This window comes from Sporosarcina sp. Y1004, from assembly GCF_057669665.1.
This window is the reverse complement of record NZ_JBYHFQ010000008.1, coordinates 1-56,837: the sequence shown is the minus strand read 5'-3', so window position 1 is coordinate 56,837 and position 56,837 is coordinate 1. Positions and strand designations below refer to the sequence as shown.

The window sequence follows — 56,837 nt, the reverse complement described above, 5'->3', positions numbered from 1 at the left end:
CCATGGAATTGCACCCTCCTCTTCAACACACGATACAAACAGACCCTGAGAGGGAGTTCCAAATAAATAATTGTATCCGCATATGGCTCTCGAATATTGAATGTACCCGAGTAATTACCTTCAACAATCCATTGATCATTTTGAACAACTTGTCGTTGTGCTGCAGAAAACTCTTCAAGCGAAGCTTCCACCCAATCTCGTTTCCAATACATTCGATCTAAATGCGTCACTTCGATTTCAGTCATTTCACCTAGTCGACGCGCAAATGTTGACTTTCCCACGCCAGATGACACCCCGATGACCATGATTTTATTCATTCGGACGCTCCCTTCCACATAATTCTAGAATCATATATATCTATTTCATTTGCAGACTATCTATTTGAATTTGAGAGTATATAAAATTACTCCAATACTTTGTATCTGTTCTATGTACGACCAAAGCATGGAAATAGTTTCAATCCTTCTTTTTATGCGGACAGGATAGGGCTGACTATTGTAACCACAATATTTTATAATACATACGTTAGTAGGGAATCTAAAAAGAGGAGTTGAAAGCGTGCTAGACGATTATATGGATGACCCATTTTACGGGTTGAATTTCCCTCCTGTACAAAGTCCCGAAACAATCGAAGATAAAACTGCCCCAGGGAATAATACTGAAATCCCTTCAAGCGTAAATAGGGAGGATGGACACACTCATAGCTACCTAGGTTCGACCACGTGTAATGATGGTCATATCCATATGCATCCAGGCGTAACCAGTACACCCATTGAGACGGATAAAGGCCATTTTCATCATATGAAGGGAAATACCTCCTTTGAAGACGACCATATCCATCGCTACGAAGCGTATACGAGTCTCCCTATTTTGATGCCGGGTGGTTACCATACGCATTATGTAGAGGTTCGAACAACGGAAGATGATGGGCATATTCATGTCATTAAAGGTTTTACACAACCCTCAAAAAGCTAATCAAAAAACCTTCTTGCAGATATCCTGATTAGTATCCCGCAAATCGGGTATATTATCACGAACACCAAAAACAAGGAGGATGATTTTTCTATGAACAGAATGGCAATGACAGCACTTGGACTCGGCGCTGCATTTTTAATGCGAAACAAAGGTGCCCGGGACAAACTGATGAAACAGGTTGAATCGTTTACAGGTCCATTCTCCATGAAAAATGGTTCGCAGAAGAATTCTTAAAGCGACTGAAAAACCGGTATTCCAATATGGGGTACCGGTTTTTTACATAGGAATACCTCTTCAAACTGGTATATCTTTGTTTAATCTCACTTGAATGGGGAAAACAACACCTCTGATGAGACCCCCTCCCACGAATGCCCCGGTCGCTATTTCGGTCGTCTTCAGGAAATCCCTTCTTGATAGACCTTTTTTATTTTCTGCCATTCTTTATCCTCCTTCAAACTACTTTCCAAATCTATTATGATATCTACAAATAAGCATGCCAGTCCTAACCCATTTTTATACAATACAACTTGCTATACTTGATGGGTTTCATTTTCTATTCCTCCGCACACCGTTATATACTAGTGAAAATGAAGTATGAATGGAGGTATCCGCTTTGAAACACCTTCTTCTATTGTTCTTTTTAATCATTCCGGCGGGTTGCAATCAGGAATTAAATCTAAATCAAAATCATGACCAAACTGAAAAAATTGTAACTCAACTGATTTCACCGTGGTCCGTTGACTATGATGGTGAGAACTTTTTCATTTCTGAGAAAGCAGGAACGATTGTTAAGGCTAGGCAGGACGGAAAATTGATACGTGAGGACGTCCATCTTTCAGCACCTTTATCGAATGCAGCTGAATCCGGTTTACTAGGTTTTGTTTTGGATAAAGGTTTTCAGGAATCCCGTAAGGCTTATGCTTACTACACATATGATTTTGAAGGAGCACCGGTCAATCGAATTGTGACGCTAGAGTATGATGGGAGCTCTTGGTACGAAAACGAAGTCTTATTGGATGGCATAGAGTCCGGACCAGTCCACCATGGTGGCCGTCTCGCATTCTCACCCGACAATGTTTTGTACGCAACGATTGGGGATGGTGCGAATCCTAATTCAGCTCAAAACCCAAAATCATTCAACGGGAAAATCATTCGTCTCACTAAAGAGAATGTTTTTGAAATTGTTAGCTCTGGGCATAGAAATCCTCAAGGGCTCGCGTGGGATGAAAACGGAAAGTTATACGCTTCGGAACATGGTCAATCCGCAAATGACGAATTAAATATCATTGTTGAAGGTAAAAACTATGGGTGGCCGATCATTGAGGGGACAGAATCGGAAGACGGTTTGGAAACGCCATTGCTTACTTCTGGTTCAAATGAAACTTGGGCACCATCTGGCATGGTATTTCATAAGGGATTGCTGTATATTGCAGCCCTTCGTGGAGAAGGTATTCTAGTTCTAGATCCGCATAGCGGTGAAGTAGTTGATAAAATTGAGGGTTTTGGCCGTATCCGAGATGTGTTTTCAGACGGAAAATCGCTTTATTTCATTACAAATAATACCGATGGACGTGGAAAACCTTCAGATGAGGATGATGTTTTATATCGCTTAACGAGTAGTTAGAATTGGTGAATCCAGACAATTTCCTCCTCTCTTTTTCAGTAGACATGCGCTAAATTATGCACAAGCGTCGATTTTTCGTTCTAATAATAAGAGGTCTCTTAAATAAAAAAACCACCAAGTTATCGGTGGTTTTCGAACTACTTTCCATTCAATTTGATTCCCATTCTTTAATTCTCTTTTTCACTTCGGCTTCCAAGTCTGCAATCTGCATTTCGTGGTTCTCCTGGTCAGGCTTCAATTGAAACCAGTTCACATCATTGTCCTTGTAATGTCCTTGGTATTCATTCCCGTCCAAGGTTAACTCGAAATGCAATGTCTCATTTGGTGTATCTCCAAACATTTCCTTACGTATATTAAAATTTTCTATCATTTAGTCCCCTCCAATCCGTTACTATACGATATTATTCACAGGTGAAACTTTTTTAGTCACTGCCTTCCGGTTTGCAGGGGATAGAACACGTTCCAACCAGCCCATTAATAAGTCTGCAATTACCGCCATTAAGGCAGTTGGAATCGCTCCTGCCAAAATGATAGCCGCGCCGTCCGTCACATTCGTGCCTCGGATAATAATGGAGCCGAGTCCTCCGCCGCCTATGAAAGCTCCAATTGTTGCGACTCCGATTGCAATAACAAGTGCAGTCCGTAGGCCCGCCATGATTACCGACATCGAAAGTGGTAGTTCAACCATGAACAGCATTTGTGTCCGTGTCATCCCCATTGCACGACCTGCTTCCAATACGGATTTTTCAACACTTTTAATTCCTGTATAGGTGTTTTTTATGATTGGCAATAAAGAATATAGAAATAAGCCCATCACTACCGTGTTCGGTCCCAGTCCCATCGCCAGCATTAAAACAGCGAGCATTGCGAGGGCCGGGATGGTCTGAATTATATTCGTTATCGATAATACCCATCCACTCAATTTACCATAACGGGCAATTAGGATTCCCACGGGAATTCCTACAATCGCCGCAAACAGGACTCCATAAGCAGACATCAGGAAATGCCTGACAAACTGATCCCATACGTAGGTGCCGTTTATTGTGAAATAGGCCCACAGTTCTTGTAACGTTTCCATTAGCTCACCTCCAGTGACTCAGTTGAAGTAATTGTTTTCAGCCAAGAATTCTTTTGCCACGATAGCAGGTTCTTTTTTGTTGACATCTGCTTCGTAGTTTAGACGTGTCATCGTTTCCCCATCAATTTTACCAGCAAGTTTTTTCAGAATAGTATCGATTTCTGGATGCTTTTCAATGACATCTTTTCGTGTGACGGGCGAGCACTCATACGGCGGGAAAAATTTCTTATCATCTTCTAACGTTTTCAAATCGAAAGCTTTCAGACGCCCATCCGTACTATACGCCAGAACAACGTCCATCTTTCCGCTATTCACCGCTTGATAGACAAGTCCGAGAGACATAGGCAATGCTTCACCAAATTCAAATCCGTATGTCTCGACAAATCCCTGGTAACCATCGCCTTCTCTGTTCAGCCATGAATTGTCTACGCCGAGCGTTAATTCATCAGAGATTTCTTCTATATCCGATACAGTATTAAGTCCTTCTTTTTCAGCGAGGGCATCCGTCACTGTAAGTGCATACGTATTTTGGAAACCATAAGAATCGTACCAAACTTGATCGAAACGCTCATCAAACTCTTTTTGGACTAAAGCCATTGCTTCTTCAGGATCGGATAGTGGCTCTATCTCTAAAACACTTGCCATGTCAGTACCCGTATAGCGTGCCGCCGTAATGTCTACTTGTCCACTGGTCAATGCCTGATGCTGTATAATAGACGTTCCCAAATTCTCCACCATTTCAACATTCAAATCAGTTTCTTTTTCTATCATTAATCGAATTACATGACCTAAAGTCGACGTTTCTGTACTTGTTAGTGTTGCAATACGGATGGTGTTTTCCCCTCCGCCAAGGCCAGGAAGTGAACAGCCCCCTATCAACAAGGTTGTAGCCAAGAGCGGAATTATAAATTTATTAATATTTTTTCTAAACATTGTATTCCCTCCTCAAGAAACCACTTTCCTGCTTTCTTTCAGTCCTTTTGGCGTTGCAAACAATTCAAACCGGCCGAGAAGGAAATCTACTAGAAGTGCAAGTAATGTCACCGGTATCGCACCACCAATTATTAAATCTGTTCGAAATAAATTCAAACCATCAAAGATAAAATCTCCCAGTCCTCCTCCACCGATGAACGAAGCAAGTGTTGCCCAACCGATTAGATAGACCGCTGAAAGCCTTATTCCCGCCATAATAACTGGAATCGCCAGTGGTAGTTCAATATTTAAAGTTCGCTCAAAAGCTGTCATACCCATACCACGACCGGCTTCCACGAGATCCTGATTGACTCCTCTCACACCGATGAATGTGTTTCTAAGAATTGGCAACATCGAATAAAGGAATAAAGCAACAATTGCAGGTACTTTTCCAATTCCAAGAAGCGGTATAAAGAAGGCTAGAATTGCAAGACTCGGGAACGTCTGGATGACGCCAACGACCCCTAGCACAAAACCAGCTACTTTAGGTACTCTGTTTAGCATTATGCCAAGTGGAACTGCGACAATAATACCGAGGGAAAGCGCTATAAATGAAATATAGAGATGTTCCCAAGTCTTTGTTGCAAGCTGACCTCCATACTCAGAGAAAAAATCAATAAGTCCGTTCATTCAAAAACCTCCTTTACACTTGACCTAGTGTTTGTTCTTCTGATTCTCCTTCGCCATCTCCCCAAATGGAATCATAGACGATATCGACTAGGTTTGTTCTTGTAATCAGACCGACCAGATGTCGATTTTCATCGACAACAGCTACATATTTCAAGCCCCGCACAAGAATATTACGTGTCGCTTCTCGAAGAAGCGTATCTTTTTGAACAACGGTCAATTCTGTAGACATGACGTCCCCGACTGACGTTTCCATATTCCTGCCTCTGTCTATCATTTCTACATTCAGCAGTCCTTTTAACACGTTATTTTCATCAACAACGAGGAGTGAGTCGACACGACGTTCACGCATAAGTTGAACCGCCTGCGATAGGGTTCCTCCAGCTTGGATAGATATCGGATTTGAATTCATGATTTGCCCTACAGTCTGGATATGTTGCTGCGCTTGCAGGAGACGATCTTTTCCAATGAAGTCCTCTACAAATTCATTGGCGGGTTCCCTTAATATTTCGTCTGGAGTACCCATCTGAACGATTTTTCCGTCCTTCATAATTACAATTCGATCTGCTAGTTTAATGGCCTCATCCATATCATGTGTGACAAAGATGATTGTTTTCCCAAGTGTTCTTTGAAGATTTTTGAATTCCGCTTGCAACGAATCCCTAGTAATTGGATCGAGCGCACCAAAAGGCTCATCCATTAAAATAAGTGGAGGATCAGCGGCTAATGCACGAAGTACACCAATACGCTGCTGTTGCCCTCCGCTTAGTTCATGTGGATAGCGATCTAGGAATTCCGCCGGCATATTCACTAGCTTAATTAGCTCATCTGCCTTATCATTGCGCTCCTCAATCGACTTTTTCATAAGCCGAGGCACGAGAGCAATATTTTCGCGAATGGTCATATGGGGGAAGAGACCAATCTGTTGGATAACGTATCCAATTGAACGACGTAATTGGACGATGTTCTTTTCCATAATATTTTCTCCGTTAATTAAAATTTTGCCATCTGACGGTTTAACTAACCGATTAATCATTTTCATTGTTGTTGTCTTTCCGCATCCACTAGGCCCAATAAAAACGATAAATTCACCCGCATTAATATGTAAGTTCAAATTATCTACAGCTTTCTTTCCGCCGGCATAGATTTTCGATACATTTTTAAATTCTAGCACTTACTTCGCCCCCTATGGTTAAACTGTTCAATAGGTTATTTATGTACACTTCTTTACAATACCCTCAAATGTAAATACCCTGTTTCATAATTTATTAAACGAAATTCAGTTAATTTCATTACCAATAAATCCTCCTCTTAATAATCTCTATTTAACGCCGATGTATGACACAAAGGCAGGAGGTTTTTGCGATGCTTGGAATTTGGCAATCAACAGGAATGAACGTTATCCGCAATATGAACTTGCAAAACAAACAAGTAATGCAGTCAATGGAACGATTGTCTTCAGGCATGCGCATAAATCGTGCTGCGGATGATCCAGCTGGTACTGCGATTTCTGAGAAAATGCGCGCTCAAATCCGTGGACTGTCTATGGCAGGACGCAATATCCAAGACGGAATTTCACTATTCCAGACAAGCGAAGGGGCTTTAAATGAAACTCATTCCATTCTCCAGCGAATGCGAGAGTTAAGTGTTCAGTCTTCCAACGGAACATTGACTAATTCAGATCGCGAAAACCTTTCTCTTGAATTTGAAGAACTAAAAAATGAAATCACCCGCATATCCAATGATACGGAATTCAACTCACTCCCTCTGCTAGATGGCTCACGTTCTTCATTAAAAATCCAAGCCGGGGCTAATGGCCGGCAGTCGATTGAATTTTATATCGATAATATGAGTGCTACTTCAATAGGGTTGAAGAACGTGTCAATTATAGACTCCGCGAAATCCAATAATGCCATCGATGCACTTGATAATGCCATTAAAATCGTCTCGTCTGAACGTTCTCGAATGGGTTCCTATACCAACCGACTTGAACACGCTTATAATAATACACTAGTTATGGAAGAAAGCTTAACTGCCGCCGAATCTCGCATACGTGATATAGATTTCGCAAAAGAAATGATGGCACTAACGAAAGCGAATATCCTGCTACAAGCAGGTCAATATGTCCTTTCAATGCATATGCAACAGGCCCAATCCGTACTTCTGCTCCTAAAACAATGAAAAAGGTAATCCTGTGTGTCCACTTTCGACATACATGATTACCTTTTCATGGGTTTAAACCATTAAAACCAAGTATAGGAATTCGATCTTCCTTTAATTCCACTCCATGATCGTTCAAAGCAATTTCGATGATGTATTCAAACTTCCCATATGGGCGAACGTCAATTTTCTCCTTGACAAATGGATTATTTGTCACGAGTGCCAATTTACCTGTCTTTTCGTTGTAACCTTCCACAGCAAAGCGATACCCCTCTATCATCGCATATGGAATAATTTCATATGCATCTTCCAATTCCCTTACTGAGACCGGTCTAATGAAAACAGGGTTTTTTCCGTTCTTTTCGATAAATCCATTTTTTAAATCTAAAGGATTGCCTGATTGCAAATAATATTGTCGTAGGTATGATATCAGTTCAAACTCCTTATTTCCCCATAACGCATATCGACCTTTTCTAAACATTTCATCTCCCCCACTATTTTATAGTTGTATCCATTATACGCAATATATCGACAAGTAGGTACACTTGATTTGTCACATTTTAGACGAATACTATAGGTATCTAGACCCATCTTTAGACAAGGTATTCCAAAATCCGTACACTATTCACAAGTTTAGGTTTTTTCTTGGCGGGTATATTGTAAACAACGAAAAAATTGGAGGTTTTACTATGACGAACGATGGTTTATCAGACAAAGTAAAAGGTACAGTGAATAAAATAAAAGGTGAAGCGAAAGACCAGATTGGTAATGCTTCAAATGATGCTTCACTGCAAGCCGAAGGAAAGTTTGAAAAAATAAAAGGTGAAGCGCAAAAGGCAGTCGGAGAAATAAAGCAGGTAAATAGTGAAGGTGAAAAAAGCTGATTCCAACTGGAGTCAGCTTTTTTCTATCCAACTATAAGTTATTTGTATTAATACGTGGAACGGTGTCTTGTTGGTTATTATCTAATCCAGCCAACTGTTCTCCACTCAAACTTCGTTCAGCCCTGCTATCCATTTCTTCAGGGTGCTGTTCCGTCGTCTGATCATGGCTCGCCCTATCCTCTACGAACAATGCAACTCCGCCATTTTTCACCTCATTATAGTACTTCCTTGATTTCTGTTCTGAAATCCCCATGCTTTTAAAAGCTGCTAGGATCGGTTCTTCGTTACTCAAAAATAGTTTGAATCGGTCTAACCCGTTTCCATTGGTTGTACCTAAAAGTTCGGCTTCTGTCTGTCCGCGCAACATTGAAATAGTATCTTCTGCGATCGCAACTACATACATCTCACTTTCAACATATCCTTGCGCCTTCATTTCCGTGATTTTATATAAAACAGTATTTTCAGAATGAAATGTACCGATAAATTTCTTGTGTTCCATTTTACATAGCTCCTCCTTGATAAATAGTCTCTTTTTCATAATGTACCCGTCAATTTCATAAAAAAACTTTAATGTTTAATTTCTATAAAATAGTGAATAACATAAGGACAACAGAATATTCCACGGCAGATTAAAATAGAAAGGAGTCTGGTTTTAGTGACTAAAAAGAAAGTATTCACTGAACGTGACCGGAAAGATGCAGATGGGCCATATATGGATAATCCAGAATACCTCCGAACAGATAAAGAGAGCATTTATGATATGCATGAGGATATGCAAACTGTTGATGCGGTACCTCTTGAGGACGCTCGGATGGAATGGGAAGAAGAAAAACGTCACCACGATACTAAAAGCAATTCGTCCAGCGCCGAGAAATCACCAGGATCCGGTTTGCCCAAGTATTGAAAAAGCTTTGTACCACTCACTTCATGTGAATGGTACAAAGCTTTTTTTCACTCTATTTTTATAAGATCCAGTGGCGTAATTATTCCGAGTAATTTCTCTTCGGGTTTACCATTTTCAGTTATTAAAAGAGCTTCGAGGCGCTTTCCTTCAGAGACAAACTTTTTGAAGTATTCTTCAGCTTCATAAACAGAAAGATTACTTTTAACAAATCTGTATGTGTTTTTTTGTTTTTCATGAGAATAAATGTCGAGGAGTGTTGGCATTTCCCGGGAAATGATAGTATCTGTCATATTATCTGCTAGCCAATATGTAATTCCCGTAGCTGTTACAAGTCCAATGAACTTATTACTCTGATAGATAGGGATTTGATTGAACTTTTTTTCACGTATCATCTTTAATCCGGAGGATAATGTATCAGAAGCCTGTAATGTATGGACTTTTCGTGTAAACATATCGCCGACTGTAACTGGTTTTGATAGTTCGCGTTCGATATACTCAATCAGCTCGACTATATCATCATGCGGTTCCGCAATTGCATACTCATTATCTGTGCGATGATGAACGATTGCGTTACGCAAATCGCCATATTCCCGCAAATCCTGCTCAAACTTGCGGATAAATGCGTTCAAATGCTTTGATTTGTCAATTAAGCGCGAGAATGGCATATAGCTATTTAAGCCACTAATTTTCTCCATTGACTTTTCAATTCGGTTATATGCAAAAATAAATCGGTCCGAGTTGCGTACTGTCATATATAATTCCCCCTATCTCGTAAAATAAGTTTCATTTTTTAACCTTGAACAGCGTCTAGACTATGTGCTTTCCTTATAATAATAACGGAATTTTCAGTCACACTGTTGTTTTTGCTGCGTTCCGTTTTGCCATGTAAATACCGAGTACGATAAGTGCGACTATAAGGACCAATGTGAGGCCTGAACTCATCCATAAATCCGCTTTATCTGATTCCGGCTTAAACCAAAAAGAAGCATACATCGACAATTTCCAGGGTGACACGGTCCAATATGTTCCGATAAGTGAATCGATAACCTGATAAATAAGTGTAATCAGAATTGCAAGGCCCGCAGTACCACCTGTTGGAAGTGATGCACTCAACGCTAGGACAACCGTCACAACAAAGATAATCCACAGGCTATAAGTCGCAATAAATGCGAAGACCGACATTATATCTATATGGTTGTAGAGAAGTTCAATGTAATACCATGCTCCAACGAAACCTAGCCATACGCTACCCAGTATAATTCCATTAATAACGATCCACTTGCTCAAAAAGTAATTACGAAATGACATCGGGCGGACGTAGAGAAGAGTCGCTGTCCCATTTTTCCGTTCACCTGAAATCGCACCCATGAATGCAAAAATAATAACAAGAATGCCAATGAGTTGATATTGCCCAAGTAATGATATGAAAATATCTTCCCCTCTGAATTCTGGCCAAGTAAATTCGGCTCCTTCTGGCAAATTGCCAACACTTTTCATGATTTCAGGTAAAAAATGATTCGTAAGGGGCTCTAATATCCCGAAAATGATAAAGACAATAGGGATCCATAGTATCTTAAAGTTTCTTGTATGCTCACGCCATTCTTTACGCAATAACACGCTCAATCCATTCATCAAATCACCGCCACTTTCATGAAGATTTCTTCAAGGGTCGCCGTTTGAAGTTCAACTTTTCTAACTAGGAAAGCACCCGCACTTAATACGGATAGAACAGATGACATTTCAATCAATTGCGACTGAACATCAATAGATGTAACCAATCCTTTTGACGTCACTTGCCACTCGACCATTTCCTTGAAACGTCCCAATTCTTGCATACCTTCAAATTCTATAATAATACGCGGTTCTGCATGGCGTGCACGCACCTCATTAAGCGAACCCTGTTCAACAAGTTTTCCGTGTCTCATAAAAAGCACCTGATCGGTCATTTCTTCCGCATCATTCAAAATGTGGGTTGAATATAAAATCGTTGTTTCCCGTTGCAATTCTTTCAACAAATTCATCACTTGGCGGCGTCCAACTGGATCCAGTGCAGATACCGGCTCATCCAACAACAGCAACTTCGGTTTATGGACAATTGCTTGCGCAAGCCCAAGTCGTTGTTTCATCCCTCCAGAATAGGTACCTATTTTTTTGTTAAGGGCTTCCCCAAGACCGACAAACTCCAATGTCTTTCTTGCTTCGATAGTTGCTTGTCTAGATGCTACTCCACTCAATTGAGCTACCATTTCCGTGAACTCAAGTGCAGATAGCCATGGGAAGAATTTTGGATACTGTGGGAGAAATCCGATAACCGACCGTATATCTGGTTTGGGGTCACCTTGAAACTGCATTATGCCGCCAGTCGGCGAAACCAGACCTGCAAGCATCGACAGTGTCGTCGTCTTTCCAGCCCCGTTCGGTCCAATCAAAGCTGTAGCGGTATTTTCATCAAGCGCAAACGAAACCTCTTCAACTACCTTATTGGTCCCATATCTTTTAGACAAATTTTCTACTTGAAGCAAAGTGTTCATACTTGCCGCCTCCCAAAAATAAAGTACAGGATAGGACCAATCAGATTTACAAAGATGATAATGAAAATCCACATGATGAACGGTCCATTTGTACGCTGATGCCGAATAACATCAACGAGGGCAATACTCATGAGAATGACCTGCAACACAATAATCGGCATAATAAGGCTCCATGGAATATTTTCGAGTTGAGACAAAGACTTCACAACCTTTCTGTTATTTTCAGTAAATTCAGTATAACAACTCTGTTATACATTGTATATAACAAATTAGATAAATATAACAACCTTCCATCTCATAAATGAGTCCTCCCAATCAATATGACTGGGAGGACTCATTTATTCTTCTATGTCTATAAGCCAAGGCATCGCCGACAAGGCTCCTGATTTTGTTACACAGATTGCGCCAAGTTTGTTACCAAAGGAAATAAAATCAATCCATTCATCAGTCGTTTTAGGTTGTCCTTTTAAATGGATTTGGCGAAGAATTCCTGCCATGAATGCATCGCCTGCTCCCGTTGTATCGACAGGAACGACTGGTGTGATCCCCACATGAGTCACTGCACCATCGATAATAGCGTACGTTCCAAGCTCTCCGGCAGTAATAAGTATGACAGGAATTTGATAGGACTCCAGCTTGCCGATACCGTCAATAATTGTCTCTGTCTCCGTCAGAAAAAAAAGTTCCTCTTCCGTCAACTTCAACAGATCCGCTCTCTCAACGAAAGACAAAATCGTCTCGCGGCAAAGATTTTCACTTTCCCACCTGAGCGGTCGGATGTTTGCGTCAATCGACAAAAGTACACCATGTTTTTTAGCAAGATGCACCGCTTCCCGTGTAGTCTCCAAAGCAGTCGGATGAAACATCGTGCCTGAACAAATATGCAACACAGATGCATCCTGGAACGCCTTCACAGTCAAATCGGAGGCTTCCACCTGGATATCAGGTGTCTCATCGATATAAGTCTGGAAAATACGGTCGTTATCTTTCGTCAAATGAATATAAACACCGCTAACCCGTTTATCATTCTCAAGTTTTGCGAATGCCAAATCGACGCCCTCTTTTTGCAATTCATCTCGGACAAATTCAGAAGTCGGATCATCACCTGTCACTGTAATGAATGCAACTGAGGCACCTAGTCTGGAAATACCCGCGGCCACATTGACCGTAGCACCGCCAAGGAACATTGCAAATGTCGAATTGGACTGGTCTTTCGCTATATAATCGACAAATGCATCACCGTAAATAAGAACATGCTTTTTCTTAGTGTTAACCATCGAAACTCTCCCTGTCACTCTATTTTTCTAATCGTATCATGGAACGCGAACTACAGATAGAATACAAATAAATATAGTTATATTCAGAACTTGGTGAACTCATTTCAATTTATGTACGGGTCTTTGAAATTTCTCAGCATAACTTATTGTAGTCCTCCGACCTCAGACCTGTAAGCCTTTCCCAAATAGTGATATACTGATGGAATGGAACAGGGGGTTATTTTATGAAACATTGGATTTATCCGTTACTTATTATCTTTGCAGCAAGTTGTTACGGAATTCTTTCGACGATTATTAAACTGGCGATCCTAGATGGTTTCACAGCTGCTGAAGCAGTGACGAGCCAATATTTCGTTGGATTTTTTATAGCACTACTCATTTTCGTTATTGTACGACATAGAATCCCTAAATTTGGTGGTGGTTCTACGCTACTGTTAGCGGGTCTATTTACCGCTACAACAGGCACAGTATATGGACAAGCTATTGAATATATGCCCGCTTCACTTGCGGTGGTCATGTTATTCCAATTCACTTGGGTCGGTATGCTGTTCGACTGCATTGCGAAGAGACGGCTGCCGAAACAAATTGAAGTTATTTCACTACTCTTCCTTTTTGGAGGAACCATACTTGCAGCTGGAATTATCGATGCAGACCTTAGCGGAATTCCATGGCAAGGATGGGCATGGGGAATGGCTTCAGCTGTCAGCTTTGCATCTTTCGTTATGATTAACTCGAGACAAGTCGAAGGTATGGATACGGAAACGCGTCTGCTATTCACATCGTTTTTTGCAGCAATTGCCATCTTCTTTTTCCAAACGCCGGAAATCGTCTGGAATGGTACGTTGTTTAGCGGCGGTTTATGGATATATGGCATCATTCTCGGATTATTTGGGATTGTCATTCCAATTTATCTCTTTTCGATTGCCGTGCCAAAAGTCGGTACTGCAATGACCTCTATATTAAGTGCCGCGGAACTGCCGGTTGCCGTTACCGCCTCCGTTATTTTATTGAAAGAATCGCTGACCATTTTCCAAATAATCGGGATTATTATCATCGTTATCGGTATGACCTTACCGACTATTTCCCAACGAAGATTGAAATATAGTAGATAAGTTGAACCACCTACTGCATTTGCAGTGGGTGGTTCTTTTTAAATAGGTAAGAACGTTTGCTATAATCAGAGGATAAATAAGGAGGATTTTCAAATGGACATAACGATTCGGCAGGCACAACCGATTGATGCAACTCAGGCAGCACCACTTATAATTGACGCAATCGGTGATATTGCCAAAAGAATGACAGGCGAAACAGACTGGGACAAGGTGGAAAAGGAACTCTGTATACTGTTCAAGCGTGAAGATAACCGACACTCCTATTTCTATACATATGTTGCAGAACTAGATGATAAAGTGGCCGGTATTATGGTGTTATACGCAGGTACAGATGCCCCTGATCTCGATCGAAATTTAAGTGAATGGCTCGCAAAAAAAGGTGCCGACAATTCTGAAGTGGATGCGGAATCGTTACCTGACGAACTTTATATCGATACTGTTTGTATTGATCCTTTGTTTCGCGGTAAAGGAATCGGGACGAAACTGTTTCAGTATGCGGAAGAAATTGCGAAGCAAAAAAACATCGCAAAGCTCTCTTTAAACGTAGAAACACAAAAAGAACCAGCTATTCGTCTATACAAACGGCTTGGTTATGACATTGTCTCCCCATGGACAATTATTGGTGAACCGTTTCATCATATGGTGAAAGTTATTTAACTGGATCGGCTGTACAATTGAATACAGCTTAGGCGTCTTACAAAGGGTAGCTGAAGCAAATTTGAAGGATTTCTTTATTTTAATTTATATAATATACAAACCGCCCTTAAGATTTCTCCAATGGAAATCAAAAAGGCGGTTTCTTTTATTATTTAACTTCTTGTTCTTTAACAAAAGTAACAAACTTTTCAACGACTTGATCTAAAAACTTAAGTGTCATTTCATCTATCAGCTCGCCGTCTAAGAACTTTTGTCCGGCAGAGCCGATGAAAATTTCATTTCCTGCAGGAGGCATTGTATTCGCTTGGATACTCCCTAATACTTGTCGTAAGTGCAACTGAGCCCTTACTGTCCCGAGTGCTCCCTGTGAAACGCCCATCGGTAAGACTAGCTTCCCCGCTATCACCTTATCGACCCTGGACAGCCATTCCAACGCATTTTTTAAAACACCGGAGATGGACCAGTTGAATTCCGGTGTACTAATAAGTATAGCATCTGCTTCAATAATCATTTTCTTAAATTTCTGTACCACTTCCGGAGGTGTCTTTTCATCATCTTCATTAAAGTACGGAAGATTACCGATTTCTGCAATTTCTATTTCAAAAAGGTGACTGTACCTCTTTTCAATCGTTTTCACTAACTGCATGTTAAATGACTCTTTCCTCAAACTCCCGACAATCGCAACGACTTTCATCAATCTCTCTCCTCTGTTTTCACACTTTTCATACTTCACCTTTTAGTTTACACGATAGCTTTCATCCGCATATGTCATTCGACTTGGCATTACAAAAATAAGATTGTAGACACGAAAACTTTTTCATAGTTCTGAGGGTAAGTATAGTATGAACAACAAAATACCGTTGTTCCGAAGGAGTTGAACCTAAATGGAAAAAGAAGAAATAATACGAAATATACTGGCTGGCGATAAAGAGTCATTCCGTATCTTTTACGAAGCATATGCTGATTATGCAATCCGAACGGCTTCTGCAATTACGCGAAACCGTGAAATGGCGAAAGATGCCGTTCAAGAGACATTCATCCGCGTGTATCGACAAATCGGCAGCTACAATCCCGAATTGCCTTTCGATCCATGGTATTATCGAATCTTGACGAATGAATGCCTTCGTTACCTAAAGAAAGAATCACCACTATCAAAGTTCGAACATCCCGATTTAGAAAATGATCCTTCCCTTGCTGAAGATTCTTTCGATCATCTATCTGATTTATACGATACGATTCAATCACTAGAAGACATGCACCGGATTCCGCTCATTTTAAAATATGTGAAAGGCTTCACCGAAAAAGAGATTGCAGACATTCTAGGTTTGAATCTGAATACTGTAAAATCACGGTTGTTTAAAGGCAGGAAGAAGCTGAAAGAACAGCTGGATCCGTTAGATAAGGAGGATGGGTTACGATGAGTAATTTCGACAAACGAGTAAATGAAGAACTTCATACACAGACCAAACAGGAAACGAATGGGCTCAAAGATGAAATATGGGGTAGTTTGGAAAAAGAATTGTTCAGCGAAGAGCAAGATAACAAAGGGGAGGTAAAAAAAATGAAAAAGAAAAGCCGAGTAATTCCCATCATTATTACAGCTGCCGCCGCCCTTGTCATTGCATTCAGTTTACAAACGGATACAGGACTGGCATTCATTAAAGGCATTAAAGATATGTTCGTCCCTGAAAAAGAAATCATTCAAAGTATCGAAGGTCAGGACGAGGCAGCGAACGTTAACTTGAATGAAGGTACCAACTCCGAGTACATCATTTATGTAGATGAAACACGCTACAAAATGATCAACGGAAAAGAGGTAGATATCATTACCACAATTGATCCATTACCTGAAAAATACCCTGAAGTAACGATGGAAATTAAACAAGTCGCCAATGAAAAACCGGAAGACCTTGTTGGCAAAATCGAAGCAGAATTGAAGAAGGATTTCCCTGAATTGCGCGCGGTGGAAACAGTAACAGAACCGCTCGAAGGATACTGGTTGCATGGTATTACAGGCAGTGAGTGGGATAGTAAAGTCGTCACTGCTTACGTCTTAAGCAACGGAAAAGAAGGAAGCTTCGTCATTACAGAAAACTATTTCCTTGAAGCGGCGGAGGGTCACGGCGCTAGGTTCCACCATATGTTGGAGAGTTTCGAAATAATAGATTAACACCACGGGGAAGAGGATGGGTGATAAAACCATCCTCTTTCTTTATTTTTATTGTAAAAAATGTGTGCCTTTCTAGGCATAAATGCAGGATTGGAAGGGTATATATTATGTATATAGCATCTTCCGAAAGAGTCATTCTTTTAGTTGATTTTAAAAGGGAGGTTATGAGCAAGATGGATATATTCATAGTTGTAGTAGATACGCTCGTCATCATATCGTATATCTTACTTATTGCTATGATTTCCCCACATATAATGCGGTTTATCAAGAATAGAAAATACGATATATTTTTTCAATTGTTACCTGTGCTGGCTATCATTTTTGTAAGTAGTATTGCTGTTTGCGTCGGTTATGGCGGGTTTCAAGAAACACTATTTTTCCGGTTAACAACTATAATCTCTTTTTCACTATTTCTAGCCTTGCTATTCTTGACATTGTTAATGAAAAAATTATGGAAAGAGAACTACGAAAAACTAATAAACTGGTTACTTTCCTTTCGTCTAAAGGAAATACGCTTTCTGAAAGCCAGGCAGCGAAACTAAAATGATCTACATGTTTAGATACGGCTATTCATTAGCCGTATCTTTTTTTGCATAATTTTACCCCTTAATGCAACCATTTTTAAATATATCGTTTACTATAGTTGGATCTAACATATTGTTTATCCTAACTCCGGCAAAAAATTCATGCTCAGCTCTCTACGAATACGCGTAATATGTTCTTCCATCAGTTTCTTTGCTTCCTGGGGATTGCCCGATGCGATTGCCACGTAAATCTCCTTATGCTCCTCAAATGTATCCTCAAAGCGATTGTCATTTAAAAAACGATGTTTGCGTGTCGCTCGTATTGTGTCTTCCATTCGTTCAGTAAGCGTTTGAATCAGATTAATCAGTAATTTATTTTGAGAAGCTTGGACGATTTGCAGATGAAAATGCAAATCTGCCTGTACTCCCGCTTCTGCATCTTCCTGGGATGCGGCCATCAGTTCCAGTGATTGGCGAATCTTTTCCAAATCTGCGGAAGTTGCGCGTTGTGCGGCAAGTGATGCCGATTCGACTTCCAAAGCACGACGCAATTCAAGCATTTCATAGACCAAGTTGTTTTCGGCTTGAATAAACGTAGAGGAGAGTGCATCACTTATCATTTGAACTTCAGACGTTTTGATGAAACTCCCCCCACCTTGTCTAATCTCAATCGTACCGTTAGTCTCCAGTGCTTGTAGTGCCTCTCTCACAGACGTTCTGCTGAAGTTAAACTGACTCGCCAGTTTTCTTTCGGGCGGCAGCTTATCTCCCGATTTCAGTCCTCCATTTAAAATGAGTTCTTCTATTTTTTCAACAATTAATTCATAGGTCTTTTTTCTCTGTGTAATCAATCGCTTCACCCCGATTCGTACTATTAACGATACCAACCATTATTAGATTAATCAATGACTTAAAAATAAGTATTGTATTGTTCAGATTGTTGGTTATAATGATAAACATTGGTTGGACCAAAATCTAATAATTCTAAATCACCAAAATTCCCGGTATGACCACTTTTTAAATGAAGGAGAGAAATCGAAATGACAACAGCTATAGACGATATAGTCCACATACTAAAAAATGTACTTAAAGACGATCAGGTGACCATCAATGAAACCGTGAGAGAACTGCACGGAAAGGATGAATCCTATCACGCCGCAAGCCTTCCAGACATTGTTGTTTTCCCAGAATCTACTAAAGACGTTAGCAGCGTGATGAAAATATCGAATGAATACCAAATTCCTGTCGTGCCGTTCGGTCTTGGTTCTAGCCTCGAAGGACATATTATCCCTACCAAAGGTGGAATCACGATTGACTTTTCATTGATGAATAAAGTATTGGAAGTTCGAGAAAATGATTTTCTGGTAAAAGTACAACCCGGCGTGACACGTACACAGTTAAATAAAGAACTGAAAAAGCATGGATTGTTCTTCTCGGTCGATCCAGGAGCAGATGCAACACTCGGCGGAATGGCGGCAACAAACGCTAGTGGTACAACGACCGTTAAATATGGTGTCATGCGTGATCAAGTTCGTGATTTAGAGGTTGTAATGGCGGATGGATCAATTATCCACACCGGAAATATGGCTGCAAAATCTGCTTCGGGCCTTCATCTAAATGGCCTTTTCGTAGGGTCTGAAGGTACGCTTGGTTGCTTTACAGAACTGACACTTCGTGTGTACGGAATTCCGGAGCATGTTACGGCCGCGCGTGCATCCTTCCCTACCGTCAATGACGCAGTGGAAGCTGTCGTTTCTATTTTACAAGCTGGGATTCCGATTGCACGGGTGGAATTAGTAGATGAACCATCTATAAAACAGACGAATCTTTACAGTGAAACCAACTATAAAGAAAAACCGACATTATTCTTGGAGTTTCATGGGAATGAAGCGGGATTGAAACAAGATGTCGATTTTACAAAAGAAATTGTTAAAGACCATCATTGTGAAGACATTGAATTTGAAACGGACAACGCTGGACGTAACAGGCTGTGGGAAGCACGTCACAATTTAGCCTATGCTTTCATCCACGGCTACCCAGGGAAAAAGATGATGGTTACGGATGTCTGTCTTCCTATTTCAGAGTTGGCAAGTGCAGTTGAACACGCGCGCGAAACGGTTGAATCACTAGGTTTGACTGGCGGAATCGTCGGTCACGTAGGCGATGGTAACTTCCATGTACTACTGATGATGGACATGAACGACGCTGAAGAACTTGCAAGAGCTGACGAATTGAATGAACGAATCGTCATGTATGCACTTGAACGCGGCGGCACATGTACTGGAGAGCACGGCGTTGGTAGTGGCAAACAGAAATACCAGGAGCAAGAGCACGGTGCAGCACTCCTCGTCATGGAAAAAATCAAAAAAGCACTTGACCCGAATAATTTATTGAATCCAAATAAAATCGTGAAGATGGACTAGAGAGGATACTTATTATGAAAACACTTGAAGCACTCAGTACAATTGCAGGAAAATACTTCGCCTTTTGGGTTATTATCATTGCCATTATTGCATTCATCGTGCCCACACCTTTTTTAGGATTAGGCGGCTATATTACAATTTTACTAGGAATCGTCATGTTCGGAATGGGATTGACTTTAAAGCCCGTTGATTTCAAAATCGTTCTGACAAAGCCATTACCTGTCATTGTCGGCGTTGCAGCTCAGTTTATCATCATGCCCCTTGTCGCTTTCGCATTAGCGCACTTACTTAAGTTACCTCCTGAATTGGCGGCGGGCTTAGTGCTTCTCGGTTGTGTTCCAGGTGGTACAGCTTCCAACGTAATGGTCTATCTAGCAAAAGGAAATCTTGCGTTATCAGTTGCAATGACTTCCCTATCCACTTTATTGGCTCCAGTCGTTACGCCACTCTTGCTACTTTTACTTGCAGGGCAATGGCTGCCAGTTGATCCAGTCTCGATGTTTATGTCGATTGTACAAGTGATCATCATTCCGATTATTTTAGGGTTTGCAGTTCAGAAACTTTTCCCGAATGCTGTTGAAAAAAGCGTTTCGGTTGTCCCTCTTATTTCAGTGCTAGCAATCCTAATCATCGTTTCCGCAGTCACTGCCGCAAATGCAGATAATGTTGCAAGTTCAGGATTTATTGTTTTCATTGCTGTTTTCCTTCATAACGGATTCGGTCTGTTACTTGGCTACCTCACGGCTGTAATGCTCGGCCTAAACGAAAATGATCGAAGAGCCATCTCTATTGAAGTTGGCATGCAAAACTCTGGATTAGGTGTCGCACTTGCGACTGCGCATTTCAGCCCACTCGCAGCACTACCAAGTGTATGGGGCGCCATCTGGCATAACATTTCAGGTCCGATTCTCGCCACAATCTGGTCGAAAAAACCGATAGTTGATGAGAATGATGAAACTGACGAGCCGCGGGATAAGGTTTTATCTCCTGCTGGCAAGCTATAAGACTAATCAGAAAAAAAGAGCGGCAATCCCCATTGGATTGCCACTCTTTTTCTTTATTCGTGATAAATTAGAAAAAAACTATTGGAGTCGATTGCATGCTAAAAGATCGTTTGTATAATACAGATCCATTTTGTAAATCATTTACGACTCAGATAAAGAAGGCAGCACAAGATTCAGATGGGCATCACTATGTCGTTTTAGACAATACAGCATTTTATCCGACAGGTGGCGGTCAACCGCATGATATAGGTACATTGAATGGCATCGCCGTACTCAACGTCGAGGAAGTGAGCGATGAAATCCGCCATACGGTAGCTGAAAGTCTCAGTTCTATGACCGAAGTGGAGGGCGTCATTGACTGGGAAAGACGCTTTGACCATATGCAACAGCATGCAGGACAGCATATTCTGTCAGCTGCTTTTGTTGAACTGTTCGGAGTTCCGACAGTGAGTTTCCATTTAGGAAGAGAGATTGTATCGATTGATTTAGATATTGAAGAAGTATCTTTGGATCAATTACATGCAGTGGAAGAATTAGCGAATGACATCATTTTAAAAAACTTACAAATTGAAATAAAATGGGTGACGGAAACTGAACTTCATCGATATCCCCTTCGCAAGCAATTGGCGGTGACAGATGAAATCCGGCTCGTCATCATCCCCGATTATGACTACAACGGCTGTGGTGGCACGCATCCACATTCAACTGGACAAGTAAGTATGCTGAAAATTTTATCGACCGAAAAGCATCGTGGCAAAGTGCGCGTCCATTTTGTTTGCGGTGGACGTGTTTTACAGCAATTGAAGCGTAAAAATAATGAGTTGACGGAAGCTTCAAGATTGTTAAGTACACCCGATAACGGCGTTACAAAGGCGGTGCGGAAGTTATTGGAAGCGAATCATTCGCTTGAGAAATCGTTGGCGGATGCACAAGAAGCACTGTTGGCATTCGAAGCGAAAACGTTATTAAGTCAACAGGAACACGGCGTTGTGAAAGCACTCTTTACAGGTAGAACTGTTCAGCAATTACAGAAACTTGCCCGGCTCCTTGTGGCTGAATCAGATGAAATAATTGTACTTCTTGTTGCCGAAAATGATAATAAACTACAGTTCGTCACAGCCCGTGGAGCTTCTGTGAAGACGAGTATGAAGCCAATTCCATCTATTATACTTCCCCTCATCAATGGCAAAGGCGGCGGAAATGATGCGTTTGTCCAAGGTGGTGGCGAACGGTTGGTATCAGCAGAACAGTTGCTAACTGAAATAAATGAAACTTTAGTTAATATCGTTCGTAAAGAGATGTAGAGGTGAAAACAATGAAAAAATATTTAATCTTTATCAGTAGTTTTGCAGTACTGTATCTTTTATTCCAAATTTCATCGGGAGCGATTCTAACGCTTTTATATACACCTAATTTATCAGGCGTATCATCCACATCTGGACAAGAAGTTATAGTAGAAAGTGCTTCCACCAATTCTCTATTCATCATTTTCCTGTCATCGACAATTGCCTTTTTGCTTTCACAGAGACTAAATAAAACCTCAAAAGCTCCAGCCAATGTTTGATGCACACTAAATACAAGAAGCCTTCCAAGAAATCTACCTGGAAGGCTTCTTGTATTCCAAATGTCAGTACACTTCGTAATTCTGGCCATTTTGCAGGCCAAAGACGCTTTTTTCAAAAGCAAGAACCACACGCTTTACAGGAACCGCTTCGAACCCCTGGAAAAGACCACTAAGCCTATGCATCGACTCTTGTAACACATTTGGACTTACGCTATTAATACGAATTCCTCTTGGCATTTCAATTGCCGCAGCTTTAACGAATGCTCTGACACCGCCGTTTGCCAGTGCAGCTGAAGCCCCCAATGCAATTGGATCATCCATCATAATTCCCGTCGTTAACGTGAAACTTCCACCATCATTCAAATTATCAAATCCCAATAAAACCAGATTGACTTGCCCTTTCAATTTGCTGTTAATCCCTACATCATTCAACTCGGGTGTCATATCCGTTACTGCGTCAAAATGGGCACGACCTGCAGCATTAATAACCGCGTCCACTTTACCAATTTGTTCGTACATCTTCTTAATACTCTCCACTGACGTAATATCAACAGATACATCAGCACCGTTTCGTCCCGCGCGGATCACCTCATGGTTTTTCTCCAATTCCTCAGTAACCGCTTTCCCAATCGTGCCACTTGCACCCACAACGAGTATTTTAATATGTAATCCTCCTTCTTTAGAGTGTGTAGCGCTAACTAACTATTCTTCCATGATACTTATCAAATGCATTAATTATGAAAAATGTTCCGATTGGAATCCCATAGAGTCCGTCGACAAATTCTGTATTCCACTATAAACCCTTTATGAGCTTGTATTTCATTATACTTATCCAAAATAATTCACTGCAATTTGCATAATTAAGAGCACGGTGACAACGCGAAGTATTGGTTTAACATGCTCAGTTTTCAATTTACGCGCTAGACGTACGCCGAGTTGCGCACCACTTATCGAACCAAGCATTAATGCAATCGTAAGCGGCCATATTATTTTCCCTGTTGAGATATAACTGATCGATGCTCCAAAACAGCTTGAAAAAATCATAATCCGAGAAAGACCGACTGCTTTTAAGTAAGAAACCTTTAATCGTGCATATAAATACAGCGCTAATGTTCCGCTGCCTGGACCAAACACCCCATCGTAAATACCAATCCCGTATAATGACGAAGCACTTTTTTTAGTTACACGAAATGATTCACTGCCTCTAAAGTCCGATTTCCCAAGAAACGAAGTAATGAACGCGAATGTTAATAGTACAATCGCGATAACAATCATCCATTCTTCTTTTAGGAAGGACGCGATAAGTCCACCGGTAATTCCGCCGGCTAGACTGATTGGAACAACCCTAAGTGCTTCTTTTATCGTTACTTCTTTATTTTTATAAATCACTAGAAAACTCGAAAATGAGCTTACTGTGTTTGATACTTTATTCGCACCGATTGCAGAATGTACCGGCAATCCCATCAATAGCATGGCCGGCAAACTGATGAGTCCCCCGCCCCCTGCCAAAGTACCAAGCGTTGTTGCGACAAAGCCGATGAAGTAAAGCATAATGTATTCCATTTAAAATCCTTCTTTCCTTAAAAGCCACTATATGAATAGCATATTCTTCCTCTACTCATAAGTAAATTCAATTGTATGAATGAAAGTCCATTTACAAGTCGAATGAGCATCCTTGAACTTAATTATTATAAAAAAACGCTCCTGCCGATTTCTTCGGAGAGCGTTTTTCATAATAGTGATTTAGTTAATAAGCTCGACCGAACCACACTGTGTGTTTTGCATCTTGTCCGCAATTGATGCATGTCGATTTCTTTTCCGTGCAAGTAATCGAAACAGTCGCCATGGACTTTATCGACCAAAAGAAGGGATTCTTCAATTCTAAATCGAAAGTGAATTAGAGAGTGTTCAATGCTAAGCAATTGGGAATTTTATTTGAACGAACCCGTGAGGAGGAAAAATGATGAGTTTGGGAAATGAGTATTTGAAGATTGTCCAAGAACGATTTAAAAGCGTTAAAGACCTTGGAGATAAAACAATAAGTCAATTATCCGATGAGGACATTCATTGGGTTTTAAATGCAGGTTCGAATAATGTTGCAGTTATCGTGAAACATTTAAGTGGCAATATGACATCTAGGTGGTCTGATTTTTTAACTTCGGATGGGGAAAAGTCTTCTAGAAATCGTGAACAGGAATTTGAAGATACAATTTCATCAAAGCAAGAATTGATGAGAACTTGGGAACAAGGATGGACTATTCTTTTTGAAACGCTAAGTGGATTAGTTGAACAAGATTTGTTGAAAACAGTATATATTCGTGGTGAGGGTCATACGGTACTTGAAGCTATTGAAAGACAGCTAGCTCATTACGCTTGTCATATAGGGCAACTTGTTTTTATTGGGAAACAATTAAAGGCCGAGAATTGGGAAAGCCTTAGTATTCCCACAGGAAAATCGGAAGAATACCTGCAAAAAATGCTGAGGGAAAACCAATCAAGATAAATTGTTTAGTGACAGCTATTAAAGCAATCGCGAAAGTTCAAACAGATGTGATTGTTTAAACTTTCGCGATTGAACAATTACCGGTCACCCATACATCCTTTGTTTTCCTCTCATTGTAATCAACCCAACGTAAAAGATTGGCAATATCGTTGTAAAGATAATGATACCCTTCCAGCCGATCGACTCCCAAAGTGGACTAAGTAGCGTACTTCCTGCCGTGACACCTACATAATAAGCTACAAGATACAGACTTGAAGCACTCCCTTTATGATGTTCAGCTTTTCGGTATTTAATGAGAATTGTTATTGACGTTGAAGCCGGGAGAAAACGATTCAGTAAAGTAAGAGGCCAAAGCTATTTTTCCGCCCTCGATTGCCCCTAATGCGCTCGTCTGGACTGCATCGAATTCGTTCAAATCGGCAATCGTATGATCCATCCCACTTCTTTCGCACATTTCGGACGCCTCCCTAGACATCGCTGTCATTCACAGTGGTTTTTCATCACCAATAATTTATTATAAAGGAAAAAATGCCACAGAAAACTGCTTTTCCTGTAGCATTCCAAATTTAATTGACTTGATAATGTACCATGTCATATGGGTAATAAGGTATTCCTTTTAAAATCCTGTCATCCAACTGTAGAATCTTTGCAATAGCACCACTTTCAAAACTCCAATATCCACTGTAAATATCATTTTTATTTTTATGAGACTCGTACCAACCGGTATCATTATGTCCCTCATACCATTCCAATCTTAAATACTCTTTTAATCTAATTACACTCAAGTCCTTGTCTTCACACTTTATAACTTCTATTAGTTTTGCATATGGAACCTCATGTAATAATTTCACATCAACCACCTTCCGCTCAGTTTTATTTCTTGAGTTAATAAGAAAGTTGATTAAGAAGTCTTGTACACTATGCCCTTTTACTAGGTTATTCAACTTTTCGAATTGATCATCATTCATATCTAGCATTATCCCAATAGACAACATCCAAACCATTTGGACATAACCACTTTCAGGTTTCCAAGACTTCTCCATCACATCGATGGCTTCGGGAAGAAGTGCCTTGATCTCCTCAAGTGAACAACCGTATGAATACATTGCCCTTAATTTATTAAAATAAAATCCGCTTATAGAAATGTATGTTCTTTGAACCCCTTCATCTTCCGTTCCTCGTTGGTTTATTACAGTATTAATAGCTGTATTAAACTTCTCTATTCTTTCATTTTCATACCTTAAAAACTCATCGAAGTATTTTTCGTCTTTCAAAAAATCCCTAATCATATTGTTGCCCTCCCTACTTTTTATGTCCATTTTTATTGATGGTTTGTTTTAATATGCCTCCATCTTCTTTAACCCGAATTAAGTTTTTTTCTACATTATTAGGGTTTAATAGGGCTTCCAATCTAACCTCATCAGCCATTTCTTTTCCTATCGCCCCATCTAAACGTTCTTCTATCCAATCATCGCTCATCTGCTTCCCACTTTTAGTATTACCTAATTGGGAAGTATTATATTTCGCCTCACCAATGATAAACTTAGGCGGCGGACCGGTGTTCTCATAAACACCATCTATTCCTTTAACGATTTTATCGTCTAAGCTTGTTACTCGATCTGTACTAATCCTAGTATAACCTTGGTTTTCGAAATGAACATCCATCTTTATTTCACCATAGTTCCCTTTTTGTTTGTTAGTTTTAAGTTTGACACTGCCGTTTTCGACAGAGTTTATTACTGAACGTTGCTGAGCTTTCGCAATATCTACAACATTATTCGTGCCCTTATGTGTCCCTTTACTCATAATTTTATCTGGCTTCTTAGGACTTACCCATTTTGCCACCGGAGATTTACGAATAAGTTTATATCCTAATTTACCAGCCTTCAACCCTTTACCAGCCGGCGTGACTGAAAAAATCGCAACCCCTTTTGCTACTAGGGAGGCATTTGGATCAACTACAGTTTTCACATCATCCAGGATAAGGAAGTCAGCGGTATCTTTTAGGAACCTTAAAAATTTATTCTTTTTCTTCTTCGGATTCTCCACCTTGGCAGCAGAAGTCGAGGTCACTTGCCCAGTCACTTTCTTCCCATCTGATGTGATGACTATACTCCCAGCTGACGCAGTCGCATCGCTTATCCTGGCGTCATAGAGAAGACTGGCTTGAGTTGCCATGCCAAGAAGTGAAGAGGCACCTGTTTCGTGAAGCTCACCTGGTCCATATTCGAATCCATACTGGTTCATAACTGAATCGATATCCGCTAAATCCGTTCCAAGCCCGGTTGCCGACATATCATACGTACCACTCATCCCAGCAATCCCTGCCATTGCCGCCGTACGATGCGCTAAATCCGTCTTAAGCATATTTTTTGCTGACAAAGCCGCCCATCCTTGTAATGGAAAATCAATTTCAGTTACACTGTCCGTGAACAATCCCTCGATATCCGAAATCCATGTCTCCATTGTCAGAAGATCATTTTCGATTATCGTTAAGGCATTTATTTGGATCGCATCGAATTCATTTAAATCGGCAATCGTATAATCTCGCTTCCTTCGCGCATCGCGGACGCCTTCTTGCATATCGCTATCATTTAGATGTGGAAGTCCGATAATATCGGCGACTTGATTCATAATATCGTTCGCTTCTTCTGTTAGACCACTTGTTAGTTGCGATATCTCCGTTAGTCCACCTTCAACCTCACCATCTAGAAAACCTTCTCGGATGAACCCATTCGAATCCGGTTCCAATGTGTCGAGTGCAGAATCCATTTGGGTGAGGATGCTTTCAAAACTACTTTTAAAAGTCATGAAAAATTGCAAGAGTGGCAAATGGCAATTATTATAAAATGCGCGGATTGCATCGCCCCCTTGCCCTTTCAATGAATCGTCCATTGCGACAAGCCCCTCGATTGCAGTCTTGATGGTGCTCATTTCGCTTTCTAAACGACCAAGCATCGCAATATTCCGTCGCAAGCCATCATGAAATGGGCTAACGTCCAATACTTTCATTATAATACCACCTTCTTGAAACCATTATCGTCATACGTGTTGAAATTTCTCCAAGATTCCGTTATCTCAGCACAAGAAATTTCTATCAATATCACTTTTAGTGTATTCGTACTTGCATTTAGAAAAAAATATATTGTCAAAACGTATAAGAAATAAAAATGTTTCTTCTAATACAGCAACTACTTTCATTTAGACTTTTTTTCGTTACTCTTATAAATAACACCAGAAAATTTTTTTGTCAAAGAAACCCAGTATAAGGGCAATTAAATACTAGCCCTATCATCCCAGAACTTATTATTCGTTCGAGTTAAGTATTGTTAAACCTCTTAAACTTTTATTAATAATATTTGTACTATCGTCAAAATCCGTAAATGAGTTATTTTTGGTCCCTGTCACTCATTTAATCATGAAACGATCAACTACATTATTGATATCATAATTAAGATATGTTAGGATTATCTTACATTTTTCAAGCGCAGTACTGAAGTAAAACGGCAGCTGTAAGGTTTCGATTCACTTTGCTTGGCTAATTGAATAGCTATGAAGGCTCTACTTGGGTAGAGTATTCGAATAGGTCTGCCTTTTAAGTAAATTCAACTAGATTAAACAGGGAGAGGGACTACTCTCTCTTTTTTTGTTTCTAAACATATCCATCCCTACATTTTTATTGTGTGATGGAAAGTGTTTATGTCTAAAATTAATTATGCAGATTTGCTCCTTTCGTCTACTTTTTACCCAAGATAGGAATTGCGGTTAAAAAATAATATAGACTGAAGGAGTTTTTGTATATGGAAGATAATCAAGAACCAAAAAAGTACGAGTATTTGGCGGATAATCCGAATGCTAAGGTTATCCCTATTATGCTTTCCTTAATTATTGGAGCTTTTTTCGCGATATTAAACGAAACACTTTTAAATATTGCGCTCGTCACATTAATGGAAGAGTTTTCAATCTCATTAACGACTGTACAGTGGATGGCGACAGGTTTCATGCTCGTGATGGCAGTTGTTATCCCTGTGTCTGCATTGTTACTCCAATGGTATACAACCCGACAACTATTTTTAAGTACTATGGTTGTTTTCACCATTGGGTCAATTATCTGTGCGAGTGCACCAACGTTTTCAATATTGTTAGTCGGTCGATTAATCCAGGCAATTGGAACGGGATTATTAATGCCCATCATCTTTAATGTATTTTTACTCATTTATCCCCCAAATAAGCGTGGAAAGATAATGGGCTTAGTTGGCCTTGTCATTATGTTTGCACCCGCGATTGGACCTACGCTTTCTGGAGTTATTGTTGAATATTTAGGATGGCGTAATTTGTTTATTATTGTCATTCCATTTTCTTTGTTTTCTATTTTATTTGCTTACAAGTATTTAATTAATGTTTCAGAAATAACCAAGCCGAAGATTGATGTCATATCAATCATTTTTTCTACAATCGGTTTCGGATCAATTGTTTATGGTTTTAGTTCAGTGGGAGAAAGCGCGGATGGATTTTTGAGTACAAATGTTTTAATCGCAATCATTGCTGGAGTCGCCGGAATTGTATTATTTGTAATTAGGCAATTAAAACTTGAAGAACCCATCATGGATTTAAGGGTTTTTAAATATCCAATGTTTACACATGCAGTTTTGATGTTTTTAATCATTATCATGGCCATGTTCGCTTCAGAGATTATTTTACCAATTTATATGCAAGGCCCTTTAGCTTTGAGTGCGGCTACAGCAGGTCTCGTGCTCTTACCAGGGAGTCTTTTGAATGGAATTATGTCACCATTTATGGGGCATCTTTTTGACAAGTTCGGTCCTAGAGTATTAATGATTCCTGCAACACTTGTTTTAAGCGGTACGATGTTTATGATGAGCAGATTGACGACTGAAACTTCTTTATGGGTTGTAATCGTCGGTTATACTTTATTAATGTTAACAGTTTCAGCCATCATGATGCCTGCAGAGACAAACGGCTTAAACCAGTTGCCTAAACGACTATATCCACACGGAACCGCTGTTATGTCAACATTACAACCTGTGGCCGGTGCCATCGGCGTATCCGTGTTTATTAGTATCATGAACGCTAGGCAACTTAAATTTTTACAACAAACAGATACACCTAATGATCCGGCTACAATAAGTGAAGCAATGGTAGCCGGTGTCGAACTTGTCTATTTCATCGCTTTTGCCATGTCTATTGTAGCAGTTATCTTGGCGTTTACTGTTTATCGTGCGGAGCCAAGAGAATTGGATGAACCGACCCAAAAGAGTAATTGACAATAACTTATCAAGCGCCTTTCCCACAATTTAAATGTTGGAGGAAAAGGCGTTTTTTTATTCAAAGAAACAGGCCTATTGAATAACTAAAAAACTTGAAAATAACTCAATCAAAAAATAGGCGCTAAGTGTTTAGTTTGTTTGGATTGTTCTGAGCCCGATTAGTTAAAATACACTCGTCCAAAAACCCTGACTTATTACTCTGCATGTTGTGGTTCAATTCCACTTTCCTCTATCAATGTCCCTGACACCGTCCACATACTAACTTGTTCTATCACTGTATCTTCAATTGCATATTCGTACACCACTTTTGGCTCGCTCTCGAAAATTACATGTAGACTTATAATAGGCTCTACCTTAAAGTCATCTGTATCTGAAATCCTCCATGAATCAATGGGGTACTTTTCTACCAAATGACCTTCTAATACCTCTATAGCCTTCTCAGTTTGTTGCTCTATTATCAAAGGCCTGATTGCTGCTTGATAGATATAAATACAAATTAAAACGATGCCCAGTAAAACCCAAACAAACTTTCTAACTCTCTTAGGTAATAGAAAAGTTAAAAGACTAGCTACAAAAATGCCGAATGTAATAAAAAATAACCCAATTATAATTGTTGGCTCCACTTACCATTTCCCCTTCACTACTTCACGAATATTGAATTTTAAGAAAATCACTGTATACCACCACTATATATCTATCAGTCTTATTTCCCTATTCAGATATGAACTTTGCAACACCAATTACCGCCATGCCTATGAATTCGGAAACTTCCTTACTCTATATAATAATCCAATACTAAGAACGGAAGCTTAATCGCACCTAGAAAAAAAAACCGAATTTCTCGCTGCTATAAGCGAGGAATTCGGCTTTTATAATTTAGGTTATAATAGTCCATCTTTACTTACTCGTTGCTTTCCTGACGATTGGAGCCACTTCTGTAGCTAATAGCTCAATACTCTCGGCTACTTTTTCAAACGGTAAACCACCTATGTCTAACTGCGCCATGAAACGTTGGTGTCCAAAGAGTTCGTGTTGACGGAGAATTTTTTCGGCTATTTCTTGGGGACTTCCTACGAACAAAGCAGAGTCCGGAGCTGTGATTTGCTCAAAGTCTGTCCGTGACATTTTCCCTTCTCCTATTCCTAACTGACGGTCTACGTATGATCGATAATTTGAATAATAAGGATAGAATTCATCTTTGGCTTGCTGGGTTGTCTTTGACAAATATCCATGGCCAGTTACACCGATTTTGAGGTTATCTAGGTCATGCCCAGCCTCAATTCCAGCTTTACGGTATAAATCCACCAACGGTTTAAACCGCACAGGATCACCGCCTAGGATTGCTAGTGCCATCCCAACACCCAACCTGCCTGCACGGGCGGCACTACTTGGAGTACCTCCAACACCAACCCACATTGGCAATTCTTTCTGTATAGGGCGGGGTGCAATTTCAGCATTCTTTAATGACGGGCGGAAGTGACCATCCCATGTAATTCTCTCGTTTTTGTTTAGCTTTAAAAACAAGTCGATATTTTCCTCGAACAAGGCATCATAGTCATTTGGGTCATAACCGAAAAGGGGGAATGATTCCAGGAACGCACCACGACCTGCGATTAATTCTGCACGTCCATCTGATAGCAAATCCAATGTAGCGAAGTCTTCAAACAAACGAACAGGATCAATCGTACTTAACACTGTAGTCGCACTTGTCAATTTGATTCGTTTCGTTCGTTGGGCTATGGCAGCTAAGATGACTGAAGGTGAAGATATGGCATAGTCTAAACGATGATGTTCGCCTACACCAAAAATATCCAGTCCAGTATCATCAGCAAGTTTTGCCGCTTCCATTATTTCCTTAATCCTTTGCCCTGCACTGATCGTTTTTCCAGTTAACGGGTCAGCCACTATATCTCCAAGTGTATATAGACCAATTTCAATTCCCGAATTTTTAATTCCTTCACTTTCACGCATAGTTGTATTAATCCTCCATTTAATCCTCAGACTCTTATATGAATACGATTTCCAGAAGGATCTGTAACAACGGTAGAACCATTGTCTTCAGTGACGGAAGCACCAATATTCTTTAATTGAGCGATCATTTTATTTTTCTTTTCCTCATTTGGAAGCATTAACGTAAACGATTCAAGCCCGACGCTATTAGGTGATGGCGCAGGAGCTCCTATTCCATTCCAAGTATTTAAACCAATATGGTGATGGTAGTGACCATCCGAAATGAATAGTGCCTGAGCTCCAAATCGATTTACTACTCCAAATCCGAGTCCTTCGATATAAAATTCTTCAGTCTTTTCTAACTCGGAAACATGCAAATGGATATGTCCCATAACAGTGCCGGCAGGTAAACCTTCCCATGATTGCTGTTCATCTACAGCTAAGAGGTCTGTAAAATTCAATGGATCAACTGTCATAGCCACTTCTCCGTTATCCCAATCCCATACGGAAGGGTCACGGTCTATATAGATTTCAATCCCATTTCCATCTGGGTCAGATAAGTAAAGTGCTTCACTCACAAGATGGTCAGAGGAACCAAACCGTAAACCAATTTCCCTAAAATGTTTCACGATTGCAGCTAAATCAGAACGTTTAGGTAGAAGAAGTGCATAGTGATACAATCCCGTAGTTTTCCCTTGTTTAGGAACTATATGATCCGACTGTTGAATTGATAATAATATTGTCTTTCCATCCGCTGTCAGGTTTGCAGTTTTTTCAGTTTGCTCTACTACCTTAAATCCGATTACTTCTTGATAAAATGCTAACGATCGTTCTAAATTTTGTACCTTTAAGTTAACTTGGCCTACGAATGTTATAGGCTCATGATGAAAATTCATTGCTGTTACCTCCTCATTTTTAAACACAACATACTAGTTAGTTAGTTACTTTATGTAAGTAAGTATATAATTAAAATAAGCAGTAGTCAAGTAACTAATTTGCAACAGTTGATTTGATGGAAGAAGTCGACTTGCCCTAGGTTTGTAAGGTCATAGGTGGATGGGGTGGATGGGGTGGATGGGGTGGATGGGGTGGATGGGGTTAATGATATAAAGTTAATACCTGGTCCACAGACCTTTTGCATTCTTGAATCGGTGTGAGTAGCAGAGTCCTATTAGAGAGGATAAAGGATTTGGAAAACGAGGTTGTTAGGTGAGATTATACTCATTTTACATCAAGAAAAAATTGTCCCCAGTTTAAATGTCTGAGGACAATTTTTTAGCTTTCACAAACTTTTAACAGGGAACCAACCCTCCACGGACATCATGAGTTCCCAAAGTGGATCTGGTACTTGGAGACGGGCCTGATCATTTTGAGTGATCGTCGTATTGATTTCGTTTTCTTTTCCATGTTGCACTTTTTCTACCCATTCCGGCTCCATAATAAGTTCTCTTCCTAAAGCAATAAGTGGAATGCCCGTTTGCTCGAGTGCTTGTACTGCTTGATCTGGTGTGTGGATGGAGCCTACTCCTATAATAGGAACACGGTTTCCAACATATTCCTGGATGAGTTCAACCCGTGAACGATCACTTTCCACACCGCGTCGAGGTTTCGACCATAAGTCGTTTAACGCCAAATGAATATAGTCTATTTCCTCATCCATTAGTGAGTCGAGAAGCACGAACGTCTCAGCCATCGTAATTCCTGGCGTTTCCGGTTCCTCTGGAGACAGACGATAGCCAATAATAAACGGTTCTCTGGCATACTCAGCAATTACGCGTTTCACTTCCTCAATGACGGCAAGTGGAAAGGCCAATCGGTTCTCAATGGATCCGCCCCAGCGGTCTGTTCGTGTATTCGAATGAGGGGAGAAGAATTGTTGAATAATGTACCCACTCGCACCATGCAATTCCACTCCATCAAAACCAGCTTCTATAGCCCGCCTCGTCGCCTCGCCAAATGCTATAACTAATTGAAGGACTTCCTTATCCGTCAAGCTTCGAGGTGTTTTCTCGATACTATAGAAACCACGGTCAAGAAGGGGAGCAACACTGCTTGCACTTACAGTTTCTCCTTCTGGAATCAGATGTGGCACGGCCAATCTCCCGCCATGATAAAGCTGCAATACAGCCTTCGCCCCTTTATCTTTTATCGAAGAAGCAACACTTCTCAAACTAGGAATCATCGTATCCCGATCCGCTGCAAATTGCCCCTCAAAACCTTTTCCGCTTGCTTGCACATACGTACACGCCGTAATCACCATACCTGGTCCACCCGAACGAGCCGCATAGTAAGCTAGCTCCGCGTCTGAAGCAGTATCATCCGAATTCGCCGAAAAAGTGGTCATAGGCGGCATGACAATTCGGTTTTTTAACTGAACTCCATTATTTAGTGTAAAAGGTTCTAATATTGGTTGGTATTTCTCTTTCATTGTTGGATCTCTCTCCTTTGATATACCTATAAAAAATGCCATATGAATATTTACCTAAAAATACTGTCAATCTTTGCGATCTCGTTCTCTGTTAATTGAACATCTAGTGATTTTAAATTGTTAAGCACTTGATCTGCCCGTTTAGCACCAGGAATGACCGCATCGATTGAATCACGTGTTAAATACCAAGCTAGAACAATATGTGCCACTTCAGCCTGTTTTGCATTCGCAATTTCACGAAGCTGTTCCACTTTCCCCAGGTTCATTTCAAATTCTTCGCCCTGTAGATGTGGCATGTTGGCACGTAAATCATTAAATTTCATGTCTTTATTGTATTTTCCTGCTAACAATCCTGATGCAAGCGGGAAAAATGGAATAAAGGAAATGTTTTGCTCGGCAGTATAGGGAAGTAATTCTTTTTCAGCTGAACGCTGGATTAAATTATATTCTCCTTGATATACATCAACGTAACCGTCTCTGTTTGCCTCTTTTAACTGATCCAGTGAAAAATTTGATAAGCCGATTGCTCTAATTTTTCCTTGATCTTTTAATTCTTTTAATGCTCCCACAGCTTCATATCCCGGTGTAACGCCATCTGGATAATGAATATAGAACAAGTCGATATAGTCGGTTTGCATACGTTTCAAACTATCTTCTACTGCTTGTTTCAAAAAGGATGGCGTATTGTCATTTTGCATTTCCTGGCCAACGAATTTCATTGACCCTTTCGTTGCAAGAATAATATCATCCCTTTTTCCTGTTTCTTTAATCACCTCTCCAACTAATTCTTCTGATCTTCCCGGTCCATATAGATAGGCTGTGTCGATAAAATTCACACCATTTTCAATCGCAACTCGAACGAGCTCTTTTCCCGCTTCTTCGTCTAAGTTAGGATATAGATTATGTCCCCCAACCGCATTGGTTCCAAGTCCAATCGGATTTATATATATTCCTGATTTTCCAAGTAGTGTTTGTTTCGTCATTATGGTTTCCTCATTTCGCATTTTAATTGCATTTATGATTTCCTATGCAGGAGATTCAATTCTTAATACCGAATGTTTAGTTCCTTGGTTATTTCTTCACTTACAGCTATCACTTTATTCGTCAATCCTCTTAGGATAGTTTTTTTCATTTTGTCTATTGGCCCAGCGATTGCGACTGCTGCAATTACTTGATTCTCATGGAATACCGGGGCAGCAATGCAACGAATGCCAACAAATCTTTCTTCGTCGTCGATGGAAAATCCTTGGTTTTTTATAACTTCCAAGTGTCGAGAGAAAATTTCCTGATCTACAAATGTATTATCGGTGGCTTGATTAAATGGAAGGAGAGAGAATACTTCTTGTTGGTCAGTTGGCATTAAATTTGCCAGTATGACTTTACCAAGAGCACTAATGTGGGATGGGGAACGATCCCCTATCTCGGGCTGGTACGGTTCTATAAAAGGAGGTTTAATCATTTGTTTCATAACTACTTCAGTTCCTTCTAGCACCCCAATATACACACCTTCTGCCGCACTTACTCCCAATTGGTAAGGTGTTTGTAACGTGGTCCAGTCAATGGATCTTTCACTTCCATCCATTTGGAACTTTTCATTATTCCATGTATAATACTTGCCTTTTTTTGAAATATAGTTCATATTTTCCAGAGTGCTCAGCAACCGAAAAACAGTAGTCTTATTTAAATCCAGTGCCTTTGTAACTTCTGTCAAAGTTAGATATTGTTCCTGTTGTAGCAAATCTAGGATTTGAAGCCCTTTTTTTAACGTCGCAACTTCATATTTACTCATCCAATTCACCCCGTCTCTAAAATCATCTTAGGTCACCTTTTAATTTGATTCAACAACTCAGCACTTTGTTTCATTATTTGAAACATATTTGAAGTAAGCCCATAATCTACGTTTTTAAAAGCCGTAGTGCAGCTAGATTTTATTATATTAAGCTCAACATTTTATGGAATCGAACAAGTTTTAGGTGTCTGACTATTTCAAGGATTGTTGCTAGTTTACATGTGTTTGGATATGATTGTCTGAAGGGAGGGGAATATTCAATGTCTAACGATAATGAAGGGTTCTTTGACAAAGAAACACAAAGTGATTCAAAAATGAAAGTAGAAAGAAAACTAGGAGAACCCACTTCAGCCTTCAAAGGTGCTTCCTTAGCAGCGCTTCTAATAGGTGTATCGGCTTATCTCTTAGGTTTGTATAACGCAGTCATGGAACTGAATGAAAAAGGATATTACTTTGCAGTTTTACTATTCGGACTGTATTCATCTATATCTTTACAAAAAGCAGTCAGAGATAAAGATGAAGGAATACCAGTTACGAATATCTATTATGGAATTAGCTGGTTTGCGCTAATTGTATCTATTTTATTAATGGCCATCGGATTATACAATGCAGGAAGTATTGTTTTAAGTGAAAAAGGATTTTATGGTATGGCTTTTGTTCTTAGTATATTTGCAGCGATAACAGTTCAAAAAAATGTTAGGGATACACAGAAAGCAAGAGAAATAGATTGAGTTCCCATTCTCTAGTTTGACAATTCTATTTAATTAAAGAGCAATATATAAACCCCGTTCTAAATCTAGAACGGGGTGAAACTTGTTAGAGACGTCTACAAGAAAAATATTATGTCTCTACTCTTTTACTTACCTTACTTAAAAGATTCACCATTGTTTTGGACTCATCTTCAGTTAAAGATCCAAACATGTAATTAACCATATCTTGATGTTTTGGCATGATTTTCCGCATTAAGCGGTTTCCATCTTCCGTTAGTACCACATGGATTACTCGTCGGTCATCAGGACATGCATTTCTATTTAATAAGCCCTTATCTTCTAATTTATCTATAACATAAGTCATAGAACCACTAGCAATGAGTATGCTATTACCAATCTGCTGAATGGTTTGTTTCCCCTGCAGAAATAATACCTCTAAAACAGCAAACTCCGTAATGTTAAGCTTATTAGTAATCATTACCCGCCTTATTCGTTCCTGAATTGCTTTTGTTGTTTTCATTAACAACAAATATGGCTGGTTTTCACACTTTTCATTCACTTAATCACCTACTTAAAATAGTTTACCTGTTTAAGAGTAAATCTGTTCATACCACTGTTTAGCAGCTTCCACTTCTGTCATTGTGAGCTGATGTCCAGTATCTACCCATATCACACCAACCGACGCACTTGCATCTTCTAACAGTTTTTTCAGATCAACGGATTCTTGTTGTGGACAAATCGGATCATTTGTTCCTGCTGCAATGAATACTTGGATACCTGTTAAATCTGGAAGTGCTATGCCACGTCTTGGCACCATAGGATGATGTAAAATGGCACCTTTTAGTGAATCATTAAAGTGGAATAATAGACTGGCCGCAATATTAGCACCGTTTGAATACCCAATAGCCACGATGTTTTGACGGTCAAATTTATATTCTGCAGCAGCTTCATCTAAAAATGCATTGAGCTCATTTGTTCGGAAAATTAAATCCTCCTCATCAAAAACACCTTCAGCTAAGCGTTTAAAGAAACGTGGCATCCCATTTTCTAATACATTTCCACGTACACTGAGTACAGAAGCATCAGGATCTACGATATCTGCTAAAGACAATAAAGCATTTTCATTGCCACCAGTACCGTGTAATAGTAATAGAACTGGTTTTTCACTATTTGTTCCTTGTTTAAATATATGTTGCATAATATTTATTCTCTCCTTTCAAAAGAGGGTAATCTAAGTGGATTTTTCAATACTACTTCGGTCTTTCAATAGAAAAAATGTCGCCAATTTTTGCGTAATTGGTACCAGCTAATCGGCTGACAGCGTTTAAGCCTCTCGGGTCAATTCGACCATCTTCATAAATCTCTTTGTCAATGTGAAAGCGTACAATCTCTCCAATAAACAAATCACTACCAGGTCCTTCTCCACCCAAAGGAATGGCTTGTACAAGTCTGCATTCCATTCGAACTTTAGATTCCTTCACTCCCGGTACAGAGACAATTTCACTTTGTACAAGCGTTAGATTCGCCAATTCAATTTCACTTTCAGTTGCAGGTAATGAAGCTGCGGTTTCATTGATTTTCGCCACATTTTCATCATCTACAATATGCACTACGAATTCACGACTACTATAAATATTTCTTGCAGTATCTTTCAAATTATTAGGTCTCGAAATAGCAAGTGAAACCATCGGCGGGTTGGATGAAACAATATTGAAATAGCTAAATGGTGCACCATTAACGATACCATCCTCAGACACAGTAGTGACAAAAGCAATAGGTCTAGGAATTATAGTACCAATGAGAAGTTTATAATTATCCCGCTCACTATTTTGTTTTGGGTCAATCGAAATCAATTTATTTAGCCCCCTTATTTAGTCGATTGAACGCACTTGAATTGGAATAAGCGCATTAACTAATTGCTCACGACGTTGTTCATATTGTACAGGTAACATCAACTGAGTGCCCATTGTTTCAGGTGTTTCATCATGTGCAAATCCTGGTGGATCTGTTGCAATTTCAAATAATATTTCACCTGATTCACGGAAGTACAGTGCGTTGAAGTAGTTGCGGTCCTTCAATTCTGTTACATGTTGACCAAGATTCCTCGCATGTTGTTGCCATTCAAGATGATCTGCATCATCCTGAGCCCGCCATGCAATATGGTGAACCGTTCCAACACCCAGCTTGCCACGAACACCAACGACCATTTTTAAATCTATGATATTACCTATATCAGCAGAAGCTTTAAAGCGAGTATAGTCACCTTCTGTTCCAACCAATTCAAGTCCCATTACATCCGTTACTGTTTTAGCAGTTTCTTCTGGTCTGCTTGAGTATAGAGTTGCCCCACCAAATCCTTTTATTGCGACTTCTTTGGTTACTTCTCCAAATGTCCAATCGTTTAGCGCTCCCGCTTCACGTCCAACAATTTCAAGATGTAAGCCGTGTGGATCATCAAATTGTAAATATGTCTCACCAAAACGCTCTACTTGTTTATATTCAATTTTAAATTTCGCCAAACGCTTTTCCCAAAAATCCAAAGATCCTACTGGAACAACGTACGACGTAATACCAACTTGCCCATCTCCAATTTGACCTTGAGCAGCGCCTGCCCATGGGAAAAAGGTAATAATAGTACCTGGTTTTCCACCACCATCTCCAAAATACAAATGATATGTGCCCGGATCGTCGAAATTCACTGTTTGTTTAACTAAACGTAAACCTAATACCCCTGCATAAAAATCAATGTTTTCCTGTGGATGACCAACAATTGCTGTGATATGGTGAATACCTGCTGTTTGTTTTTTCACAATTATTTCCTCCTCTATTGTTCTTTCCTTTTCCTATCGTAACTACTTGTACTAGTTCCCCTTGCCTTTACTCAATGGGTTCTAATTTCGCCTCAATTTCAACTCGCTTACTCTCCAAAAATGGCGGTAAGTCTAACTTTTCCCCCAAGGATTCAATGGTCGAATCCACTGTAAAACCTGGTCCGTCTGTCGCTAATTCAAATAAAATACCATTTTCTTCTCTAAAATATAAACTCTCAAAATAGTAACGATCTGTTATTTTATTCACTGCAAAACCAAAATCTTGAATACGTTGGCTCCACTCACGTAACTCATCGCCATCTTTTACTCGGATAGCTACGTGGTGCACACTGCCTTTTCCTGGTTTCTCTTGTGGACCGCCCTTCTCCACAATGACAATTTCACCAAAAGACTGTCCTTTTACTGATTGATAGATAGCTTCTTTCGCTTTACGTGAGGCTAGTTCATACCCAAACAAGTTTTCTAATGTATTCGCTAGGCTATCTAAAGATTGCACGGTCATTTCCACTGCGCCCATTCCAAGAATACGATGTTTCTCTACAACAATTGAATCGTCCCATGTCTGCCACAGCGTCGGAACCTCGTCATCGTTATTATTTAATAGGACTAGACGTAAACCCTCAGCATCTTCAAAATGGAGTGCGTCACGCCCTGCGTACTTGGTTAACTCCCCATGTTTTACATCAAGTAATTCAAATCTATCTTTCCAATACAGTAAACTATCATAAGACGGAACGAGTAACCCAATCCGCGTAATGGCATTCGTTCCTCTCCTTGTGCTTCCAGCCATCGGGATTTCAAAGAAGGACAACTCTGTTCCGGCGCTACCCGTTAAATCTCCATAGAACAAATGATACATGCTTGGATCATCTTGATTGACTGTTTTTTTCACTCTACGCAGTCCGAGCACCTTTACATAAAATTGATTGTTTTGTTGTCCTTTTTTTGTAATCATGGAAATATGGTGATGACCCGCTATTTTATTCATCTTAGTATCTTCCTTTCCGATATAAATTCTAAGCAAAACCTTCAATCCGCTTGAAATCGTTTTGCTAAGAATTTATTTATTAAAATCACAAAATGTGCATATGCACATTTTGCGACTTGTATAGATTTACTTGCGTTAAAATTAGTTACGTACAGTATTTAATGCAGTTGTCCAAGGGATAACTTGGTCGAGCATTTGGTTTACTGAATCTGCTTGTACAGCAGCTGGTTTGAAGTCTGTACCATTTTCGAAATCTGTAAATAACGATAACGCTGGGTGAACACGAACATGCGCTACAGATAATTCACTTAAAATACCACGTAAATGTTCTGTTGCACGAGCTCCACCTACTGAACCGTATGATACGATACCTGCAGCTTTATTGTTCCACTCATCACGTAAGTAGTCTAGCGCATTTTTGAGTGCTCCTGTAATCGAGTGATTGTATTCTTGAACGATGAATACAAATCCGTCTTGTTTAGCAATGATTTCTGACCATGCTGCTGCACCTGATGCATCGCCGCCGGCTTCACCTAAAAGTGGTAATTTGTATTCTGCGATATCAATAATCGTGTAGTTTGCATCCCCGCGTTTATCTGCTAATTCTTTTACCCATGTCCCAACTTGTGGGCTTACGCGTCCTTCACGTGTCGATCCTAAAATAATACCTATGTTTGATTTTGTCATTGTTTTTTCCTCCTCTTGTTGTTGTGGTTGTTGTGTTCCGAATAACTTACTAAAAAAACCCATTCTCCAATTCCACCTCCTTATAAGTACTCTTTGTCTATTTTAATCGTGCTACGTACCGTATCGATTGGTCGTACTGATGCCTCGATTTGTTCCCGTTTCCCTTCCAGGAATGGTGGTAATGATAAAATTTCACCTACTGTTTCGTAAGGCTCATCCCCCAAAAAGCCAGGACCATCTGTTGCCCACTCAAAAAGGATGCCAGGTGCTACTCGTGCATATAGAGATTCGAAGAAGAAGCGATCTACATACCCAGAAGTACCGAAACCAGCAGCTTGCATATGGTCAATCCATTCATATAATACTTTCGTGTCTTCTACACGGAAGGCAGTGTGATGAACTGTACCATAGCCTTGGCGACCTTCTGGGAGAACCGTATTATGCTCTACAATTACTTGCGCACCATTTCCACCTTCACCCATTTCAAATAAATGCATTGGGCCTTCTTGTGCGATTTCACGCATTAACATCACTTTCTCCAAAACCTCTTTTAAATAATCAAATTGTGCGATACGAATATGAATTGGTCCTAATCCTGTAATTGCAAACTCCAATGGCACAGGACCATTTTGCCAAGGCGTTCCTGATTCAATACCCTCATTAAATTCGTCAGAAACCAACATATATTGTTGCTCATCAAAGTCCACAAATGAAATTGTTTTCTTACCGAACACTTCTTCAATACCACTATTTTTCACTTTATACTTATCAAAACGTTTCACCCAGTAATCAAGTGCAGCGTCTGTCGGCACACGGAAAGCTGTTTTATAAATCTCGTTCGTTCCATGTGTTCCTTTTGGAATACCAGGGAAATCGAAAAATGTCATATCAGTACCCGCAGAACCTTTATCATCTGCGAAGAATAGATGATATGTTTGAATATCATCTTGATTGACTGTTTTCTTTACTAAACGCATTCCCAATACGTATGTGAAAAACTCATAGTTCTTTTCTGCGCTACTTGTGATGGCCGTTACGTGGTGAATTCCTTTTAAATGGTTCATTGTGTTTCCTCCTTTGATTTCCTTGGATTCAAGGTGTGTACTTAATAATTTCTTTCCTATCAATACATGACTCTGATGGTTTCAATTTATACTTCGCTGAATCTTTTCAAATCGTTTCATGAATTGCAGAAACGATATTCAACTTTTTAGGAGCCATATTCAATTGTTTCACTCTTCTATAGCATTTATTCTAATTACCTTTAATTCAAGTATCTCGAATTCAAACTAAATTTAACATGAATACGCTATAACTGTCAACACTTTAGATCTAATTAGTTTGTATTTGTAGAGAATCCTTGGTATTTACTAATATTTCGCAGTTAATACAAGGTATAGTGAATTACTAGTTTGAAGTTATGGAGTAGTTCACTATAATGAGGAACTCTTATTATCTTTGTCTAAACACCTATGTTGATTTAACATTTACTTGCAAAATGCGCTGGTGAGTAGGCCCTGAATGCCGCCATTTTCACTGGACAATTTCCGGCCCGCTTTCGGAGAATTAACCATGACACTATTACCGAAGGGCAGGTGTGGCTAGAAGCGACTCCGTCACTTCTAGCCACACACTTTTTGGTTATACTGTTGTGATTAATCTCCTGTCGCGTTCCTACAATAGACAAGTGAAAAATGCAGTTGCTTTGAATGAATAGAATAGTTGGGCTTCTATAAAGATTGTAAGTGCCCGAAGATGCAATTTCGGGCACTCTAGCACCTTGCCTACTGTATTCTCTAATTTACTTTTATACAATTAGTACCCAGTACGTAATTAATATTTATAATTAGCGATAAATATTTATTTCTAAACGATAAATATCATGCTAATATAAAATTAACAATAAAGAGGTGAGGTGCTTTTTATGAAACGAGGTTCAACAAACTTTTTGAAAATAGCTGTTATTTTTCTCGGACTCCCAATCCTTGCTATATGTATATTTGCGTTGCCAATACTAGCGAAAGATGCAACAGAAAGTAATTCGGAGTTCGCTTATGTGGTATATGGCTTTGTAACCGTTATGTATGTGTCGGCGATACCGTATTTCATCGCATTGTATCAAGCTTTTAAACTGTTAAGTTATATTGACAAGAACAAAGCATTCTCGGAAATATCCGTAAAAGCTTTGAAAAATATAAAGTATTGCGCAATCACAATCAGTGGCTTACATCTCATTGGACTGCCATTCTTCTTTATCTTTGCGCAGTTAGATGACGCTCCGGGTGTCGTATTGGTTGGAATGCTTTTTATATTTGCTCCATTGGTAATCGCAGTCTTTGCTGCTGTTCTCCAAAAACTTTTGCAAGAAGCTATTACGATAAAATCTGAAAATGATTTAACAGTCTGAGGTGAAAAAATGGCGATTATAATCAATATTGATGTGATGTTGGCAAAAAGGAAAATGAGCGTAACAGAACTTTCAGAGCGAGTTGGGATAACAATGGCTAACATTTCTATATTGAAAAATGGAAAGGCAAAAGCGATTCGATTATCAACTCTAGAGGCGATTTGTAAGGCTTTGGACTGTCAGCCTGGAGATATTTTAGAATACCGAAGTGATGAAGACACCCCAGTTTAATAAAGTTGAAAGGAAAAGAGATACTTCTTTTTCCATTATTTCGCATAATGGGATCACTCATGTAGTTAACCATTCAAAATGGAGGCACAAATCATGAGAGCACTAAAACAACTCGTTCGTTTTGGCCGCGAGCAGGCTCTATCATGTTTGTTTCCTGTCGTTATTTTTGCCTCTTTGGCTTTTACCAAATTCATCCCACTTCCCCTCCTACCACGTTATGACTGGCCGCTCATCATTTGCCTTCTGATGCAGTGGTGGATGGTGCGATCAGGTCTTGAAACACGCCTACTTTTACGATACTTAGAAGTAGTAGTCCACTTTTATTGGGTTACGTTAGCTTTACCTATGCTTCATGGCGAAAACTCGAAAAAAACACCACGCCACAAATGCGAGCACTTGTGGCGTGGTGTTTAAATTCTAGCTATGCAAACAATTCTAATAGCCTATCTTTACTGCTATAAACTTGTTAATTTATTTAGCCGCTTTTCTAATGACTCTTTCCACTCTCCAGCCAATTCCGAAACGTCTAGTATCTTTTTAATACCTTCAATATCTCTAGGGTTATGAAAATAAGTCTCGTTTGCGAACAGGATTGACATTTGCTTAGGATGCCGCTCAATCAACGTTATCTTTGAATCTTGTTTAACTGTTCCTTCCTCTAAAACACGGCAAAGGTAGCCTGTAAAACCTGTCTCTACCATTCGTTTTAGAAGTAATGGCAGATTCGTTCGCTTAGTAATTGTACTACACGGAATTCTGCCTTGTGTGATTTGGATAACCGCCTCCCCCAACCTAAAGATATCGCCAATATGAACATCTGCTTCCAACATATTTAAGACTGTTAAATTCTCCCCGAAGGTTGCGGCAGGTAAAGGGGTTCCAAATTCTTGTTCCCACTGCGAATAATGTTCATATGGATAAACGCAAACGGCACGATCAGGGCCACCGTGAAAACGTAAGTCGGCAACGCCATCCCCGTGAAACCCTTCTTTTCTTAAAAAAGCCTCTTCCACTGTTCCCTTGCGTATTCCGGTATTTATTTCCTTCCCACCATCATATTTCATTAGTTTCGGTGATCCAATAGAAATGTTTTTCAGCTCAATAGAATCCTTATTCCCCACTTTATGAATTACCCCCTTTCCCTCGTAAAATATCTATTACCAAAACTATACCATTTCCAAAACCACCACGCATAGTTAGCGTCATTAATCTGTCTCTGTTGTTGAATTATAATCGTGAAATTCATGTGCTATTGAATAACGATTTATCATCTTCCTAAACATTAAAAAAGGTGTAGCCATTAAAAACTGTTTTCGGCAGCGGATTTAATTCTAATCCAACGGCTTGTTGTTCAAAAGCGATTTGGGCCAGACCCCGCGTCATATCTGCAACATCCATTGACTCCATTTCCTCCAATGAGAAAAAGTCAGCACCATCTACTTCAACGTCATCTGGTTGTGGCTGCCCTTCTAAATATTCCATCGCAAATCCAACATAGACGTTATGTATTCGACCTGGATAATCCCCCAACATTACGACCGATTTCACTTTTGCAGTTACACCTGTTTCTTCTAATACTTCGCGTATAATGCTTTGTTCAATGAGTTCTGTTTGTCCGATATAACCACCAGGGTTCGTCCATTTCCCTTTCCCTGGATTATCTTTACGGCGGACGAGCAACATTTTTTCATCTTTTATGACTAAAGCTCCAACACTTATACTGTAATTTCCCCAATGAATAAACGAACAACTTGGACACGCCTTATACTCTTCATCATTGATAATACGCACTTCTAACACTTCCCCACAGTTCGGGCAATAATTCATTTCCATCTAAAAACCTCCATATTATTGTTTTTATATTCGGATAAACAAAAAGCACCATTCAGTATATTCCGAATGGTGCTTTCTTATTTGTATTGAATTTCCAATACAATGATATCATTCCTATGACTATCATATACAACCGATTGATATTAAACCAATACTGCAGATAACTCTTTAGCGACAGCTTCCACTTTTGTTAAACCTTCAGCAATAATCGCTTCTGCTTGATCAGGTGCGGATGCATGACCTTCAATAATAACTTCCTGCACGATTTCCATACCGAATACGCCACCAAAGACGTTTTTAATATAGTTAGCAGCCATTTCCATTGGTGCTGCTTCCGGTGTTGAATAAACACCACCACGCGCATTTAAAATAACGGCTTTTTTGTCAGTCATTAATTGTACAGCTTGACCATTTTCATCATATTTAAATGCATAACCAGCTTGGTATACATAGTCGACGAATGTATGTAGTTTAGCCGGAATTGTTAAGTTCCATAATGGGAAGGCGAAAACAACGATGTCTGCTGCTGTTAATGCATCCATTGCTTTTTGTTTTGCAGCTAAAAGACGTTGTTCGATATCTGTCATTTCTTCGCCCGATTGTACTTTACCGAAAGCGTCGAATAATTCTTGACCAATATAAGGCATATCTTCTTCGAATACATCATAAGTCGTTACGTTTACACCTTCAATATTATTCATGAAAGTTTCATACATTTTACTTGATACAGCTTCTGAAGCTGGGCGGTTATTCGCTTTGACTACTAATATGTTCATTTTATTAATCTCCTCTTTAAATCTTTATTGTTATTACCTCGAATTCATACTATATGAATTCAGGACAAATATCAACTCATTAGTTTCAGTTTGCTTCTGGCACCTTTCCACCACTATACTATGAAAAAATTTCCAGAATGAAGTAACGCCGAAATTGTAGATTTTGTCGGCCTAATTATTTTTGAGGCTCTATCATATTACGATATGTATGAGTAGTTTCCCAATCATGCTGAACTTCTAAAATAAGTAATTACTATCTTTTATTAGAGCCCGTACTGGTATGATACCCCCATATGGTCGCGTAACGTAGTGCCCTCGTAATCTTCATGAAACAGCCCGCGTTTTTGTAGAATAGGAATCACATGATCGACAAAATCAGAAACCCCATCAAAACTAACATCCGGTTGAATAGCAAAACCGTCGCAAGCTCCCGCAACAAACCATTGCTCCATAAAATCCGCTACTTTTTCAGGTGTACCCACAATAACAGGATGGTAATTTATGACCCCATGCGCCAACACATCACGAACCGTCATGCCACTTCTGGCCAGTTCAAGCGCATAGACTGATCTAGGATCCTCAGGATTCGCATAGGTATGCTTCAGCAAGTCTTCCGATACAGGAAGATCAATGTCATCGATTGACAGCGGCACCCCGATCATATGTCCAAGATAACCAACTCTCCCTGGTAAATCGATAGACTGATCAAGTTGTTTGCGTCGTTCCAATGCTTCTCGTTCAGTTGATGCAATCGACGGAATAATCCCTGGTAATAACTTTATCTCGTTAGGATTTCGCCCGAAGCTAGTTACACTCTGCCGTACCATGGCCCGGTGAGTCATTGCAGAAGGAATGTCGAAAGGATTTGCATAAACGCCGGACGCGTATCGGCCTGCAAGCTCCAATCCCTCGCGACCACCACCTGCTTGAAAAATAACAGGTTGTCCCTGCGCAGAAGGTGGTATCGGCAATGGTCCTTGAGAAGACAAGTATTTACCACCTAAATTGATCGGTTTAATCTTATTCATATCAGCATAATTACCGTTTTTCGTATCAAGTAGTAAAGCATCCTCACCCCAGCTTCCCCACAATGCTTGAACAAGTTGGATAAACTCATGCGCCCGCTCATATCGTTCCGTACGATTGGCAACAGTACTACCGTAGTTTGCCGCGGCTGCTTGATTTGATGTTGTTACCGCATTCCATCCTGCACGTCCATTACTAATTACATCTAATGTTTTGAGCTGACGAGCTACGTTATAAGGTTCATTAAATGTTGTCGATAACGTCGCTACAAGTCCGATACGTTCAGTCTCTCGTGCAATCACAGCTAATGTCAGCATTGGATCCATTGGAGTTTGCGGTGGCTGATTACTCAAGTCCACTGACAATACTGGCGTATCTGCCATAAAGAGCATCTGTATCTTCCCTCGTTCAGCAATTTTGGCCAATTTTACATAGACGTCCATATTTGTATAAGCAGTCGGATCAGCGCCCGGCATTCGCCAAGCACCTGCATCTAAGCCATATCCAGAACCCAACTGCATAGCTAATTGCATTTTTGCATTGCTTTTCAAAACAACCATCTCCTCAGATTAAATCGACGTGCTTTTTGTGATTAATCACATATATTGTAATAAAGAATCCTACCAACAACGCTTGGCGCTAAGGGATGCCTCCCACATTAAGCCGGACAGAAAATCACTGTCAGTCTTATTGCTTCGGCTACCCCAGTAGACGCCTTCGCTGGAGATTATATAAAATCATTAGTTTAAAATACTTAGTTAGATGAAAGACCAAACTCTTCTGCCAATAGTCGGTATGCTTTATGTCGATCGAGAGTTTCTGTATAAAAATCCATCATCATGATTTCATCTACCATCGCATCTGTAGCAAGGCTTCTGAGTTTCGCAGCGACCTCTTCTACACTACCTATCACAAAACGCGTTTTATTCTCACGTCGCGCCCGTTCCTCTGCTAATGAATAGACATGAGAACTCGCTTCTTCAAGAGTAGGAATAGGCAATTCCATATTCCCTGTTACTAATCGAGCCCAAAACAGTTCTACTGGGCCTGCCAAGTACTCTGCTTCCTCGTTGGTGTCAGCCGTAATAACAATTGTCGATAAAATACTTTTTGGCTCAGACATGTATGAAGAAGGCTTAAAATTTTCGCGATAAGCACGTAACATCGGAACTGCCAAATGAGGTGTAATATGCGCTGCAAAGACAAAGCCCAATCCTTTTTCAACAGCAAACTGCATGCCCCCATCACTTGACCCCAACATGTAAATTGCAGGTATTAATGATTCATCTGCTGTCGGTGTAATTCCACTAAAAGGATGATTAGCAGGAAAACTCCGAGAAAAGAATGCAAGTAGCTCATCTAGTTGTTGCGGAAAATCATAAGTAGTCACTGCTTCACTTGAACGCCTTAATGCGTATGCTGTCATTCCATCCGTTCCTGGTGCCCGACCAATTCCCAAGTCGATCCTGCCAGGATTCAAAGCTTCCAATAGCGCAAAATTCTCGACTACTTTAAGTGGACTATGATTGGGCAACATAATACCACCTGACCCCACACGTATACTGTTCGATTTCGCCGCTACATGAGCACTCAATAAATCAGGAGAAGTACTAATTTGGTTTTTGGCATTATGATGTTCCGCAAACCAATAGCGCGTATAGCCCAAATTTTCAGCTAGCTGCACAAGCTCAGTTGAATCTTGTAAAGTTTCGTTTGCAGTCTTACCTTGATAAATATTTGCTAAATCTAAAATTGATAATTGTAATTTACTTTGAGTGGTCGAAGTTGACATATGTTCAAAACTCCCTTTTACCATTAATAATAATAATAATTAAGTAGCATGCTAACTAATTGATTAAAAATAGGCTGAGCTTACTTAATATTTTCAGCCATTTTTTTCAGAAGCTTTTTTAATACGATGCGCTCTTCGGACGAAACACCATCCAATAATTTATCTTGCTGCTTTACCCAAATACGCTCGACAGGTCCTTTTATATTGTGACCTTTAGTCGTTAAATAAACCCTATTGACCCTACCGTCTAGCTCATCACGCCGCCGGTAAATCAAATCATAACTTTCGAGCGCTTTCACCATATTTGCCACGGTTGGCGGTTCACAGTTCAAACGTTCACTTAACTGGGTCTGCGTAACGCCATCCTCACTCCAAAGGCGGCACAATAACTGGTCTTGACCCACATGAAGGTTTAGTTCACGCAGCATTTCCGAGTAATTCCTACGCATCTGTGCCGATATTCCATCAAGTATTTCACGAATCTCATCATCAATCAAAAGTTCACCTTCTCATAGAAAGAATTAGATAGCATGCTAACCATATCTGAAATTCATATTAATATCCATAAATCTATTCTGTTAGACTGTTTAGAAAACTTATAGTATAAAGTAATGAGTCTAGGCCTAAACCAGATGGGAACTGCTAAATTACTTTCCATTCTTGGTGATTTTTCACACTGATTTCCCATTGCTCTATCTATCCTGTCGCTCGTTATCATAGTTGGAGTCTAGCATCATGAGCACCGCTGCCCATGTATATCATTGTAATCGTATGGAGTATTAGAACCTGCTTCATTATAAATGCGTTGGATTCCTTACTCTTTTCTATCCTTATTACTATATTAAAAAAAGCAGACCAACCCTTTAAAGGATTGGTCTGCTTCTGTAATATGTTTACCAGTACTTAAGTAAAACGAACAAGTACTACCTTTGTTCACTTACTCAGTCAGGTAAACAAATTTGTTCCTCGGATTTGAGTCCGATTCTATTTAACATGCTTAGACTAGCATGTTTCCTTCTTTACTATATTTAATGATTCCTTCTGATGCTCGGTAAGCAAGCGCTCCTAAAGTATGAGTCGCATTGTAACCACTTTGGTGAGCATATGCTGATCCACCAACAACGAAAACATTATCTGCTTCCCACATTTGTAGGTAAGAGTTGACAGCAGATGTTTCAGGGTCTGCTCCCATGATAACACCACCTGTATTATGTGTCGCTTGATATTTTGTTATGTCATAGTGCTCAAGTGACTCATTGTCAGAGACATGCGTTGCTCCCATTTCTTGCATGATTTTCTTAGTGTGGTTGTTTAGGAATTCACCACGTTTACGGTCCGTTTCCGAGAAGTCAAACGTCATGCGAACAAGTGGTTTACCGTGTATATCTTTATATGTCGGGTCTAAATCCAAATAGTTATTCACATGAGGCATAACTGCTCCATACGTGTGAACGTTAATCATACGGTTATAGTATTTTAACGATTGCTGTTTAAATTCTTTACCCCAGCTTGGTACACCAGGAGGAACTTGGTTGTTCTCAATTGGTCTTTTTCCTGATTGGTTAATGGTAATCATTCCACCATGTATAAAATCAAGATCTGCATGGTCAAAGTTATCGGCATTATAGTTATCTAATGTTGCACCGAGTCCACCTGAACCAATTGCAGTATTAAATTTACGATCATCAAAGAATCCGTTCGTACCTACGATTATTTGGTAACAGTAATTCTTTCCAATTGTACCTTTTTGCGTTTTAGGGTCATAGGCAGTACCAAGTTTTGAATTAAGTAACAAACGATTATTATTAAACGTATAACTTGTTATTGCAACAATATCTGCAGGTTGTTCAAATTTCTCACCTGAACGTGTATCGACATAAATAACCCCTGTTGCTTTTCCATCTTTGTGTAAAATTTCGATGACCTCAGAATATGGGCGAAGGTCAAAATTACCAGTTTTCAATGCTGTTGGGATAACCGTAACGTTTGGACTTGCTTTTGCACCATATTCACAACCGAAACGTTCACAGAATCCGTTCATTTGACAACCAGCTAAATGCTGACCATCTGGATTTTGATAAGGTCGTGAGTTGTTCGCTGCTGGCATGGTGAAAGGATCCAGTCCCATTTTTTTCGTTGTTTCTTTAAATAAATCAAGCTCAGGACCATGTTTCAATGCTGGATTTGGGAAGGGTTCCGAACGTTTCCCACGTAGAGGCGTCTCGTCGGCAGAAATACCAGCCATTTTATCAAACATCGTATAATATGGCTCCATTTCGTCGTAGGTAATTCCCCAGTCCTGGATGAGTAGCCCATCTGCAATTTTCTTCTCACCATATCTTTCAACCGTTTTTGATCTAATTTCAAAGTCATATGGGTTGTAACGGTCGGTCATTCCGTTCCAATGTGTACCTGCTCCTCCAACACCATTTCCTAACATGAAGGATCCATATTGACGCATTGGTAATGCGCGCTGACCACCATTATTTCTAAATGTTAACGTTTCTCTCGATAAATCCTGCATCAATTCACCGCGTATTGCATAGCGCAGTTCATCATGTTTCATACCAAAGTTTTCCGTTCCGCGATTTCCACCACGTTCTAATCCGACAACTTTTAGACCTGCTTTACTGGCCTCAGCAGCTATAATTCCGCCTGTCCAGCCTACACCTACCGTTACAACATCTGTTTTAGGTAGTTTCGTAACCATAATGAATAACCCCTCTTCCTGCTGTTCGTATTTTATGAAGCTTTTTTATTTAGCTTCATTATTTTATATAGTAATTAGTTTAGTCTGTCATGAAGACTCACTGGTGCAACTTCAATGAATTCTTTAGATGCCACTTGTTCAGCCGAATAAGTCATTTGAACACCAGGATACTCTTTCATCTTCCAACCTTGCATATCCTTATTCCCACCGTAAAGTGGATCAGCATACGCACCCTCTAAAGTTGCTTTGCGTAAAATTTCAAAGAAGAAGCTTGATTTAAGACCAGGTATCTTCACTTTATCATTTTCAAGAGCTACTAAGACCTCATCCTGCTGTTCGCCCTCTAATGCTGTAAATTTCTCTTTAAATGTCGCTTGACTATGATTCTCAATTGCTTCTATTCCTAAGTCAAAAACCTGATGATACTTTAATTGTGTTTGATAACCTTGAACAGCCTCTCCCACATGAAAGGGTCCCTGTCTATAATCTTTCGCATTGATTCCCCACTTACCTGCTAATTGGTGATCGATATAATAAGGAACTCCTAGACCAAGCGCACCTGGTCCATTTTCATCTTCAGGAAAAATTCGCTCTGTGGCCTGTCCCAGCAATATGAAATCCGCTCGATTCGTAAAATATTCTAGAGCGTGATCATACTGCTGTACTTTGGTTGCAACTGGAGAAACTTCTTTAGTTTCCCCCAATTGAGTTCCGAGCAATCCACCTAAAACGCTACCACCAACAACTCCACCGGCTACATAACCAGATTTTTTAAGAAAATCTCTGCGAGTAGATTTATTCGCTGTCTTTTTGTCCGCCATCGTTTGCCCCTCCTAATAAACCCCAAAAAAAATAGTGAAAGTTCTATTTTTAATTCATAATAAAAAAAGGGTTTTTATAATCTAGTATTTTTTTATGACACATAATGAACTATAAGTTTCCGCACAAAAAAACTTACAAACCCATTACCATAAGTTTATATTTTTCGACAAATATTAACATTTTTCGACATTTTTTAAGATAGAAGACCCACTATCTTATTGATCTCTATCTCGAAATGCTCATATAGTATACCACAAAAATCGACTTTTTTCTACCTTTTGTTTACACTATTGTGTTAGATTTTTGTGGTTACTATTATAATTTGGAGAATAATCTTTTTATATATTAAATGTATTTAGATTTTCCCTTGTGAACAAAATCATTTGTTTCATGATGAAAGTCAACTCTTCGCGATTTGGGTTCCCGGCGCACGCCTTCTTATCTCTAGTCAATTTTTTATTATTTTTTCTACCAGATCACTATCTGGTTATCTGTGAGGGCAAAATAATTGGCTGTGGCAGAAGTCTCTATAAAATTGACTCAGTTCAATATTGCTTCCATTAGAAAACCTCCTTGAATTATGCGATAATAGTAGAACTAACGTTTTTACCTTATCAGTGAAAGAGGTCTTGTCATGAAGCCAGTCATCCTAGCCGAAAAACCAAGCCAAGCGAAAGCGTATGCAGACGCTTTTTCTGTGCGACGGCATGAAGGTTATTTGGAATTATTACCTTCTCCGATATTTTCTGAAGGTGCATACATTACATGGGGAATCGGCCACCTTGTCGAACTAAAAGAACCAAAAGAGTATGATCCAAAATGGGCCAAGTGGTCGCTTGCCAGTTTACCAATCTTGCCGGAACACTATGAGTTTCAAGTCGCAAAAGGAAAAAGCAAGCAGTTCGCCATTGTAAAGAAGCTGATTAAAGGTACTGATACTGTTATTAACGCCTGTGACGTCGACCGTGAAGGATCGAATATCTTCTATAGTATCTATTATCAAACAGGTGCAAAAAACCAGACGATTAAACGGCTTTGGATTAATTCCCTCGAAGTGGATGAAGTGAGGAAAGGATTTGCGAACCTACAAGACAACCGCAAAGACCTTCTCATGTACGAGGAAGCGAAAGCCCGGCAGATTAGTGACTGGCTTGTCGGGATGAATGGTTCTCGCCTTTATTCACTTTTGTTGCAAGCACGTGGAATTCGGGAAGTATTTTCGATTGGCCGTGTGCAATCGCCAACTGTTTACCTTATTTATCAGCGGCAAAAGGAAATTGAAGCATTTGTTTCAGAACCATTCTATGAAATCGAAGCTACTTTTACCGCCGTAAATGGAACGTACAAAGGGAAAGCGAAAGCAAAGGAACCGAAAAGGGAAATTATCCGAGACCTACTTGCGAAGCATGACATCCAACCAAATTCACCGGGGGTAATTACCTCTGTAGAAACAGTTGATAAGCGAACGCCACCGCCTCAATTACACGCGTTGTCTACGCTACAAGCTACAGCAAACCGCTTGTGGAAAATCAGTCCCGCCAATGTATTGAAGACTATGCAAGGACTTTATGAAAAGAAACTTGTGACGTACCCAAGGACGGATTCCCGGTACATTACACCAAGTGAATTTACCTATCTGGCCGGACAAGTGACCGACTATCAACGACTCATCGGCCACCCTTTCCCTGTCGCATCACTCACTCCGAAAAAAAGGTATGTCGACAGTTCAAAAGTACAGGAGCATTACGCAATCATTCCTACGAAGAAAATTCCGTCACAAGGGGTGATTGCCGGACTATCTACCATCGAGCGCAATTTATACGAAGAAGTTGTCCGGACGACGCTCGCCATGTTCCATACCGACTATCTCTACACTGAAACAAAAGTAACAACGGACGTCAACAAGCTACCTTTCTTCACAACCGGTAAAACAGAACGGGAGAAAGGATGGAAAGCATTGTTTGTCCGTTCAACGAAGGAAAACGACAAGGACGAGCCTACGCTACCACCGCTTACGATGCGCGAACCGGTCGAAAGTGATATCAGCATTAAAGAAGGCAAAACAATGCCGCCTAAGCCTTATACAGAAGGTCAGCTAATCGCGATGATGAAAACATGTGGGAAACTTGTCGAGGACAAAAAAGAGACCGATATTTTGAAAGAAATAGAAGGACTTGGTACAGAGGCGACCCGAAGTGGAATCATCGAAACAATCAAAAGGCATAACTACATCGATGTAACGAAGAACATTGTTTCTATCACGGATAAAGGGCGTATTCTTTGCCAGGCAATAGAAGGGAATCTGCTTGCAAGTCCATCTATGACCGCCAAGTGGGAAACCTATTTGCGGAAGATCGGCAACGGTGAAGGAACGCAGGAACGTTTTCTAGGTAGTATTGCAAAGTTCATCTACAGCTTATTGGAAGAAGTACCAGGTCAATTGAAATCTCAAAAGATTGATACAAAACTGATATCCAATTCCCCTGCTTCCCCCGCCATCGTCACGAATGGAATTGTTCCGTGTCCAGCATGCAAAACAGGTACAATCGTTGCACGGAAAGATTTCTATGGCTGCAGTGCATACGCAAGTGGTTGCAAGCAGACTTTCCCCGCTGTTTTTCTAAAGAAAAAGCTTTCACCTACTCAAGTAAAGCTTCTTTGTACAAAAGGGAAAACAAACGTTATCAAAGGCTTCACTTCCAATTCGGATAAAAAGTTTGATGGAACCTTAACATTGGTAAACGGTAAGATTACTATAGAGTTCTAAGTTTCCCAAAAAAGATACGTAACCCAAGATTTGTGGGTTGCGTATCTTTTTATCGACTTTATTAGTTAACAAAATAAAGAAGTAGGTTGACACAAATGATGGTTTGAGCTTAAAATACTCGATATCAACTAAATTAACCTATGTCTGGGGATGTCTTATGAAAATTAGAGAGATGACACACGTTGCTTTATTCGCTGCAATTATGGGAGCGTTAGGTTTACTTCCTCCTATTTTTCTATCATTTACACCCGTTCCGATTACACTCCAAACGATTGGCGTCTTGCTTGCCGGAGGGATTTTAGGTGCTCGTTTAGGCGCAATGAGTCAAGTCGTTTTCTTATTACTCGTTGCTGCTGGGCTCCCGCTCTTGTCAGGTGGCCGGGGCGGCCTCAGTGTATTTGTTGGACCGAGTGCGGGTTATTTGCTATCTTATCCCATTACAGCATTTTGCTTAGGGGCCATTCAGTCTCGCTTCAAAGAAGTAAGGGTTGCTACTATTTTACCCATTAACTTAACTGTTGGTATTTTCCTTATTTACTTGTTTGGAATACCTGTACAAGCTTTCGTTATGAATATCGATCTGCTGCTTGCAGTCAAGATGAGTCTTGTCTACTTGCCTGGTGATCTCATCAAAGCAACACTAGCAACATTACTAGTCGTCAAATTAAAGAAGTATCCCGTTTTCAATAGAAAACTACTTTTCACTTGAAGATATAAAAGTTGAAAAATTTCTACCTGGGTCGGTATTGGGGCTGAAGTACGCCTCCTCGTGCCTGCAAGGAGGCAGGTATGCAGTCGTTGCGACAGGACGTC

At 39.9% G+C, this 56,837-nt stretch carries 63 protein-coding genes and 1 pseudogene (1 of these 64 running past the window's edge); 21 read left to right on the top strand and 43 right to left on the bottom strand.

Translation table 11 applies throughout. The features are described 5' to 3' along the window. Window positions 1-317, bottom strand: the 5' portion of a protein-coding gene (locus AC25Y6_RS07885; protein ID WP_488142612.1) for a P-loop NTPase family protein. Its footprint begins 211 nt before the window's first position; 317 of the gene's 528 nt are visible here — the first part of the coding sequence; the start codon lies at window positions 315-317; the stop codon falls past the left edge of the window. Between the two features lie 241 nt (window positions 318-558). Between AC25Y6_RS07885 and AC25Y6_RS07880 the strand changes: the two genes are divergently transcribed. Both AC25Y6_RS07880 and AC25Y6_RS07875 read left to right on the top strand, forming a co-directional pair. After that, window positions 559-975 (top strand): YmaF family protein, encoded by a 417-nt coding sequence (locus AC25Y6_RS07880; protein ID WP_488142611.1) that lies wholly within the window; start codon window positions 559-561, stop codon window positions 973-975. A 90-nt stretch (window positions 976-1,065) separates the two neighbouring features. Further along, entirely contained in the window at window positions 1,066-1,209 is a 144-nt protein-coding gene (locus AC25Y6_RS07875; protein ID WP_488142610.1) for a hypothetical protein, read from the top strand. A 60-nt stretch (window positions 1,210-1,269) separates the two neighbouring features. Here the strand turns inward: AC25Y6_RS07875 and AC25Y6_RS07870 are convergent, their stop codons facing one another. Further along, window positions 1,270-1,413 (bottom strand): twin-arginine translocation signal domain-containing protein, encoded by a 144-nt coding sequence (locus tag AC25Y6_RS07870; protein WP_488142609.1) that lies wholly within the window; start codon window positions 1,411-1,413, stop codon window positions 1,270-1,272. A gap of 175 nt (window positions 1,414-1,588) precedes the next feature. On the opposite strand from AC25Y6_RS07870, the gene AC25Y6_RS07865 reads away from it, so the two are divergent. After that, window positions 1,589-2,599 (top strand): PQQ-dependent sugar dehydrogenase, encoded by a 1,011-nt coding sequence (locus AC25Y6_RS07865; RefSeq protein WP_488142608.1) that lies wholly within the window; start codon window positions 1,589-1,591, stop codon window positions 2,597-2,599. Window positions 2,600-2,747: 148 nt separating this feature from the next. Here AC25Y6_RS07865 and AC25Y6_RS07860 read toward each other — a convergent pair whose 3' ends face one another. From AC25Y6_RS07860 to AC25Y6_RS07840, 5 genes are read right to left on the bottom strand one after another with little or no spacing between them, the layout of a single operon-like run. Beyond that, on the bottom strand, window positions 2,748-2,969 hold the full coding sequence (locus AC25Y6_RS07860; RefSeq protein ID WP_488142607.1) for a hypothetical protein: 222 nt from the start codon (window positions 2,967-2,969) through the stop codon (window positions 2,748-2,750). A gap of 21 nt (window positions 2,970-2,990) precedes the next feature. Continuing rightward, a complete protein-coding gene (locus AC25Y6_RS07855; protein WP_488142606.1) occupies window positions 2,991-3,677 on the bottom strand; it encodes an ABC transporter permease in 687 nt (228 codons plus the stop codon). A gap of 18 nt (window positions 3,678-3,695) precedes the next feature. Next, on the bottom strand, window positions 3,696-4,610 hold the full coding sequence (locus tag AC25Y6_RS07850; protein WP_488142605.1) for an osmoprotectant ABC transporter substrate-binding protein: 915 nt from the start codon (window positions 4,608-4,610) through the stop codon (window positions 3,696-3,698). A 12-nt stretch (window positions 4,611-4,622) separates the two neighbouring features. Beyond that, on the bottom strand, window positions 4,623-5,279 hold the full coding sequence (locus tag AC25Y6_RS07845; protein ID WP_482105946.1) for an ABC transporter permease: 657 nt from the start codon (window positions 5,277-5,279) through the stop codon (window positions 4,623-4,625). A 13-nt stretch (window positions 5,280-5,292) separates the two neighbouring features. Next, complete coding sequence (locus AC25Y6_RS07840) at window positions 5,293-6,450, bottom strand: betaine/proline/choline family ABC transporter ATP-binding protein (protein WP_488142604.1); 1,158 nt, start codon at window positions 6,448-6,450, stop codon at window positions 5,293-5,295. A gap of 191 nt (window positions 6,451-6,641) precedes the next feature. On the opposite strand from AC25Y6_RS07840, the gene AC25Y6_RS07835 reads away from it, so the two are divergent. Then, complete coding sequence (locus tag AC25Y6_RS07835) at window positions 6,642-7,457, top strand: flagellin N-terminal helical domain-containing protein (RefSeq protein WP_488142603.1); 816 nt, start codon at window positions 6,642-6,644, stop codon at window positions 7,455-7,457. Window positions 7,458-7,503: 46 nt separating this feature from the next. On the opposite strand, the gene AC25Y6_RS07830 is transcribed toward AC25Y6_RS07835, so the two are convergent. Further along, complete coding sequence (locus tag AC25Y6_RS07830; protein WP_482105943.1) at window positions 7,504-7,917, bottom strand: hypothetical protein; 414 nt, start codon at window positions 7,915-7,917, stop codon at window positions 7,504-7,506. Between the two features lie 208 nt (window positions 7,918-8,125). Between AC25Y6_RS07830 and AC25Y6_RS07825 the strand changes: the two genes are divergently transcribed. Next, window positions 8,126-8,320, top strand: coding sequence for a CsbD family protein (locus AC25Y6_RS07825; RefSeq protein ID WP_488142602.1), 195 nt, complete (start codon window positions 8,126-8,128; stop codon window positions 8,318-8,320). A 31-nt stretch (window positions 8,321-8,351) separates the two neighbouring features. Here AC25Y6_RS07825 and AC25Y6_RS07820 read toward each other — a convergent pair whose 3' ends face one another. Beyond that, a complete protein-coding gene (locus AC25Y6_RS07820; RefSeq protein ID WP_488142601.1) occupies window positions 8,352-8,819 on the bottom strand; it encodes a general stress protein in 468 nt (155 codons plus the stop codon). Between the two features lie 156 nt (window positions 8,820-8,975). Between AC25Y6_RS07820 and AC25Y6_RS07815 the strand changes: the two genes are divergently transcribed. Then, window positions 8,976-9,224 carry a hypothetical protein gene (locus tag AC25Y6_RS07815; protein WP_482101345.1) on the top strand — a complete coding sequence of 83 codons (249 nt, stop codon included), beginning with the start codon at window positions 8,976-8,978 and terminating at the stop codon, window positions 9,222-9,224. A gap of 47 nt (window positions 9,225-9,271) precedes the next feature. Here AC25Y6_RS07815 and AC25Y6_RS07810 read toward each other — a convergent pair whose 3' ends face one another. The 5 genes from AC25Y6_RS07810 to AC25Y6_RS07790 form a co-directional block, all read right to left on the bottom strand. Then, complete coding sequence (locus tag AC25Y6_RS07810; protein ID WP_488142600.1) at window positions 9,272-9,976, bottom strand: CBS domain-containing protein; 705 nt, start codon at window positions 9,974-9,976, stop codon at window positions 9,272-9,274. A gap of 97 nt (window positions 9,977-10,073) precedes the next feature. Beyond that, complete coding sequence (locus AC25Y6_RS07805) at window positions 10,074-10,856, bottom strand: ABC transporter permease (RefSeq protein ID WP_488142599.1); 783 nt, start codon at window positions 10,854-10,856, stop codon at window positions 10,074-10,076. Next, a complete protein-coding gene (locus tag AC25Y6_RS07800) occupies window positions 10,856-11,755 on the bottom strand; it encodes an ABC transporter ATP-binding protein (protein ID WP_488142598.1) in 900 nt (299 codons plus the stop codon). Before AC25Y6_RS07800 ends, AC25Y6_RS07805 begins: the two co-directional genes overlap by 1 nt. After that, window positions 11,752-11,916 carry a PLDc N-terminal domain-containing protein gene (locus AC25Y6_RS07795; RefSeq protein ID WP_482101349.1) on the bottom strand — a complete coding sequence of 55 codons (165 nt, stop codon included), beginning with the start codon at window positions 11,914-11,916 and terminating at the stop codon, window positions 11,752-11,754. The genes AC25Y6_RS07800 and AC25Y6_RS07795 overlap by 4 nt, the downstream gene beginning before the upstream one ends. A 177-nt stretch (window positions 11,917-12,093) precedes the next feature. Continuing rightward, a complete protein-coding gene (locus AC25Y6_RS07790) occupies window positions 12,094-13,032 on the bottom strand; it encodes a carbohydrate kinase family protein (protein WP_488142597.1) in 939 nt (312 codons plus the stop codon). A 224-nt stretch (window positions 13,033-13,256) separates the two neighbouring features. Between AC25Y6_RS07790 and AC25Y6_RS07785 the strand changes: the two genes are divergently transcribed. After that, window positions 13,257-14,144 carry an EamA family transporter gene (locus tag AC25Y6_RS07785; protein ID WP_482105934.1) on the top strand — a complete coding sequence of 296 codons (888 nt, stop codon included), beginning with the start codon at window positions 13,257-13,259 and terminating at the stop codon, window positions 14,142-14,144. Window positions 14,145-14,237: 93 nt separating this feature from the next. Then, the gene (locus AC25Y6_RS07780; protein WP_482105933.1) at window positions 14,238-14,801 is read left to right on the top strand and encodes a GNAT family N-acetyltransferase; all 564 of its coding nucleotides are present in this window, start codon (window positions 14,238-14,240) and stop codon (window positions 14,799-14,801) included. A gap of 148 nt (window positions 14,802-14,949) precedes the next feature. On the opposite strand, the gene AC25Y6_RS07775 is transcribed toward AC25Y6_RS07780, so the two are convergent. After that, window positions 14,950-15,495: an NADPH-dependent FMN reductase gene (locus AC25Y6_RS07775; protein WP_488142596.1), complete on the bottom strand. Its 546-nt coding sequence runs from the start codon at window positions 15,493-15,495 to the stop codon at window positions 14,950-14,952. Window positions 15,496-15,685: 190 nt separating this feature from the next. Between AC25Y6_RS07775 and AC25Y6_RS07770 the strand changes: the two genes are divergently transcribed. Together AC25Y6_RS07770 and AC25Y6_RS07765 are read left to right on the top strand one after the other, a co-directional pair. Further along, on the top strand, window positions 15,686-16,222 hold the full coding sequence (locus AC25Y6_RS07770) for an RNA polymerase sigma factor (protein ID WP_488142595.1): 537 nt from the start codon (window positions 15,686-15,688) through the stop codon (window positions 16,220-16,222). Continuing rightward, window positions 16,219-16,971, top strand: coding sequence for a hypothetical protein (locus AC25Y6_RS07765; protein ID WP_488142594.1), 753 nt, complete (start codon window positions 16,219-16,221; stop codon window positions 16,969-16,971). Before AC25Y6_RS07770 ends, AC25Y6_RS07765 begins: the two co-directional genes overlap by 4 nt. A 661-nt stretch (window positions 16,972-17,632) precedes the next feature. Here AC25Y6_RS07765 and AC25Y6_RS07760 read toward each other — a convergent pair. After that, entirely contained in the window at window positions 17,633-18,346 is a 714-nt protein-coding gene (locus AC25Y6_RS07760; protein ID WP_482105929.1) for a FadR/GntR family transcriptional regulator, read from the bottom strand. A gap of 189 nt (window positions 18,347-18,535) precedes the next feature. Here AC25Y6_RS07760 and AC25Y6_RS07755 point away from each other — a divergent pair, with 189 nt between their 5' ends. From AC25Y6_RS07755 to AC25Y6_RS07745, 3 genes are all read left to right on the top strand, one after another. Continuing rightward, a complete protein-coding gene (locus tag AC25Y6_RS07755; RefSeq protein ID WP_488142593.1) occupies window positions 18,536-19,918 on the top strand; it encodes an FAD-binding oxidoreductase in 1,383 nt (460 codons plus the stop codon). Between the two features lie 14 nt (window positions 19,919-19,932). Next, entirely contained in the window at window positions 19,933-20,922 is a 990-nt protein-coding gene (locus AC25Y6_RS07750) for a bile acid:sodium symporter family protein (RefSeq protein ID WP_488142592.1), read from the top strand. 95 nt (window positions 20,923-21,017) lie between these two features. Further along, complete coding sequence (locus tag AC25Y6_RS07745; RefSeq protein ID WP_488142591.1) at window positions 21,018-22,226, top strand: alanyl-tRNA editing protein; 1,209 nt, start codon at window positions 21,018-21,020, stop codon at window positions 22,224-22,226. Here the strand turns inward: AC25Y6_RS07745 and AC25Y6_RS07740 are convergent. From AC25Y6_RS07740 to AC25Y6_RS07730, 3 genes are all read right to left on the bottom strand, one after another. Beyond that, the gene (locus AC25Y6_RS07740) at window positions 22,201-22,575 is read right to left on the bottom strand and encodes a hypothetical protein (RefSeq protein WP_488142590.1); all 375 of its coding nucleotides are present in this window, start codon (window positions 22,573-22,575) and stop codon (window positions 22,201-22,203) included. The two genes, AC25Y6_RS07745 and AC25Y6_RS07740, sit on opposite strands and share 26 nt — an antisense overlap. After that, on the bottom strand, window positions 22,550-23,149 hold the full coding sequence (locus tag AC25Y6_RS07735) for a short chain dehydrogenase (protein ID WP_488142676.1): 600 nt from the start codon (window positions 23,147-23,149) through the stop codon (window positions 22,550-22,552). The genes AC25Y6_RS07740 and AC25Y6_RS07735 overlap by 26 nt, the downstream gene beginning before the upstream one ends. Window positions 23,150-23,314: 165 nt before the next feature. Then, on the bottom strand, window positions 23,315-24,049 hold the full coding sequence (locus tag AC25Y6_RS07730) for a sulfite exporter TauE/SafE family protein (protein ID WP_482105926.1): 735 nt from the start codon (window positions 24,047-24,049) through the stop codon (window positions 23,315-23,317). 400 nt (window positions 24,050-24,449) lie between these two features. Between AC25Y6_RS07730 and AC25Y6_RS07725 the strand changes: the two genes are divergently transcribed. Next, window positions 24,450-24,989, top strand: a complete 540-nt coding sequence (locus AC25Y6_RS07725) for a DUF1572 family protein (RefSeq protein WP_488142589.1) — start codon at window positions 24,450-24,452, stop codon at window positions 24,987-24,989. A gap of 289 nt (window positions 24,990-25,278) precedes the next feature. On the opposite strand, the gene AC25Y6_RS07720 is transcribed toward AC25Y6_RS07725, so the two are convergent. The 3 genes from AC25Y6_RS07720 to AC25Y6_RS07710 form a co-directional block, all read right to left on the bottom strand. Then, complete coding sequence (locus AC25Y6_RS07720) at window positions 25,279-25,443, bottom strand: hypothetical protein (RefSeq protein ID WP_488142588.1); 165 nt, start codon at window positions 25,441-25,443, stop codon at window positions 25,279-25,281. A 112-nt stretch (window positions 25,444-25,555) separates the two neighbouring features. Then, on the bottom strand, window positions 25,556-26,278 hold the full coding sequence (locus AC25Y6_RS07715) for a PoNe immunity protein domain-containing protein (protein WP_488142587.1): 723 nt from the start codon (window positions 26,276-26,278) through the stop codon (window positions 25,556-25,558). Between the two features lie 13 nt (window positions 26,279-26,291). Next, window positions 26,292-28,001 (bottom strand): T7SS effector LXG polymorphic toxin, encoded by a 1,710-nt coding sequence (locus tag AC25Y6_RS07710; protein WP_488142586.1) that lies wholly within the window; start codon window positions 27,999-28,001, stop codon window positions 26,292-26,294. 788 nt (window positions 28,002-28,789) lie between these two features. Here AC25Y6_RS07710 and AC25Y6_RS07705 point away from each other — a divergent pair. Next, the gene (locus AC25Y6_RS07705; protein ID WP_488142585.1) at window positions 28,790-30,274 is read left to right on the top strand and encodes an MDR family MFS transporter; all 1,485 of its coding nucleotides are present in this window, start codon (window positions 28,790-28,792) and stop codon (window positions 30,272-30,274) included. A gap of 197 nt (window positions 30,275-30,471) precedes the next feature. Here AC25Y6_RS07705 and AC25Y6_RS07700 read toward each other — a convergent pair whose 3' ends face one another. From AC25Y6_RS07700 to AC25Y6_RS07675, 6 genes are all read right to left on the bottom strand, one after another. Further along, complete coding sequence (locus AC25Y6_RS07700) at window positions 30,472-30,900, bottom strand: hypothetical protein (protein ID WP_488142584.1); 429 nt, start codon at window positions 30,898-30,900, stop codon at window positions 30,472-30,474. A gap of 274 nt (window positions 30,901-31,174) precedes the next feature. Next, window positions 31,175-32,248 (bottom strand): LLM class flavin-dependent oxidoreductase, encoded by a 1,074-nt coding sequence (locus AC25Y6_RS07695; RefSeq protein ID WP_488142583.1) that lies wholly within the window; start codon window positions 32,246-32,248, stop codon window positions 31,175-31,177. A gap of 26 nt (window positions 32,249-32,274) precedes the next feature. Beyond that, window positions 32,275-33,123 (bottom strand): VOC family protein, encoded by an 849-nt coding sequence (locus tag AC25Y6_RS07690; protein ID WP_488142582.1) that lies wholly within the window; start codon window positions 33,121-33,123, stop codon window positions 32,275-32,277. A gap of 386 nt (window positions 33,124-33,509) precedes the next feature. Continuing rightward, the gene (locus AC25Y6_RS07685) at window positions 33,510-34,655 is read right to left on the bottom strand and encodes an NADH-dependent flavin oxidoreductase (RefSeq protein ID WP_488142581.1); all 1,146 of its coding nucleotides are present in this window, start codon (window positions 34,653-34,655) and stop codon (window positions 33,510-33,512) included. A 50-nt stretch (window positions 34,656-34,705) separates the two neighbouring features. Then, window positions 34,706-35,638 carry an aldo/keto reductase gene (locus tag AC25Y6_RS07680; RefSeq protein WP_488142580.1) on the bottom strand — a complete coding sequence of 311 codons (933 nt, stop codon included), beginning with the start codon at window positions 35,636-35,638 and terminating at the stop codon, window positions 34,706-34,708. Between the two features lie 62 nt (window positions 35,639-35,700). Next, window positions 35,701-36,444 carry an IclR family transcriptional regulator gene (locus AC25Y6_RS07675; protein WP_488142579.1) on the bottom strand — a complete coding sequence of 248 codons (744 nt, stop codon included), beginning with the start codon at window positions 36,442-36,444 and terminating at the stop codon, window positions 35,701-35,703. A 260-nt stretch (window positions 36,445-36,704) separates the two neighbouring features. Here AC25Y6_RS07675 and yiaA point away from each other — a divergent pair, with 260 nt between their 5' ends. Next, window positions 36,705-37,175, top strand: a complete 471-nt coding sequence (yiaA, locus tag AC25Y6_RS07670; RefSeq protein ID WP_482105918.1) for an inner membrane protein YiaA — start codon at window positions 36,705-36,707, stop codon at window positions 37,173-37,175. Between the two features lie 109 nt (window positions 37,176-37,284). On the opposite strand, the gene AC25Y6_RS07665 is transcribed toward yiaA, so the two are convergent. The 7 genes from AC25Y6_RS07665 to AC25Y6_RS07635 all read right to left on the bottom strand — a co-directional run bounded on the left by AC25Y6_RS07665 (window position 37,285) and on the right by AC25Y6_RS07635 (window position 42,724). After that, the gene (locus AC25Y6_RS07665; RefSeq protein WP_488142578.1) at window positions 37,285-37,674 is read right to left on the bottom strand and encodes a MarR family winged helix-turn-helix transcriptional regulator; all 390 of its coding nucleotides are present in this window, start codon (window positions 37,672-37,674) and stop codon (window positions 37,285-37,287) included. A 69-nt stretch (window positions 37,675-37,743) separates the two neighbouring features. Next, window positions 37,744-38,355, bottom strand: coding sequence for an alpha/beta hydrolase (locus AC25Y6_RS07660; protein WP_488142675.1), 612 nt, complete (start codon window positions 38,353-38,355; stop codon window positions 37,744-37,746). A 49-nt stretch (window positions 38,356-38,404) separates the two neighbouring features. Next, the gene (locus AC25Y6_RS07655; protein ID WP_488142577.1) at window positions 38,405-39,007 is read right to left on the bottom strand and encodes a flavin reductase family protein; all 603 of its coding nucleotides are present in this window, start codon (window positions 39,005-39,007) and stop codon (window positions 38,405-38,407) included. Between the two features lie 18 nt (window positions 39,008-39,025). Continuing rightward, window positions 39,026-39,964, bottom strand: coding sequence for a ring-cleaving dioxygenase (locus AC25Y6_RS07650; protein WP_488142576.1), 939 nt, complete (start codon window positions 39,962-39,964; stop codon window positions 39,026-39,028). A 67-nt stretch (window positions 39,965-40,031) separates the two neighbouring features. Next, the gene (locus tag AC25Y6_RS07645) at window positions 40,032-40,973 is read right to left on the bottom strand and encodes a ring-cleaving dioxygenase (RefSeq protein WP_488142575.1); all 942 of its coding nucleotides are present in this window, start codon (window positions 40,971-40,973) and stop codon (window positions 40,032-40,034) included. A gap of 141 nt (window positions 40,974-41,114) precedes the next feature. After that, the gene (locus AC25Y6_RS07640; protein WP_482101374.1) at window positions 41,115-41,723 is read right to left on the bottom strand and encodes an NADPH-dependent FMN reductase; all 609 of its coding nucleotides are present in this window, start codon (window positions 41,721-41,723) and stop codon (window positions 41,115-41,117) included. Between the two features lie 17 nt (window positions 41,724-41,740). Next, a complete protein-coding gene (locus AC25Y6_RS07635; RefSeq protein ID WP_488142574.1) occupies window positions 41,741-42,724 on the bottom strand; it encodes a ring-cleaving dioxygenase in 984 nt (327 codons plus the stop codon). An 860-nt stretch (window positions 42,725-43,584) separates the two neighbouring features. On the opposite strand from AC25Y6_RS07635, the gene AC25Y6_RS07630 reads away from it, so the two are divergent. From AC25Y6_RS07630 to AC25Y6_RS07620, 3 genes and pseudogenes are all read left to right on the top strand, one after another. Continuing rightward, window positions 43,585-44,067 carry a DUF2975 domain-containing protein gene (locus AC25Y6_RS07630; protein WP_488141265.1) on the top strand — a complete coding sequence of 161 codons (483 nt, stop codon included), beginning with the start codon at window positions 43,585-43,587 and terminating at the stop codon, window positions 44,065-44,067. Window positions 44,068-44,076: 9 nt separating this feature from the next. Beyond that, window positions 44,077-44,298, top strand: a complete 222-nt coding sequence (locus AC25Y6_RS07625; RefSeq protein ID WP_488142573.1) for a helix-turn-helix domain-containing protein — start codon at window positions 44,077-44,079, stop codon at window positions 44,296-44,298. A 93-nt stretch (window positions 44,299-44,391) separates the two neighbouring features. After that, window positions 44,392-44,646 (top strand): annotated as a pseudogene (locus AC25Y6_RS07620) (DUF817 family protein); the annotation flags it as partial. 107 nt (window positions 44,647-44,753) lie between these two features. Here AC25Y6_RS07620 and AC25Y6_RS07615 read toward each other — a convergent pair. From AC25Y6_RS07615 to AC25Y6_RS07580, 8 genes are all read right to left on the bottom strand, one after another. After that, the gene (locus AC25Y6_RS07615) at window positions 44,754-45,362 is read right to left on the bottom strand and encodes an MOSC domain-containing protein (RefSeq protein ID WP_488142674.1); all 609 of its coding nucleotides are present in this window, start codon (window positions 45,360-45,362) and stop codon (window positions 44,754-44,756) included. 211 nt (window positions 45,363-45,573) lie between these two features. Continuing rightward, window positions 45,574-46,131, bottom strand: a complete 558-nt coding sequence (locus AC25Y6_RS07610) for an NUDIX domain-containing protein (RefSeq protein ID WP_488142572.1) — start codon at window positions 46,129-46,131, stop codon at window positions 45,574-45,576. Window positions 46,132-46,274: 143 nt separating this feature from the next. After that, complete coding sequence (locus tag AC25Y6_RS07605; RefSeq protein WP_488142571.1) at window positions 46,275-46,907, bottom strand: FMN-dependent NADH-azoreductase; 633 nt, start codon at window positions 46,905-46,907, stop codon at window positions 46,275-46,277. A gap of 263 nt (window positions 46,908-47,170) precedes the next feature. Beyond that, on the bottom strand, window positions 47,171-48,484 hold the full coding sequence (locus AC25Y6_RS07600) for an NtaA/DmoA family FMN-dependent monooxygenase (protein WP_488142570.1): 1,314 nt from the start codon (window positions 48,482-48,484) through the stop codon (window positions 47,171-47,173). Window positions 48,485-48,687: 203 nt separating this feature from the next. Beyond that, the gene (locus tag AC25Y6_RS07595) at window positions 48,688-49,725 is read right to left on the bottom strand and encodes an LLM class flavin-dependent oxidoreductase (protein WP_488142569.1); all 1,038 of its coding nucleotides are present in this window, start codon (window positions 49,723-49,725) and stop codon (window positions 48,688-48,690) included. 80 nt (window positions 49,726-49,805) lie between these two features. Then, window positions 49,806-50,222 (bottom strand): MarR family winged helix-turn-helix transcriptional regulator, encoded by a 417-nt coding sequence (locus tag AC25Y6_RS07590; protein WP_488142568.1) that lies wholly within the window; start codon window positions 50,220-50,222, stop codon window positions 49,806-49,808. A gap of 500 nt (window positions 50,223-50,722) precedes the next feature. Further along, a complete protein-coding gene (locus AC25Y6_RS07585; protein WP_488142567.1) occupies window positions 50,723-52,435 on the bottom strand; it encodes a GMC family oxidoreductase in 1,713 nt (570 codons plus the stop codon). A 74-nt stretch (window positions 52,436-52,509) separates the two neighbouring features. Further along, window positions 52,510-53,256, bottom strand: a complete 747-nt coding sequence (locus tag AC25Y6_RS07580; protein ID WP_482101383.1) for a gluconate 2-dehydrogenase subunit 3 family protein — start codon at window positions 53,254-53,256, stop codon at window positions 52,510-52,512. A 635-nt stretch (window positions 53,257-53,891) separates the two neighbouring features. Between AC25Y6_RS07580 and AC25Y6_RS07575 the strand changes: the two genes are divergently transcribed. Continuing rightward, on the top strand, window positions 53,892-56,024 hold the full coding sequence (locus AC25Y6_RS07575; protein WP_488142566.1) for a type IA DNA topoisomerase: 2,133 nt from the start codon (window positions 53,892-53,894) through the stop codon (window positions 56,022-56,024). A 157-nt stretch (window positions 56,025-56,181) separates the two neighbouring features. Further along, on the top strand, window positions 56,182-56,733 hold the full coding sequence (locus AC25Y6_RS07570; RefSeq protein ID WP_482101385.1) for a biotin transporter BioY: 552 nt from the start codon (window positions 56,182-56,184) through the stop codon (window positions 56,731-56,733). The last annotated feature ends 104 nt before the right edge of the window (window positions 56,734-56,837 follow it).

Excerpts from the sequence above, each read along its gene's own strand:
- AC25Y6_RS07750 (WP_488142592.1), top strand. The coding sequence starts at position 19,933 with ATGAAAACACTTGAAGCACTCAGTACAATTGCAGGAAAATACTTCGCC.
- AC25Y6_RS07740 (WP_488142590.1), bottom strand. The coding sequence starts at position 22,575 with ATGGCCAGAATTACGAAGTGTACTGACATTTGGAATACAAGAAGCCTT.
- AC25Y6_RS07830 (WP_482105943.1), bottom strand. The coding sequence starts at position 7,917 with ATGTTTAGAAAAGGTCGATATGCGTTATGGGGAAATAAGGAGTTTGAA.
- AC25Y6_RS07695 (WP_488142583.1), bottom strand. The coding sequence starts at position 32,248 with ATGCGTGAAAGTGAAGGAATTAAAAATTCGGGAATTGAAATTGGTCTA.
- AC25Y6_RS07875 (WP_488142610.1), top strand. The coding sequence starts at position 1,066 with ATGAACAGAATGGCAATGACAGCACTTGGACTCGGCGCTGCATTTTTA.
- yiaA (WP_482105918.1), top strand. The coding sequence starts at position 36,705 with ATGTCTAACGATAATGAAGGGTTCTTTGACAAAGAAACACAAAGTGAT.
- AC25Y6_RS07850 (WP_488142605.1), bottom strand. The coding sequence starts at position 4,610 with ATGTTTAGAAAAAATATTAATAAATTTATAATTCCGCTCTTGGCTACA.
- AC25Y6_RS07800 (WP_488142598.1), bottom strand. The coding sequence starts at position 11,755 with ATGAACACTTTGCTTCAAGTAGAAAATTTGTCTAAAAGATATGGGACC.
- AC25Y6_RS07810 (WP_488142600.1), bottom strand. The coding sequence starts at position 9,976 with ATGACAGTACGCAACTCGGACCGATTTATTTTTGCATATAACCGAATT.
- AC25Y6_RS07635 (WP_488142574.1), bottom strand. The coding sequence starts at position 42,724 with ATGAACCATTTAAAAGGAATTCACCACGTAACGGCCATCACAAGTAGC.
- AC25Y6_RS07845 (WP_482105946.1), bottom strand. The coding sequence starts at position 5,279 with ATGAACGGACTTATTGATTTTTTCTCTGAGTATGGAGGTCAGCTTGCA.
- AC25Y6_RS07580 (WP_482101383.1), bottom strand. The coding sequence starts at position 53,256 with ATGGCGGACAAAAAGACAGCGAATAAATCTACTCGCAGAGATTTTCTT.
- AC25Y6_RS07805 (WP_488142599.1), bottom strand. The coding sequence starts at position 10,856 with ATGAATGGATTGAGCGTGTTATTGCGTAAAGAATGGCGTGAGCATACA.
- AC25Y6_RS07725 (WP_488142589.1), top strand. The coding sequence starts at position 24,450 with ATGAGTTTGGGAAATGAGTATTTGAAGATTGTCCAAGAACGATTTAAA.
- AC25Y6_RS07585 (WP_488142567.1), bottom strand. The coding sequence starts at position 52,435 with ATGGTTACGAAACTACCTAAAACAGATGTTGTAACGGTAGGTGTAGGC.
- AC25Y6_RS07570 (WP_482101385.1), top strand. The coding sequence starts at position 56,182 with ATGAAAATTAGAGAGATGACACACGTTGCTTTATTCGCTGCAATTATG.
- AC25Y6_RS07790 (WP_488142597.1), bottom strand. The coding sequence starts at position 13,032 with ATGGTTAACACTAAGAAAAAGCATGTTCTTATTTACGGTGATGCATTT.
- AC25Y6_RS07775 (WP_488142596.1), bottom strand. The coding sequence starts at position 15,495 with ATGAAAGTCGTTGCGATTGTCGGGAGTTTGAGGAAAGAGTCATTTAAC.
- AC25Y6_RS07610 (WP_488142572.1), bottom strand. The coding sequence starts at position 46,131 with ATGGAAATGAATTATTGCCCGAACTGTGGGGAAGTGTTAGAAGTGCGT.
- AC25Y6_RS07770 (WP_488142595.1), top strand. The coding sequence starts at position 15,686 with ATGGAAAAAGAAGAAATAATACGAAATATACTGGCTGGCGATAAAGAG.
- AC25Y6_RS07705 (WP_488142585.1), top strand. The coding sequence starts at position 28,790 with ATGGAAGATAATCAAGAACCAAAAAAGTACGAGTATTTGGCGGATAAT.
- AC25Y6_RS07710 (WP_488142586.1), bottom strand. The coding sequence starts at position 28,001 with ATGAAAGTATTGGACGTTAGCCCATTTCATGATGGCTTGCGACGGAAT.
- AC25Y6_RS07860 (WP_488142607.1), bottom strand. The coding sequence starts at position 2,969 with ATGATAGAAAATTTTAATATACGTAAGGAAATGTTTGGAGATACACCA.
- AC25Y6_RS07575 (WP_488142566.1), top strand. The coding sequence starts at position 53,892 with ATGAAGCCAGTCATCCTAGCCGAAAAACCAAGCCAAGCGAAAGCGTAT.
- AC25Y6_RS07765 (WP_488142594.1), top strand. The coding sequence starts at position 16,219 with ATGAGTAATTTCGACAAACGAGTAAATGAAGAACTTCATACACAGACC.
- AC25Y6_RS07640 (WP_482101374.1), bottom strand. The coding sequence starts at position 41,723 with ATGGGTTTTTTTAGTAAGTTATTCGGAACACAACAACCACAACAACAA.
- AC25Y6_RS07615 (WP_488142674.1), bottom strand. The coding sequence starts at position 45,362 with ATGAAATATGATGGTGGGAAGGAAATAAATACCGGAATACGCAAGGGA.
- AC25Y6_RS07685 (WP_488142581.1), bottom strand. The coding sequence starts at position 34,655 with ATGAAAGAGAAATACCAACCAATATTAGAACCTTTTACACTAAATAAT.
- AC25Y6_RS07855 (WP_488142606.1), bottom strand. The coding sequence starts at position 3,677 with ATGGAAACGTTACAAGAACTGTGGGCCTATTTCACAATAAACGGCACC.
- AC25Y6_RS07785 (WP_482105934.1), top strand. The coding sequence starts at position 13,257 with ATGAAACATTGGATTTATCCGTTACTTATTATCTTTGCAGCAAGTTGT.
- AC25Y6_RS07825 (WP_488142602.1), top strand. The coding sequence starts at position 8,126 with ATGACGAACGATGGTTTATCAGACAAAGTAAAAGGTACAGTGAATAAA.
- AC25Y6_RS07780 (WP_482105933.1), top strand. The coding sequence starts at position 14,238 with ATGGACATAACGATTCGGCAGGCACAACCGATTGATGCAACTCAGGCA.
- AC25Y6_RS07715 (WP_488142587.1), bottom strand. The coding sequence starts at position 26,278 with ATGATTAGGGATTTTTTGAAAGACGAAAAATACTTCGATGAGTTTTTA.
- AC25Y6_RS07675 (WP_488142579.1), bottom strand. The coding sequence starts at position 36,444 with ATGAGTAAATATGAAGTTGCGACGTTAAAAAAAGGGCTTCAAATCCTA.
- AC25Y6_RS07820 (WP_488142601.1), bottom strand. The coding sequence starts at position 8,819 with ATGGAACACAAGAAATTTATCGGTACATTTCATTCTGAAAATACTGTT.
- AC25Y6_RS07595 (WP_488142569.1), bottom strand. The coding sequence starts at position 49,725 with ATGTCAACTTCGACCACTCAAAGTAAATTACAATTATCAATTTTAGAT.
- AC25Y6_RS07835 (WP_488142603.1), top strand. The coding sequence starts at position 6,642 with ATGCTTGGAATTTGGCAATCAACAGGAATGAACGTTATCCGCAATATG.
- AC25Y6_RS07605 (WP_488142571.1), bottom strand. The coding sequence starts at position 46,907 with ATGAACATATTAGTAGTCAAAGCGAATAACCGCCCAGCTTCAGAAGCT.
- AC25Y6_RS07720 (WP_488142588.1), bottom strand. The coding sequence starts at position 25,443 with ATGTGCGAAAGAAGTGGGATGGATCATACGATTGCCGATTTGAACGAA.
- AC25Y6_RS07755 (WP_488142593.1), top strand. The coding sequence starts at position 18,536 with ATGACAACAGCTATAGACGATATAGTCCACATACTAAAAAATGTACTT.
- AC25Y6_RS07745 (WP_488142591.1), top strand. The coding sequence starts at position 21,018 with ATGCTAAAAGATCGTTTGTATAATACAGATCCATTTTGTAAATCATTT.
- AC25Y6_RS07630 (WP_488141265.1), top strand. The coding sequence starts at position 43,585 with ATGAAACGAGGTTCAACAAACTTTTTGAAAATAGCTGTTATTTTTCTC.
- AC25Y6_RS07625 (WP_488142573.1), top strand. The coding sequence starts at position 44,077 with ATGGCGATTATAATCAATATTGATGTGATGTTGGCAAAAAGGAAAATG.
- AC25Y6_RS07870 (WP_488142609.1), bottom strand. The coding sequence starts at position 1,413 with ATGGCAGAAAATAAAAAAGGTCTATCAAGAAGGGATTTCCTGAAGACG.
- AC25Y6_RS07665 (WP_488142578.1), bottom strand. The coding sequence starts at position 37,674 with ATGAAAACAACAAAAGCAATTCAGGAACGAATAAGGCGGGTAATGATT.
- AC25Y6_RS07795 (WP_482101349.1), bottom strand. The coding sequence starts at position 11,916 with ATGCCGATTATTGTGTTGCAGGTCATTCTCATGAGTATTGCCCTCGTT.
- AC25Y6_RS07645 (WP_488142575.1), bottom strand. The coding sequence starts at position 40,973 with ATGAATAAAATAGCGGGTCATCACCATATTTCCATGATTACAAAAAAA.
- AC25Y6_RS07730 (WP_482105926.1), bottom strand. The coding sequence starts at position 24,049 with ATGGAATACATTATGCTTTACTTCATCGGCTTTGTCGCAACAACGCTT.
- AC25Y6_RS07690 (WP_488142582.1), bottom strand. The coding sequence starts at position 33,123 with ATGAATTTTCATCATGAGCCTATAACATTCGTAGGCCAAGTTAACTTA.
- AC25Y6_RS07680 (WP_488142580.1), bottom strand. The coding sequence starts at position 35,638 with ATGACGAAACAAACACTACTTGGAAAATCAGGAATATATATAAATCCG.